This is a genomic window from Haloarcula limicola (assembly GCF_010119205.1).
Lineage (GTDB): Archaea > Halobacteriota > Halobacteria > Halobacteriales > Haloarculaceae > Haloarcula > Haloarcula limicola.
This window is the reverse complement of record NZ_WRXM01000002.1, coordinates 330,546-386,096: the sequence shown is the minus strand read 5'-3', so window position 1 is coordinate 386,096 and position 55,551 is coordinate 330,546. Positions and strand designations below refer to the sequence as shown.

Sequence of the window (55,551 nt, the reverse complement as noted above, 5' to 3'; positions counted from 1 at the left end):
AGCGTCTTCCCGACGCCGACCAGCGCGGCGAGCGTCGTCACCGCCAACTTCAGCAGGTGCAAGAGCAGGTGTGCGCGCGATACCGTCGAGTCGGTGTCGTGCTGTCGCTGTTCGGGGAACATGGTGGTGGCAGCGCCCGCGGGGGCCGCCCGTCGGACGCTACGCGTATATTGCGGGCAGTCGGGAATAAATCGCAGCCAACCCCGCGGCGGAAGTGAAAGTGGAGCGAGCGGCCGAGCGCTCCCGTCCGCGTCCGCTACCGCCCGAGTTCGGCGTGCGCGGAGGAGAGGTGCCGCGAGGACAGCGCCGCCAGCAGAGAGAGCTCGCCCGCGAGCGCGCCCGTGGCGATGACCTCCGCCAGCGCGTCGGCGTTGCTGCCGGCGGGGTCGCCGCCGCCGGCGTATCCCAGCACGTCGAGCGCCTCGGCCTGCGTGGGCAGGCCGGTCCCGCCGCCGACGGTGCCGACCTCAAGCGACGCGATGGTGACCGACGCGTAGAGGCCGTCCTCACGGGCGTCGACGGTCGTGATCGCGTTGCTCCCCTCGACGACCTGCGCGGCGTCCTGTCCCAGCGCGAGGAACGCGGCGGCGACGACGTTGGCGGCGTGGGCGTTGAACCCCAGCGCGCCGGCCTTCGCCGACCCGACGAGGTTCTTGCGCGTGTTGGCCTCGACGATGGCCTCCGTGGTCGTATCGAGGCGCTCCTCGACCTGTTCGTGGGGGATCAGCACGTCGGCGGCGACGGTGCGGCCCCGCCCCTCGATCGCGTTGATGGCCGCGGGCTTCTTATCGGAACAGAGGTTGCCCGACAGCGCGACCAGATCCGCGGACGTCTCGCGCTCGACGACCTCGCAGGCGGCCTCCGTGGCGATGGTCGCCATGTTCATCCCCATCGCATCTTTCGTGTCGTAGGAGAACCTGAGAAAGACGTTGTCGCCGACGACGTAGGGCTCGACGTCCTGTAACTCGCCGTGGCTGGTCGTGGCTTCGGCGGCCTCCGCGAGATCGCCGACGTGTTCGCGCACCCACGCCGACACCTCGCCGGCGGCGGCCACGTCCTCGACCTTGAACACCGGCGCGCGCGTCATCCCCGACTTGAGGACGCGGGCCGTCGCGCCGCCGGCCGTGCGAATCGTCGAGACGCCGCGGTTGACCGAGGCCAGCAGCGCGCCCTCCGTCGTCGCCATCGGGAGGTAGTGCTCGCCCTCGGCAGCCCCGCCGTCGATGGGAAGCGGTCCGGCGACACCCATCGGAATCTGGGCGGCCCCGACCATGTTCTCGATGTTGGGCTCTGCGTCGGCGGCGTCGAAGGCGTACTCGCCGATCACGTCCAGATCGACGCCCGTCTCCTCGGCCAACAGGTGTCTGCGAGCGGCGGCGGCCGTCTCGGCGTCGGCGTGGTCTTCGAGTTCGTAGAGGCGCAACTCGCCGTCGCGGACCCGCTCGGCGAGCGTCTCGGCGTCGGTGTCGGTCATACAGGGCGGTAGCGGGCCGGGGTCCTAACAGTTGCTCTTGCCCGGCGTCTTCGGACGAATAGTTCGACGTGTCGTGGCAGAGAACGCGTACAGCCGGAAAGCCCCGCTAGCGAGTGGAGAACCCCGCACCACAACCGCGGGCAACGAACCGCAACACAGCCGGAAAGCCCCGAGCCGTTCGAGTCGGGGGGCTTGCTGCGCTCCTCGGCCTCCGGCCTGCGATGCTTGCTGCGCCCGCCTTCCCCGAACGGCTCGCCCCTTTCAGTCCCGCCCGGGAGCTGGCCGATCAGCCGACACGGGTGGAGCTGAAAGGGGCCGTCATCGGGCGGTTCGCCGCCTGATCGCTCGGGAGACTTCCGGTCTCTCGGTGTCCGAGCGCTCGATCGGGGGGCTTTCTGGCTGTTCACACTCTCTTCGTCCCGACGGAATATCGCCCGTACAGAGACTACTCCAGTCGCTGAAGCGCGTACTCGTCGGCCGGACAGCGATAGCGAGCGAGCAGTCGTCGGTCGGCGTCCGCCGAGTCGTCGGTCTTGTCGACGGCGTAGGCGCTGTACGTGCAGTCCTCGGGCGTGAACTCGACGGTGGCGTACCCCCAGTCGTGGCTGTCGAAGAACTCGACGTGCGGGTTGAACTGCTGGACGTAGGCCTGTAACAGTTCTCGAAACCCCCTCTCGTCGGGCAGTTCCAGCAGCTCCCGCAGATTCACGCTGGTCACGGCGGGCGTCATGAACTCGACGCCGTAGCGGCGGTCTTCGCCCTCGATGTAGCCCGCGAGCGCCGTGTGCATGTCGCCGGTGAGCGCCACGAACGAGCCGTCGCCCGCGGCCGCTCGCTCCAGAAGCAGGTCCCGTTCGGCCGCGAAGGCGTCCCACGCGTCGGCGTTCTGCAGGGCCGCGCCGCCCAGATCGAGGTCGAACTCCATCGCCAGCACCTCGTTGGCCCACGCGGTCCACGTCGCGTCGCTCTCGGCCAGCCTGCCGGTGAACCACTCGCGCTGTGTCTCGCCGAGCATCGTCTCGGTGATCTCCCCGCCCGCGGCCCCGATTTCGGCCTCGAACTGCGCGCCGTCGGCCGGTGCGGTGCGGTAGAGGCGCTCGTCGGTCACCAGCAGTTCCACCAGGTCGCCGAACCGGAAGCCGCGCCACAGTTCGAGTTGGTCCAGCAGCGAGTCGGCGTCGGGGTCGTAGGGCACGCGCGTCGGGGTGTACTCCCACCACGCCCGGATGCCGTCGGCGAACAGTCGGGTCATGAACTCGGGGTCGTCGTTGCGCGGGTGGTCGCCGTCGCCGGCGTAGGGGCGACCTTCCTCGTAGTCCCAGTAGCGGTTGTTCACGATCTCGTGGTCGTCCCACGTCTGGAGGATCGGGTGGGCGGCGAGCGCTTCCCGCAGGAATCGGTCGGTGCGGTAGGTCCGGTGGAGGTAGCGGAAGTCGTCGAGACCCATCACGACGCCCTCACCGCTGGGCAGGGAGAGCGACCGGCCGTCGTAGGCGCTGCCGCCGCCGTGTTCGTAGATGAAATCTCCGAGATGCACCAGAAAATCCACGTCGGCCTGCGCGACGTGGTGGTACGCCCCGTAGTAGCCGTTGCGGTAGTCCTGACAGGTCAACAGCGCGAAGGCGACCCGGTCCGGGCTGGCGTCGGGCGCGGGGAGCGTGCGACACCGCCCGACGGGGCTGCTCGCGCCGTCGTAGGCGAAGCGGTAGTAGTAGTTCCGGTCGGGGTCGAGTTCGCCGTCCAGATCGACTTTCACCGTGTAGTCGCCCCCGGCGACGCGTTCTGCGGGAACGCGCCACGACCCGACGATATCGGTGAGGCCCTCGTCGCGGGCGACGGTCGCGGTGAGCGCCGTCTCCTCGCGGTAGGCGTCCGATGCGATGCGGGTCCAGAGGACGGCCCCGGTCGGCGTCGGATCGCCGCTGGCGACGCCCTGCGGGAAGACGTCCTCGTCCTCGGATTCGGCGGCGGGCGCACTCGCCGCTGAAAGCTCCGTCACGCTGTGTGCGCGGGCGACCGCTGAACCGGGAAGCGCGGCCGCGAGCGCCGCCGCGAGGACCGCCCGCCGGCCCGTGTCGACCGCGTTTGGGTCGGCCATACGCCTCGGACGACTGAGAACCACTAAGTAATCCGAAGAATATCGAGCGCCGAACCGCACTAAGGACGGCTTATCGGCTCCGTTCCGCACGATTGAGTCGTTCTATCTCTTCTTCTCCCCGAAATCATATTTGCCGAACCGACAATTCGGCAGTTCGTTTCTGTATACTCACCATCGAGTTGTATTGAAGGCGAAATTTTTTCAATACTGTGGTCCGAAATCCGCGTACCGAGAGGAACCCTAACCGTGCCCGAAATGGAAACAGCTGAGTTCGAAACCGACCTCAGTCTCTTCAAATACGACAACCTCGAACAGCTGCCCCCGGCCTACCGGGAGCTAGAGGAGGACGAACGAACCGAGCGCATCGAGGCGGCGCTCGAAACACTGAGTGACGACGTGGTCATCCTGGGCCACAACTACCAGCGACGGGAGATCGTCGACCACGCCGACTTCGTCGGCGACTCCTACCAGCTCTCCGTGGAGGCCGCCGAGAGCGACGCCGACTACGTTATCTTCGGCGGCGTGACGTTCATGGCCGAGTCCGCCGACATCATCACGGACGACGACCAGAGCGTAATCTTGCCGTCGATGGAGGCCTCCTGTCCGATGGCTGGGATGGCCGAAGCGCTGCAGGTCGACGCCGCGTGGGCGGAGCTCACCGCCGAGACGGACGAGACCATCGTCCCGATCACGTACATGAACAGCTACGCCGACCTGAAGGCCTTCTGCGCCGAACAGGGCGGGCTGGTCTGTACGTCCTCGAACGCGCACGAGGCCTTCGAGTACGCCTTCGAGCGGGGCGATAAGGTGCTGTTCCTGCCGGATAAACACCTCGGCGAGAACACCGCCCACCGACTCGGCATCGAAGACGAGACCGTCGAGTGGGACCCGTGGAACCCCGAGGGGACCGACGCCGCGGCGGCCGTCGAGAACGACGTCATCCTCTGGGAGGGGTACTGTCAGGTCCACGAGCGCTTCGGCGCGGACCACGTCGAGGCGATCCGTGAGGAGGACTCCGACGCGAACGTCATCGTCCACCCCGAGTGCCGCCGCGAAGTCGTCGAGGCCGCCGACGTGGTGGGGTCGACGGCGACCATCTGCGAGACGGTCGAGAACGCTGACCCCGGCGAGACGTGGGCCATCGGCACGGAGATTCACCTCACCCAGCACCTGCAGCGCTGGCACCCCGAGGTCGACGTGATTCCGCTCTGTGGCGACGCCTGCATGGACTGCAACGCGATGCGCCAGATCGACCCGAACTACCTCACGTGGGTGCTCGAAGAGCTGGTCGCGGGCCGCGAGCGCAACGTCGTCGAGGTCGCGCCCCAGGAGAAGGAACTGGCGCAGGTCGCGCTCGACCGAATGCTGGAGATCTAGCTATGAAGGACCAGAACGACGACACGTCGGACGTGCTCGTCGTCGGGTCCGGTATCGCCGGACTGGCGGCGGCGGTGGGAGCCGCTCGGGAGGGGAGCGACGTGACCCTCGCCACGAAGGCCACCCGTCCCGAGGGCGCGTCCTCGTGGTGGGCCCAGGGCGGCATCGCCGTCTCGCGTGACGACCCCGAGCAGTTCAAAGCGGATATTCTCGCGGCAAGCGACGGCACCGCCGACCCCGACGCCGTCGACGTTCTCGTGGAGAACGCCAACGAGGCCGTCGAGGACGTGCTGTTCGACACGCTGGACGTCAAATTCGACAGGAATGGCGACGACCCGGACTACACCCGCGAGGCCGCCCACAGCGAGGACCGCATCCTCCACGTCGACGCGGCGACGGGGAAACACGTCCACGTCCCTTTCCTGAACTACCTAGACGCTCGTGAGAGCGTCGAGATCGTCGACGACACCGCCGCGCTCGAACTGATTCGCCACGAGGGCCGCGTCCACGGCGCGATGCTCGAATCCGACGGCGAGGTCCGGCCCCACTACGCCGGGAGCGTCGTCCTCGCGACGGGCGGCATCGGCGAGCTGTACGGCCGGACGACCAACCCCGACGACGCCACCGGCGACGGCATCGCCATGGCCGCCCTCGCCGGGGCCGAGGTCGAAGACATGGAGTACGTGCAGTTCCACCCCACCGTCTGTATCCCGGAGGAGGATGAGGACGCGGGCGTCTTCCTCGTCAGCGAGGCCGTCCGCGGCGAGGGCGGCCTGCTCCGCAACGGCGACGGCGAGCGGTTCATGCCCGACTACCACGCCGACGCGGAACTCGCGCCCCGCGACGTGGTCGCCCGCGCCGTGAAGGCCGAACGCGAGGCCACCGGTGAGGTCACGCTGGACGTCTCACCGCTCGACTTCGCCGCGGCGTTCCCCGGTCTCGCCGAGCGGTGTGCGGACCACGGCGTTGACTGGGAGGGGGGGATTCCGGTCGCGCCCGCCGAGCACTTCCTCTGTGGCGGCGTCGCCGTCGACGAGTTCGGCCGGACGAGTCTCGACCGGCTCTACGCCGTCGGGGAGTGTTCCCGGACCGGCGTCCACGGCGCGAACCGCCTTGCCTCGACCTCGCTGCTCGAAGGGCTAGTCTGGGGCCTGCGCGCCGGCGAAGACGCCGCCGGCCGCGGCGTCGAGCGGATCGACGCCCCGGACCTCCTGGAGCGGGACCCGGACCTCCCCGAGAAGTTCGCCCGCGATAAGTTCCACCGCCTGCGCCGCGTGATGGACGAGCGGTTGGGCGTCGAGCGGGATCCCGACGACCTCGGCCGCGCGATGGCGGTGCTGCGCCGCCTCAAGGGCGAGGTGGACGCCTACGTCCGCACTCGGACGTCCCGATCCCTCTACGAACTGCGCCACGCCAGCGTGACCGCGCTGCTGGTGGCGCGCCACGCCGCCGAGAACGACCGGAGCGTCGGCACGCACAACCTCGTCACGGAGCCGGCGGAACCGCCGGCCGACGACTGATGATCACCGACGGCGACGTGGAGCGCTGGCTCCGCGAGGACGTGGGCCACCACGACGTGACGAACCAGGTGCCCGGCGACACCGAGGGTCGCCTCGTCGCCAAGGAGGGCGGCGCGGTCGCGGGACTCGACGCCGCGCGCGCGGTGTTCGAGTATTTGGGCTGTGAGGTCCGAATCCCCGTCGACGAGGGCGACCGAATCGAGGTCGGCGACGCGGTCCTCCGTGTCGACGGCCCAGCTCGCGAGGTGCTGCGCGGCGAGCGCGTCGCGGTCAACCTCGTCGGCCATGCGTCGGGAATCGCCACGAAGACCCGGCGAGCGGTCGAGGCCGCCCGCGAGGCCGAAGCCGCTGAGGACTCGTCAGGGGCGAGCGGCGATGCCGCGAGCAGCGCTGCCGCCGACGGCGTTCGCATCGCCGCCACCCGGAAGACGACGCCCGGCCTGCGCGGCGTCGAGAAGCGCGCCGTCGCCGCCGCCGGCGGGGACACCCATCGACTCGACCTCTCGCACATGGTGATGGTCAAGGACAACCACGTCGCGGAGATGGGCCTCGACGGAGCTATCTCGCATTTCCGCCAGCGAGCTTCCTTCGCCACGCGGCTCGACGTTGAGGTCGAATCGCCCGACGATGCCCCGAGAGCGGCCGAGGCCGGCGCGGATGTCGTCCTCCTGGACAACATGACCCCCGCGGAGACCGAGCGCGCGGTCGAACTCGTCGCGGCCACCGAGAGCGAGGCCCTCACCGAGGCCAGCGGCGGCATCGCCGTCGCCGACGTGCCCGACTACGCCGCGACGGGCGTCGACGTGATCTCGATGGGGTCGCTGACCCACTCCGCGCCGGCGCTCGACCTCTCCTTCCGCATCGGGTGAACGTGCCGCTTTTCCGCCGCACGCTCTCACCCTCGGGTGATGCCCGACGACGTCCGAACCTGTGACGACCACGGTTTCTTCGAAGGAAATAGCTGTCCCGACTGCGGAACCGAAGGGCGACTCGTCCTCGGCGGCGAGCGCCGCCGTCAGCTCTCGAAGTTCGTCTCCGGAGCGCTTCGCCACTTTCCAGAGGACGCCGGCCTCGAACTGGACGCCGCCGGGTGGACGTCGTTTGCCACGCTCACTACTGCCGTCGAAGGAAAATACGGGTGGGCCGACCGAGAGGCGCTGGCGGCCGTGGTCGCGACCGACCCGAAGGGCCGATTCGAGCGCACCGGCGGCGTGGACGCGCAGGGCGACGAAGCAGCGGGGACGAGAAGCGACGACGCCGACCGGATCCGCGCGGCGTACGGCCACTCCGTCGACGTCACGCTCGACGCGACGGACGACCCGGTGCCGGCGACGCTGTACCACGGGACGGCCCCCCGAAACCTCGACGCGATTCTCGACGAGGGGCTGAAGCCGATGAACCGACAGCAGGTCCATCTCTCGGGGAGCGTCGAGGACGCTCTGGAGGTGGGCCGCCGTCACGCCGACGACCCGGTCGTCCTGCGAGTCGACGCCGCCGCGATGCGGGCCGACGGCCACACCGTCACCCGGCGCGGCCGAGCGACGTACACGACCGACCGCGTCCCGCCTCGGTATCTCTCCCAGCGGGACGGCGAGCGGGAGACCCCCCGATAGCGACCGGCGGAGCGACGGAACCCTACGTTTCTTGTGGTACTCGGTCTCACTATCAGACGACCCCGGGTTCGCGCCCGGACACAGGATGGTACCCGGAGACGCAGGCGGTGGGAAGCCGGTCGACGAGTTGCTCGCGGAGCGACCGCTGTCGGCGTATCTGGGCGGCGAGGAGCGCCTGTTTCACGTCTTGACGAACCGCCGCGTCGGCGTCGAACGGACCGACGAGACGACCACGCAGATTCGCCCGGCCGAGGACTGCGGGGCCGTCGCGGGCCTGACTGACCGACGGATCCTCCTTCTGGTCGGAGACCCGGCCGACCACGACGGCGACTTCGCGGCGTCGCTGCCCTACGCCGACGTGCGCGACGCCACCGCCGCAACGGAGCTGCTGACCGCTAGCCTCCGCTTCGAGACCGTCGCCGGCGCGACGTGGTCGTTCACCGCCCGCGAGGCCGACGTCGACGACGTCGAGACCTTCCTCACCGACGCCTGTGCGGGGTGGGGCGACGTGACGAAGGCGCTCGACGAACTCGACGAGCACTGCTGGGCGCTGGCCGACGCCCTCGACGCGGCGGACTGGGCGACCTTCGACGAGCGGCGGTCGGCCGCCGAAGCGGCGCTCGAAACCGCCCGCGAGGGGGCCGACGACGTCCCCATCGACGGCGTCGTCGAACGGACCGAACGACTGGAGACCGATTGCTATCGCCTCGTCCGGGACCGCTACGTCCGCCGGGGCGAGGAGTTGCTCTCCGAGGCCGAGCGACTGCTCGGCGAGGAGGAGTTCGAGGCGAGCCGCGACCGCGTCGAGACGGCCCGCGACCGGTTTCAGGACGCGACCGACGCCGCCACCGCCCACGGCGTGGACGACAGACCGGCTCAGGAGGGTCTCTCGGCGGCCGACGACTTCGCAGCGACTCTCGCCGCCCGACCGCTCGCAAGCGCGCGGGGCCTCCACGACGAAGCGATCTCGCTGCGGGACAGCGCCGACCGAGCGGCCGCGCTCGAAGACGCGCTCGACGCCTACCGCGAGGTCGCGCGGCTCGTCACCGCCGCGGACGCGCGCTTCGACGGCGACGAGGGGACGGTTCGAGACGAGACCGAAGCGGTCATCGACGACCTCGTGACCGCTCGGCTGACGCTCGCCCGCGAGCGCCGCGCCGCGGGCGACTGGGAGTGGCAGGCCGACAACGAGGAGGCGGCGTACGACCTGCTCTCCGCGGCCCGCGAGGACTTCGACCGGGCGCTCTCTCTCGCCGAGCAGTTCCCGCCCGGCGACGCCCTCGCTATCGAGCGGGAACGCGACGCGCTCGTGGAGAACTTCGACCCGCTGAAGATCCGCTACGAGCTCGCGAAGGCCAACGCCGAACTGCGCGAGTAATCACTCCACCAGCGACGTGCCCGTCATCGCCGTTGGCTGGTCGACGCTCATCAGCGCGAGCATCGTCGGCGCGAGGTCGGCGAGCGTGCCGCCGTCGCGAGCCTGCTTCCCGCCCGCGGTGCCGTCGGGCGAGAGGTAGACGAACGGCACGGGGTTAGTGGTGTGGGCCGTGTACGGGTCGTCTTCGGTCCCGAGGTCGTCGGCGTTGCCGTGGTCGGCGCAGATGAGGACGTGGCCGCCCGCGGCCCGGATCGCATCGACGAGCCGGCCGAGCTGTTCGTCGACGGCCTCGACGGCCTCGATGGCTGCCTCGAAGTCGCCGGTGTGGCCGACCATGTCGGGGTTGGCGTAGTTGAGCACGAGCGCGTCGGGGTCGTCCGACTCGATGAGCTCGATCGCGGTGTCGGTCACCTCGGGGGCGCTCATCTCGGGCTGCTGGTCGTAGGTCGGCACGTCGGGGCTCTCGATGATGCGCCGGACCTCGCCGTCGAACTCCACCTCGCGACCCCCGTTCAGGAAGTAGGTGACGTGGGGATACTTCTCGGACTCGGCCAGGCGGAGTTGGGTCTTCCCGGCCTCGGCCAGCACCTCGCCGAGGACGTCCTCGGGCTGGTTCGGCGGGAACGCCATCGGGACGCCGAACATCGCGTCGTACTGGGTCATCGTCACGAGGTGGATGTCCGGCGGCGAGGTGTCGCCGCCCCAGTCCTCGGGGTCGATGTCGGCGAGCATCCGCGTGAGCTGGCGGGCGCGGTCGGCGCGGAAGTTGAAGAGGATCGCGGCGTCGCCGTCCTCCATCCCCTCGTACTCGCCGACGACGGTCGGCTCGACGAACTCGTCGGTGGTATCGCGCGCGTACGACTCGGTGACCGCCGAGACGGGGTCGGGCGCGTAGTGGTCGCCCTCGCCGTCGACGAGCGCGTCGTAGGCCCGTCGGGTCCGGTCCCAGTTCTGGTCGCGGTCCATCGCGTAGTAGCGCCCGGTGACGGTGGCGACGTTGCCGGTGCCGTGTTCGTTCGCGTGCGCCTCCAGTTCGGCCAGGTAGTCCTCGCCGCCGGTCGGCGAGGTATCCCGGCCGTCGGTGAAGGCGTGGGTCACGGCGTCGGTCCCGCGCTGGCCCGCCAGTTCGATGAGCGCGTGGAGGTGGTCCTGATAGGAGTGGACTCCGCCGTCCGAGACCAGCCCCATGAAGTGCACGCGGCCGTCGTGTTCCTCTGCGTATTCGAACGCCGAGAGGATGGTCTCGTTCTCGAAGAAGGGCGGGTCCTGCGCGTCGCCGTACTCCTCGGCGGACAGCTCCCCGCGCGAGCGGGCGATGCTGTCGCTGATGCGCGTCGAGTCCTGCTTGACGACGCGACCGCTCCCGATGTTGAGGTGGCCGACCTCGGAGTTACCCATCTGGCCCTCCGGGAGGCCGACCCGGCGGCCGTGGGTCTCCAGCGTCGAGTGTGCACCTTCCTCCCAGTACCGGTCGAAGTTCGGCGTCTCGGCGGCGGCCACGGCGTCCCGGACGCCGTCATCCGAGTTCAGGCCCCAGCCGTCGAGGATGATCAGCCCGACTTGCATACGGGAGGGGTGGCGTGACCGGCGTAATAGCCCTTCGGTCCCTCAACGGCCGCGGCCGGGCGGAGACCCGAACCGCTCGCACACGCCTCGCTCCGGGACGGCGGTCGATAGCCGCGAACCCGGAGGTTAAGAGGGTGGGCGGTCACCCTACGGGCATGACGCGGAACATCCTCTCGGACGATCTGGCCGACAGCATCGTCACGACGGCGCGGACGGCCACCGGCGACTCGCTGCGCTCCGTGACCTATTTCACGCGGGCGAACTTCGAGCAGCTGTACTTGCGGGAGGACTTAGAGCAGGACGCCGACCTGAACGACTTCGTCGGCCACGAGTGGCAGGGGTACAAGCAGACGAAGAACGCCTATCAGGAGTCCGAGCTCGGGGAGTACAAGTTCACGGTGCGGGCCTTCGAGAACGGCTACCTGCTCCGGGCGACGACGGAGCGACAGGGCGTGCTCATCACCACCGACGGCCTCTCGATGAGCTCCTACGAGGAGATCGCCGAGGCCATCGAGCGCCTCCTCCGCGAGGAGTCGGGCAAGGAGTGACTACGTCAGGCTCAGCGCCCAGTTGGCCGCGTTGAGGGCGACGAGCAACCCGCCCTCCAGCCGCGAGAGCACCGTCTCAGTGTAGAACAGCACCGTCACGAGGACCGTCACGCCCAGTAGCCACGCGGTCCCCTCGACGCCGACGGGCGCGACCGTCAGCGGTCGGACCACGGCGGCCAGTCCGAGCACGCCGAGGACGTTGAAGATACAGCTCCCGACGATATTGCCCGCCGAGAGGCCGGTCCGGCCCCGGCGAGCCGCCGCCAGCGAGGTGACGAACTCCGGGAGCGACGTGCCGGCGGCGACCACGGTAATACCGATGGCCCACTCGGAGATCCCCACTGTTCGGGCGATGTCGACGGCCGCGGCGACGAGCAGATGCCCGCCGCCGACCACGAGCGCCAGTCCGCCGAGCAGTCGGAGCGCGTCCAGCGGCCCGGCGGCCTCGGGCGCGGCGGCGACGCCGTCGTCGCTCGCGTTCCGGGCGAGCCACGCGAGGTAGGCCACGAGACAGCCGAACAGCGCCGCTCCCTCGACCGCGGCGAGCCGCCCGTCGAGGACGAGCGCCAGGAGGAGCGCCGTCGATCCGACCATCAGTAGCGCGTCTCGCCGGACGAATACCAGCGAGGTGGTCAGCGCTCGCGCCAGCGCGACGCCGCCGAGGATGAACCCGAGATTGAGGACGTTCGAGCCGACGACGTTCGCCACCGAGATGTCCGACTGGCCGGCCAGCGCCGCGTCGATGGTGACGGCGAACTCGGGCGCGGAGGTTCCGAACGCGACGACCGTGAGGCCGACGACGACGCCGGGGACGCCCAGCCACCGGGCGAGGCGACTCGCCCCGGTGACGAACTGCTCGGCCCCGAACCAGAGCGCGACGACGGCGACGCCGACGAACAGGACGTCGAAGAGCACCACGGCGGTTCACCGCCCGCGGGTGAGCCGGCGTCGAGAGGCAGGTGACACGAGTCCCGATACCGACACTGGGCCCTTATCTCTGGCCCTCGGCCCACCAGAGTTATGCCGGCCCCGGCGAACCCACAGGCATGACGCTGGACCCGGTACACGTCGACGGCATCGCCCGCCTCGCCGGGCGGGTGCGCGAGACCGTCGAGACGAGTGACCAGGGGGCCGCCGCCGAGGAGGTGTGGGCGAACTTTCTGGACCCGCTGTATCAGGACGGCCGCGAGATACTCGCCCCGATGGACGAACAGCGCCGACGGAAGGTTCCCATCGCGGACGTGGCGCTCGAAGACCCGCCCTTTCCGACCCAGCACGGGCTGGACTCGGGGACGATCAACCCGACGACGTTCAAGAACGGGCTCGTCCTCGACGTGGCACAGGCCGCGATGAGCGCAGTTCCCTCCGACGTGGAACTCCACCGCGGCCGGACGATACTCATGGCGGTCCACTCCAACGACGTGACCCTCGACGTCGGCGGCGACTGGACGCTCGACGACCGCGGCTACGCGAAGCGGCGCGTGCTCGACGCGCCGAAGGTCGACCGCTACGAACAGCGGGTCGTCCACGCGCTGGCGCTGTACCTCGCCGAGAGCGAGCACGCGCTGACCAACGCGGAGGTGGTCGACGATCTGTTCATCCTCGACGGACCGCTCTACCCGACTGGACTGCTCCGCTGGGCCGAACGGGATACGGAACTCGCGGACCTGCTGGCGGAGGACGACCGCCCGAAGGCCGTCGTGGGCAACTACCTCGAGCTCGTCGAGCGCTTCGTCGAGCGGGACATCCCACTCGTGGGCTTCATCAAGAACTCCGCGTCGAAGGGGCTGACCCGTGCGGTCAGGGGGAAGACCAACGCGCCGTGGGTCAACGACACCGCCTTCTTCCGCCGGATACTGGAGCGCCGCGACGACGACGGCGAGTTGCGGACCGACCACCTGACGTTCACCAACTGGTTCCGCTCGCGCGGCGGCACCGACGGCGTGATGGCCGCCGACGGGGACGCGCTGGGCATCGAGCGCTCGCTCGATCCGGAGGCCTACGAGGTCACCTTCTTCTCGCTGTACGACCCGCGAACGGATCTCGTCTTCCGCGTCGAAGCGCCCTACGCCTTCACGAGAGACGCGGAGCGACGGGACCGGCTCACGCGCCAGATACTCCACGACGTGGCTGCCGAGCGCGGCCCGCCGCTGGCGATCTCGAAGGCCGACGAGCTCGCGAGCATCGACCGGCAGGGGAGCGAGGAGCTCACCCGACGCATCGAGCGGGAGTTCGACACCGGCCGGGAGAAGGACTTCGACGACACCCGCTGGGGAGCCGTCGACGAGGCGTTCTGACCCTACGCTTCGGCCTCTTCGGCCTGCTGTAACACCGTCACCTCGACGTCGGCCGCCTCGACGCCGAGGCGGGCGAACTGGGTGCGGACGTGTTCCTTCGCCGCCTCGATGGCCGCCTCGCGCGTCTCGAACCCGCGGGGCATCGGCGACTCGAAGGCGACCCGGAGCTCCCGGTCGCCGATCGTCTGGGCCTGACCGCCGCTCTCGACCTCGTAGAAGGCGTCACAGACCCAGACGTACGGCGACCCCTCGTCCGGCGCGCCCTTGAACGACGGCGGGTCTTCCCCCGGTTCGTACAGCGTTCCGGTCAGTCCGGTCCCCCCCGCAGTTCCGCGAACGAGCAACATAACTCTCTATAGGAATCCTGACGGCAAAAACCTCCCTTCGAAAGGCTCTTGGTCGCGCGGTTCGTGAGGCGAGCTACCACACTACACACGGCTTCCGACGCCGGGCGCTCGCTCTCAGAACGTGCAGTCGACGACGACGGGCAGGTGGTCCGAGGCGTAGTGGTCGTCGTCGCGGTCGGCGACGGCCGCCCAACTCTCGACGCCGATCTCCTCGCTGACGAAGACGTGATCGATGCCCATGTCGGGGAGGAGATTGCGAAAGTCGGTCCGGGTCGTGGTCGGCCCGTGGCGGTGTGCGGTCAGGTCGCGGGCGTCCCGAAGCAGTCGGCCGTCGCGGAGCTCGTGACCGTCGGCCCGCCGATGGGCCGGGTCGCCGACGACGCAGTTGAAGTCGCCGCTGAGGACGACGGGGTCCTCGGCGGCGAGGTCGTCGATGCGGGACAGCACGAGGTCGATACCGCTCTGTCGGGCGCGTTCGCTCTCGTGGTCGAGGTGCGTGTTCACCGCGAGGAGCGTCTCGCCGGTCGTCCGGTCCCGAAGCCGCGCCCACGTCGCCACGCGGGGATATTTCGCGTCCCAGCCGACGCTCCCGGCCGTCTCGGGCGTCTCAGAGAGCCAGAACGTGGCGGTGTCCTCGCAGTCGAAGCGGTCGGCGCGATAGCCGATGGCGGTGTGTTCCCCGCCCGCTTCGACCGTATCGCGGGGGTCGCCGACCCACTCGTAGCCGTCGAGGAGGGACTCCAGCTCCCGCATCTGATGGCTCTGTGCCTCCTGTACGCCGACCACGTCGGGGCCGTGATAGCGGACGGTTCCGGCGACGAGTCGCCGCCGATGCGTCCAGTTGTCCAGCCCGTCTTCGGCGGTGTCGTATCGGACGTTGAACGACATCACCCGCACCGGATCCATACACTCGCTCTGCCGGCCACCCGGGTAAGGGTTCGCTTCCGCCGACGGTCGTCTCAGCCGCGGCGATCACGGCACCGGCGACCGCTGCGCTCGGTCTCACCGTATCGACTGATCGGCCGGTCGTCTCGACCGGAACCGGGCGAAGCTTCGAGAGCGACTCGAAAGAGGCGAAACACCGTTTCGGGCCGCCGCGCTGTCCTGAATCCGCGTTCGCCGGGCCGTCCGAAGCGTCGCCACGGCCGCCGCGCGGGGGAAAGGTGTTAACCGGAGGCTACCGTGGAGGCTGATATGTCCGATCTGGGGGACTTCACGGATTTCGATGACGGCGACGCCGCCGACACCGGCGACGCCGACGAGGAGACGCCGCCCGTCCGAACCGACGAGACTACCGGCGGCAGCGCCGCCGACGACTTCGAATCGCTCGACGTCGAACCCGCCGGCACCGACTCCGGATTGGGCGTCCTCTCGGCGGCCAACGGCCTGCGCATCAGCGAACGGGACGACGAGTGCGTCCTCCGGGCCTACGTCACGGCACAGAACCGCTCGGCGGTCCGCATCGGAAAGTACCTCCTCGTCCCCTATCCCGACGGAGAGCGTCTCTTCTGTCGCATCTGTTCGCTGGAGTACGCACAGGAGTTCCGGGCCGACGACGCCACGGAGATCCACGCCCGGCGCGCGATGCGCCAGGAGGGAATCGACGAACAGGACTTCAAGTTCATCGCGGAACTGGAGCCCGTGGCCGTACTGTATAGCGACGACGGCGAACTGAAGCGGCGGATGACCGACCGCGTGCCGAAGCCCGAGACCGTCGTCCGCGAGGCCACCGACAAATCGGAGATCAAGACCGGGCTGAAGATTCCGGAAGACGGCGTCTTTCTGGGCCATCTCTCGGTCGGCGGCGAGAAGGTCCAGACGAGCGCCGAACCGCCGACCATCGACTACCGCCTGAAAGACGACTACAGCGAGGGCGACCCGCTGGTCTTCCGACACACGCTCGTGGCGGGGGGAACCGGGTCGGGGAAGACCCACAGTTCGAAGAACGTCCTCCGGCAGTATCTCGGGCGCACCTACGAGATGAGCGACGGGCGCTCGCCGGAGCTCGCCGTCGTCCAGTTCGACCCGCAGGACGAGTACGCCCAGATGCACGACGACAACCCGGACATGACCGACGAGTTCGCCCGGCGCTGCGAGCGCGAGGGCGTCGCCTGCGGCGGCTACGACGACACCATCGCGTTCGTCCCGAAGGTCGCCGGCACCGACTACAACGTCAGCCACCACCGCGCCGAGCAGGTCGAGTTCACGATCCCGTTCTCGCTGGTCCATCAGAACCCGTGGCTCATCGCCGGGTCGAGTCTGAACGACAACCAGTACGGCGCGCTGGTCAACACGTTCCTCCCGCGGTTCAAGCGCCAGTACGGGCGGGAGGCCACCTACGACCAGTTCCTCTCGTTCCTCGACGACCCGGCGCTGAAAGAGGAACTCCACGAGGCCGGCGACGTCCACGAGGCCACCTTCGACGCGGTCAAGCGCCGCGTGCGCGGGTTCGGAGCCGTCTTCGACCAGGACGCCGTGCCCATCACCGACCAGGTCTCGCAACTGGTGCGGGCGGGCGGCCTGACGGTCATCCCCACCTACCACATCACGGACTCCCGCACCGCCTCGACCGTCGTCCTCGCGGTCTCCAGTCTGCTCATCGACCAGAAGCTCTCGAACGACCCGCGCTACGACCGCATCAAGGAGACGCCGCTCGTCCTCGGTATGGACGAGGCCCACAACTTCCTCACCGACGCCGACAGCGTCCAGGCCGGGAAGGTCATCGGGAAGTTCACCGAGGCCGCCAAACAGGGCCGCAAGGAGCGACTCGGTCTCTACCTCATCACGCAGGACCCGCAGGACATCGCCGACCCCGTGTTCAAGCAGATCAACACGACGATGGTCCTGAACCTCGGCGACGACGACGCCATCTCCGCCGTCAACATCCCGAAGAACTTGGAGTCGAAGGTCCCCTACATGGAGAAGGGCCAGCGCGTCGTCTACTCGCCCGACAACTCCGAACCCGTCGAACTCATCGGTCTCTCGACCTGCGTTACTCGCCACGGCCGGGACTAGGTGACCGAGACAGCGGCGTTGGTCGTGTCGACCGATGGGTATCGAACGTGAACAGCCAGAAAGCCCCCGAACGCTCGATTGCCGGGACTCGTTGCGCTCCTCACTCCGTTGTCGTTCGAGAGAGCTTCGCTCTCTCGTGATGACGAAAGACGGGACGCGTCTTTCGAACCACGGTGCTTACGTCGTCCGGGCTAATCGAGCGTCCGGCCCCTTTCATTCCCGGAAGACGCGGAGCGTCTTCCGATCCTCGCGGAATCGAAGATTCCGCTCAGTCCCCCAATTCGGGAAGCCGACCAGCCGACACGGGTGGGACTGAAAGGGGCGAGCCGTTCGGGGAAGGCGGGCGCAGCAAGCACCGCAGGCCGGAGGCCGAGGAGCGCGGCAAGCCCCCCGACTCGAACGGCTCGGGGCTTTCCGGCTGTTCGGATCTTCATCGTTCCGTCAGCGGCACACGAATTAATAACTGCTATCGGGGCGTTCTGGCCGTTTCGCCGGCCATTCCGTCCGAAAATCGCGTGAGAACCTGTAACTCAATCGCCGAGGACAAGACACATGTGCGGCAAGCGAGTGATATCGACCACATGAGTGGCACGTTCGAACCGTCGCGGGCGAACGCGACCGGGACGGTCGACCGAAGCATCACCAAGATAATCGGGATGGGGTCCGCGCTGGTCGCGGTCAACATCCTCCTGATGCTGGCGCTGTCGTACACGCCGATCGCGCCGCTCGGCGCGGCGCTGTTCTCGAGTTTCTTCGTCGGTATCGCCGTCTTCGCCGTCTCCGTCGGAGGCGGGTTCTGGATCGCGAACAAGGGGCTGAACCGCGGGAGCATGGGGCTGTCCGCCGTCGGCGTCGCGCTGATGCAGGCCGGTTACGCCGTCTTCGGGGCGGCCGTCCTCTACATCTACGGCGGCGGTGGGATTCGCGTACCGGCGATCAGCATCGCCACCGTCGTCACCGGTCTCATCACCGCCGTCATCGCCGCCGTCGTCTTCAAGACGAACCACGACTTCTCGGGGTGGCAGCGCTACGCCTTCGGCTGTTTCATCCTCGGACTGGTCGTCGGCGCGGCGGGCGTGTTCCTCAACCCGCTCCTGCTGGTGGTCGCCAGCCTCCTCTTCTTCCTCGGGTTCGTCGTGGACCTGACCTACGAGATCTGGGCCGTCCGCGAGAACCGCTACGCCAGCGACTTCCGCAACGCCATCGGCATCTACGTCGCCGTCATGGGCGTGTTCGTCCACGTCCTCCAGTGGGTGCTTCGGATTCTGTCCGTGATGGACCAGTAGGGCGAGGCTTCTGACAATACCTTTAGGCGGGGCGGCCGCGACAGTTCTTCCATGCACGTCGCCGTTCTCACGCACGAATCGTTCCCCGACCGGGCCAAGACGGCCGTCGGGTTGCTCCGCTACGGTGACCACGAGGTTCGCGCCGTCGTGGATAGAGAGTACGCGGGCCAGCGGGTCAGCGACCACCTCCCGGACGTACAGGACGCCCCGATCGTCGCCTCGATGGACGAGGTGCCCGAGGTGGACGCGCTGGTCGTCGGCATCTCTCCCATCGGCGGCGAGTTCGACGAGTCGTGGCGCGCCGACGTGCGCGCGGCGCTCGAACGCGGCTGTGACGTCCTCTCGGGACTGCACGACTTCCTCGAAGACGACGAGGAGTTCGCCCGCCTCGCGGCCGACCACGGCGGCGAGCTACGGGACCTCCGCAAGCCGCCCGAGGACCTGACCGTCGCCGAGGGGACGGCGGGCGAGGTCGACGCCACCGTCGTCACCACCGTCGGGACCGACTGCTCGACGGGGAAGATGACCGCCTCCTTCGAGCTGCGCGACGCCGCGCGCGAACGCGGGCTGTCGGCCGAGGTCGTCCCGACCGGCCAGACCGGCGTCGCCATCACCGGGTGGGGCATCGTCGTCGACCGCGTCATCGCCGACTACGCGGCCGGAGCCGTCGAGCGCCTCGTCCAGACGCCCGAGGACCAGGACCTCCTGATCGTCGAGGGGCAGGGCGCGCTCGCGCATCCGGCGTACTCCGGCGTGACGACGAGCATCCTCCACGGCTCCGCGCCGGACGCGCTGGTGATGTGCCACGAGGCCGGGTTAGAGGCCATCCACGGCTACGAGTCCTTCGCCATCCCGCCGCTCCCCGAGTACGTCGACATCTACGAGCGACTGGCCGCGCCCATCTCGGACGCGTCGGTCGTCGCGGGCACCCTGAACACGAGCAAACTGGACGACGACGCGGCCGACGAGGCGGTCGCGGAGTACGCCGACGCCCTCGGCGCGCCGGCGACGGACCCGGTTCGCCACGGCGTCCCCGACGAGGTTCTCGACGCGATCCTATGAACTGGACCGTCGAGCGATACGATCTGCCGCTCTCGACGCCGTTCGGCATCGCCCGGGGAACCAGCGAGGCCAGCGCCGCAGTCGCCGTCGAACTGACCTACGAAGGCACCACCGGATACGGCGGCGTTACCCCCTCGGCGTACTACGACGAGACGGCCGCGAGCGTCGCCGAGTCGCTCCCCGAGATGCTCGCCGTCGTCGAGCGAGTCGGCGACCCCCACGCCGGCCAGCGGATCGAGCGACGGCTCCGCGAGCAGTGGTCGGACGAACCCGCCGCGCGGAGCGCCGTCTCCATCGCTCTCGCGGACCTCGCCGCTCGCCGTCTCGACACGCCGCTGTACCGTCAGTGGGGGTTAGACCCCGACCGGATGCCGCCGACGACGTACACCGTCGGTATCGACGCGCCCGATCGGATGGCCGAGAAGGCCGAGGCGGCCGTCGAGGCGGGCTTCTCGCACCTGAAAGTGAAACTCGGCACCGACGACGACCGGACGCGCTTCGAGGCGGTGCGCGAAGCCGCGCCCGACGCCGAAATCAGGGTCGACGCCAACGCGGCGTGGGACGCCGAGACGGCCGTCGCCGCCGCCGGGTGGCTGGAGGACGCCGGCGTGACGATGCTCGAACAGCCGGTCGCCGCCGAGGACCTCGACGGACTGGCGCGAGTCACCGACTCGACGGCGATTCCGGTCTGTGCCGACGAGTCCTGCGTCACCCCGACTGACGTGCCGCGCGTCGCCGACGCCTGTAACGTCGTCAACGCGAAGCTCGTCAAGTGCGGCGGCGTGCGGGCCGCGAAGCGACTCGTCCACGCCGCCGACGCCCATCGCCTTTCGACGATGCTCGGCTGTATGGTCGAGTCGAACGCCGCCATCGCCGCCGCCGTCCACCTCGCGCCGCTGTTCGACTACGCCGACCTGGACGGCGCGCTCCTCCTCGATGCGGACCCCTACGAGGGCGTCCCGCTCGACGGTGACCGCTTCGACCTCCGAGCGGTCGAGTCGGGAACCGGCGTCCAGCCGAACCCCGCGTTCGACGGTCCCGACTGACCCCGACGAATCTCCTGGCGGAACCGTTCAATACGACCGGTTGCTTCAGGTTTAGGAGGCTTCGTCGAGAACGCCGACGTATGGCAGAATACTGTGATAAGTGCGGGACGGAATTAGACTCCGAAGAGGCCCGCCATCAGCGGTACATGGCCGAGCACGCGGACGAAGACGTCGCGACGCTCGAAGGGTCGCTCTGTTCGGTCTGCTTCTACGAGTTCGAGGACTGGCTGGACGCGGAGTGAAAAACCGACGGCGGCTCTTTTTCCCGACTCAGGCGCTCTCGGCGGCGTCGAGCAGTTCGTCGTAGTCGGGCTCGTTGGTCGGGTCGTCGGCGACCCAGTCGTAGGTGACTTCGCCGTCGTCGTCCACGACGAACACCGAGCGGTTGGCGACGCCGAGGAGTCCGAGGTCCTCGATGTCGATCCGGACGCCGTAGTCCTCGATGGCGTCGCGGTCCATGTCGCTGACGAGGTCGAACTCGAGGCCCTCCTCCTCGCGGAAGGCGTTCTGCGAGAACGCGGAGTCGGCGCTGACGCCGAGGAGCGTCGCGCCGGCGTCCTCGAAGTCGCCGAGGTGGTCCTGCAGCGCGACCATCTCGTTCGAACACGGCGGCGTGAACGCGCCGGGGAAGAACGCGAGGACGACCGGCCCGTCGCCGAGGCGGTCCGAGAGTTCGAACTCCTCTACCTCTCCGTTCGCTACCGTCGCCGAGATGTCGGGTGCGGAATCGCCTGTGGATACCATCACCCGTGGGTAGCGGTTTGAGCCGAATAAAAGGTCGTACGTCGGTGCCGATGACCGCTTCTCGGTCGGGTTGTCACGCCCGCGAACGGCCGTGACTCGCGGACGGCCTCAGAGCCACTCGGCGAACTCGTGGTGCGCTCTGCTCGCCTCGAAGTAGTCCCGCTGCATCTCCGGGATTGCGTCGCCGAGCGCCATCCCGTCGTCGAGATACTCCCGGACGCGGTCGATCTTCCACGAGCTCGGCGTCCCGCCGGCTTCGTACCGGCGCTCGATGGGACCGAGGTACTCGTCTCTCTGGCTCTCGGGGACGCCCTGCTCGTCCAGTCCGCGCCGAGCGAGGCGGAACACCTCGTCGAAGACGACCTCGCGGTCGGTCGTGTGCTCGCCGTGACCGGTGACCCACGCGAGGTCAGCGTCGAGGCCGTGCCGTGCGGCGTCGTAGAAACTGCGTGAGGCCTCCGCCCACGGGAGTTCCGCGAGCGGATGGTCCGTGACCACGAGTCCGCGAATGAGCCCGGCGGTCAGCGCCTGCATCCCGATGATGTCCTTGACGTGCGGCTGGGTCGGGAGCGGGCGGTACTCGATGCGCAGCGACCGCTCACTGCTCGCGCCGTCGACCGGCGTCCCGCCGACGACACAGCGGAGCCAGCGCCAGTAGGTCCCGCGCTTGTGGTCGAACTCCCAGAACTCCTCCTCGAAGCGCTCGCGCTCGCCGTCTTCGAGCCACTCCCGCAGGAACGGCGCGAACAGGTCGTCGGCCACCACTCGGTCCACCACGTCAGTCACCGCGTCGATGTCCCTCGGGACGCGGACCTTCGGGTTCTCGCTGGTGTTGACCGACTGCTCGAAGGCCGCGATGCGTAACTCGTGGTGCGTGTTCGCACAGAGCCACTCGCCGTCGACGTCGTCGCCGTACATGTCGGCGGGGAGGAACGGCGAGTTCACCGACAGCGCCAGCAGCGGCCCGAGCGTGCGAATGGCGGCGTTGTAGTACGCGGGAAACGCCTCGGCGTCGGGAATCTGGAGGTGCGGCTGGATAGAGGTCGCGAGCGATTCGAAGAGGATGGTCGGGAACGCGCCGTCGTACCCCGGCACCGAGAACGGGATCTCGCCGTCGGCGTGGGCCACGGCCTCGTTATCCAGCGCGACGTAGCGGGGGGCCTGCCGCATGTTGTCGGCCAGCACGACGCCGTCGCGCGTCTCGTGGTCCGAGAGGTACGCCTCGCTGCCCTCCTCGGGCGGGATCGTCCACATCGCGTCGAGGACGAGTTCGCAGTCGTGCGTGCTCGCCTGCTGGCGGGCCTGTTTCGTGTGCATCTCGACGGAGGTGGTCTGGACGGCCATCCCCGTCTCGTCGAAGGCGTTGGGGTCGGTGTTGACCTCGGCGTTGTGGAGGCCGAGTTCCTTGTTGGCCTCGCCGTCGAAGACGACCTCCGGCAGGCGGGTGAGCCGCCCCTGCCACTCCTCGGGGTCCATGTACGGCTCGTCGTCCGCGTCGTCGGCCGCCGCCTCGACCGTCGGTTCCGGTTCCGTATCCGCCGACTCGGACTCGTCCGGTGCCAGCGGGCTGTCGGGGTCCACGTCCAACGACGGCCCCTCGCCGGGTCCGAACTGATCGCCGTCGGCGTCCGGTTCCGGCGATTCCCCGTTCTCGGGCTCGAGCGACGCCCCACCGCCGGACTCCGATTCTGCGGGTGCTTCGAGCGACCCGTCCCACGCGCCGCCACCGCCGCCCGAGAGGTCGGCGTCGAGGTCGGCTTCGGCCGCCGCGCCCTTGGCGTCCTCGTCCCCCGCCTCGTCGCTCTCGCTCGGCGATTCGGGCACGCTGTCGATGGCGTACAGTTCCACTTCGAGACCGACCGAGAAGGCGTCGTTGTCGAACTCGCCGCTCTCGATGGCCTCGCGGAGTCGCGCGGCCTGCGCGTCGACCCGGTCGGTGAACTCGGCGTCCGTCGCGTCGGCCAGCGACCGGTGTACCAGGTCGACGATGTCGTCCATGCCCTGAACTGTGTCGGTTGTTCCCCTTATACCTGACTCGTCGCTGATACCGTGTGCGTGCGGCTCCGCGGCTCACTTCGCTTGCCGCTGCGCTTCGAGGGCCGCTCGCGTTGCTCGCGCCCCTCGCTGGTGCTCTGCGGTTCCCGTTGGTCACCGCATCGCTTGCGAGGGTCTTCCCTTCGGTCAGACCCTCGCTATTGCTCCACGGGTCGTTCCTCCCCGTTCCGCCGAGGGCCCTCACTACGTTCGGCCCCTCGCTACTCGAACAGATCCTCGTGTCTCGCGGCGAGGTTCGCGTAATCGCCCGAGGAGAACGCCTCGAACACCTCGTCGGGATTGATGGTCGTCTCCGAGAGCGGCGTCACCTGTGCGGGGCTCCCGCGGACGAACGACTCGGCGGGCACCTCGTAGCCCGGCGGGACGACCGTTCCCATCGCCACGATGGAGCCTTTTCCGATGACGGCGTCGCTGACGGTGGAGTTGAAGCCGACGAGCGCGCCGTCGCGCACTTCGGCGTCGTTGAGGACGGCTCCGTGGCCGACCATCACCTTCTCGCCGACCGTCGAGGCGTGTAAGATCGCGCCGTCGCCGATCGCCGACTCCCGGCCGACCTCGACCGGCGCGACGTCGCCCCGGAGGACACACCCCGGCCAGACGTTGGCGTTCGGACCGACTGTCACGTCGCCGACGACCGTCGCTTCGCGGCTGACGTGCGCGTATCCGTGGATGTCCGGCGACGCCCCCTCGAACGCGTACTCGCGACTGTCCATATCGGTACAGCGTCTCGGGCACCCGAAAAGATACCGGTCAGTCGAGCGGTCGATCGAACCGTCGCGTCCGCGCCGCGGAAGCGCGTCACTCGATGTGGACGACCAGCACCGGCACGGACGAACTCTCGAGGACGCGGTCGGTGACGCTGCCGAGACTGGCGACCCGGTCCCGGCCAGTGCGTCCGTGCGTGCCCATCACGACGAGGTCGATCCCCTCTCGATCCGCGTACTCCGTGATGACCTTGTGCGGGATGCCGACTTCCATCTCGGTGACGGTCTCCACGCCCGCCTCCTCGCCGCCGACGGTGATGTCGTCGAGCGCGACCTCTCCCTCCTCTTCGAGGGACTGGCGAACGTCCTCTTGGGTGTCTTTCTCGGCCGCCAGATAGAGGCGCTTGTCGACGACGTAGAGACCGTGCAACACCGCGTCGTTGTCCCGGGCGATGGCGGTGGCGTGGGCGAGCGTCTCCGTCGTTCCCGAACTGCCGTCCGTCGCGACCAGTACGCTGTCGTACATCTGGCGACAGATGCGTCCCGATAGTACATAGTAGTCCCGTTGGCACACCACACGCTTCGCGGAGCGGACCGCGTCCCCCGACGAGCGGAGTTACCACTGTTCAACGAAGTAGTATTTCCGCCATATTCTGTCAACTAGTATACTTATGTCGCTGGCTCTCAATACATGGAATAACCATGCAAGGGAGCGACCTACCAGTCGGGCGGCGGATGGAACTGTACGTTCGGTCGCTGCTCCCGGACGGCTACCACCAGCGACAGGAGGAACTCGAAAAGCGCGTCTCGGCGCTGGTCGAGTCCGGCCGCGCCAGCGACCGGAGCGTCCACGTCTGGGGCAGACAGGCCCCAGCTACGCGGGAGGCGACGACGACCGACGTCGGGCAGTTCGCGCTCGAACGCGTCGAACTCTTCCGAGAGTGGGCCGCGGTGAACGACTGCTCGCTCGCGCCGGCCTTCGAGGTTCGACAGGTCGACAACCGGCTCACCGACGACCGCTATCGCGCCATCCGCTTCCCCACCGCACTGCTGGCCGAGTTCCGCGGCGACGCGCTCACGTGCGTCACGCCCCACGCCGACGAGGACGGCGTACTGACCGTCGGCGACCGGCTCGCTTCGCTCGAAGCCGAAAATCACACGCGGTTCAAACCGGTCGATCGGGTCGCCGCCGAGAAGCCACGGACCGACGACGACTCGCCGCTGCTCGCCGAGGCGGACCGAGAGCCGCTCGCCCCCGAGTGACCCGTCCGCCCGCCCGCCCGCGTCTCAATACACTTATCCCCGGCCGCTGTCGTATCACGGATATGAGTACGGTCACGGTCACGCTGCCGGACGGGTCCACCCTGGAGATGGACGCCGGTAGCACGGTCGAGGACGTCGCCTACGAAATCGGACCGGGACTCGGTGCGGACACCGTTGCCGGCGTCGTTGACGGCGAACTGGTCGACAAGCACGCGCCGATCGAGACGGACGTGACACTCGAGATCGTCACGCCGAGCAGCGACGAGTACCTCGACGTGCTTCGCCACTCGGCCGCCCACGTCTTCGCGCAGGCGCTCCAGCGGGAGTTCCCCGAGGCGACGCTCACCATCGGACCGTGGACCGACGACGGCTTCTACTACGACGTCACCGACGTCGACCTGGACGAGGACGACCTCGAAACCATCGAGGTCGAAGCCCAGCAGATCATCGAGGAAGATTACGACATCGAGCGCGTCCTCCTCGACCGCGAAGAGGCCTTCGAGCGCTACGAGGACAACCCGTTCAAACAGGACATCTTAGAGACCGAGGCCGCCGGCGAGGACCCGGTCTCCTTCTACGAGCAAGCGGAGTTCTACGACCTCTGTCAGGGGCCCCACGTCGAGTCGACCGGCGAGATCGGCGGCTTCGCCCTGCTGGAGATCTCGGCGGCGTTCTGGCGCGGCGAGGAGGAGAACGACACGCTGACCCGCGTCTACGGCACCGCCTTCCCCACGCAGGACGAACTCGACGAGTTCCTCGAGAACCGCCGGAAGGCGCAGGAACGGGACCACCGGAAGATCGGCCAGGAGATGGACCTGTTCTCCATCGACGACACCACCGGACCGGGCCTGCCGCTGTACGAGCCCAACGGGAAGAAGGTCCTCAACGAGCTCTCCGAGTACGCCGCCGAACTCAACCGCGAGGCCGGCTACGACGAGGTCGAGACGCCCCACGTCTTCCGCACCGAACTGTGGAAGAAGTCGGGCCACTACGAGAACTACGTCGACGACATGTTCCTCCTCGACGTGAACGACGAGGAGTACGGCCTGAAGCCGATGAACTGTCCGGGCCACGCGACCATCTTCGAACAGAAGAACTGGTCCTATCGCGACCTCCCCGTTCGCTACTTCGAGGACGGGAAGGTCTACCGCAAGGAACAGCGCGGCGAGCTGTCGGGCCTCTCGCGGACGTGGGCGTTCACCATCGACGACGGCCACCTCTTCGTCCGGCCCGACCAGATCGAGGCGGAGGTGCTCGCCACCGTCGACATCATCCTCGACACCTTGGAGACGTTCAACCTCGATTACACGGTGCAGTTCGCCACCCGGCCCGAGAAATCGGTCGGCAGCGACGAGATCTGGGAGAAGGCCGAGTCCCAACTCGAATCGGTCCTCGACGAGCAGGACATCGACTACGTCGTCGAGGACGGCGACGGGGCCTTCTACGGCCCGAAGATCGACTTCGCCTTCGAGGACGCGCTGGGACGTCACTGGGACGGCCCGACGGTCCAGTTGGACTTCAACATGCCCGAGCGCTTCGACCTTTCGTACACCGGCGAGGACAACGAGGAGCACCGCCCGGTGATGATCCACCGCGCGCTGTACGGCTCCTACGAGCGCTTCTTCATGGTGTTGACCGAACACTACAACGGGAAGTTCCCGCCGTGGCTCGCCCCCGAGCAGGTCCGCGTCCTGCCGGTCTCCGACGACAACATCCCCTACTGCGAGGAGTTACGGGACGAACTGGGCGAGTTCCGCGTCGAGATCGAGGACCGCTCGTGGACCGTCGGCCGGAAGATCCAGCAGGCCCACGACGACCGGGTCCCCTACATGCTCATCATCGGCGATAACGAGGAGGACGCCGGCACCATCTCCGTGCGGGACCGGAAAGAGCGCGAGGAGAAGGACATCGAACTCGGCGAGTTCCGCGACCACTTAGAGACCGAAGTCGAACAGCAGCGGACCGCGGTCACGTTCCTCGCCGGCCGCTGAGTCGGATACGACCGCGCCGACACCGTCTTTTCGAGCGGTACAAACGTGCGCTTTTACGTGCGGAGAGCGAGGCTCGGGACATGAGCGACTCCGACCGGCACCAACCGAGCGACACCATGCGCGAACGGGTGTCGGAGAGCTCGCGGATGCTGTGGCTGTTACTCGACGTCGACCGGTGGATCATCGCCGGGCTCTTCTCCGCGACCCTGTTCCTGTTTCTCCTCGCCGCCGGGATCGCTCACCCGACGCCGCCCCACACGCTGTTGACCCGAGGCGACCCCGCCGAGACGCTGTATCAGGCGCTCATCACCGGCACCATCACCGGCGTGACGCTGGTGTTGACGCTGAGCCAGCTCATCCTCTCACAGGAGCTCGGCGCGGTCGGCGACCAGCGCGAGCGGATGGAGGGCTCGATGCAGTTCCGCGACGACGTGGCCGACAGCGTCGGCGCGTCGGTCAGTCCCGCCGAACCGTCGGCGTTTCTGCGCTCGCTGGTGCGGGCCACCAAAGAGCGCGCCCAGTCGATCCAAGAGACCGTCGACGAGGACGACGGGCTGGACGACGACCTGCTGGAACTGCTCTCCGCGTATCTCGACTCCGTCGTCGGCAACGCCGACGAGGTCACGGACCAACTGGAGGGGCGGACCTTCGGGGAGTTCGACGTCGTCGAGGCCGCCCTGAACTACAACTACTCGTGGAAACTGTACGCGGGGCGGCGCATCCGCGAGGAGTACGGCGAGAGCCTCCCCGAGGAGGCGGTCGAGAAGCTCGACGACCTCATCGAGACGCTCAAACTGTTCGGCCCCGCCCGCGAGCACTTCAAGACGCTCTACTTCCAGTGGGAGCTCGCGAACCTCTCGCGGGCGCTGCTGTACATCGCCGTCCCGGCCCTCGCGGTGGCGATCGGGTCGCTGATTCTGCTGGACCCGCAGGACTTCTCGGGGACGACCTACGGCGTCGCCAACTCGCTGCTGCTCGTCGCGATAACCACCACCATCTCGCTGTTCCCCTTCACGGTGCTGCTCGCGTATATCCTCCGCATCGTCACCATCACCAAACGGACGCTCTCGATCGGCCCGTTCATCCTCCGGGAGACGGAGCGGTCGGTCGACGTCAATTGGGATTGAGGGACTGCGAAGGACGAAATACCGAGCCGTCACCGGTATTTATCACCGACTCGACCGTTTCGTCGCGGTATGGCCCCGCTCTCGACGGGGGCGCTCGTCGTGTTCGGACTCGTCGCCGTCGCCCTGACGCTGTTCGTCACCGAGTGGCTCCCGCCGGACATGACCGCGATCGGCGTCCTCGTCTCGCTGGCCGTCCTCGAACCCTACACCGGCGTGCCGGCCCGCGACGCCATCGCGGGGTTCGCCAGCCCCGCCGTCGTCACCATCGTCGCCATGTACATACTCAGCGCGGGCGTCGAGGACGCGGGCGTGGTGGATTGGCTCGGCGGTAGGTTGGCGACGCTGACCGGCGGCGACGAACGCCGACTGCTCGCGGCGATCGTCGGCACGACGGGTATCAGCGCCGGGTTCGTCAACAACACGCCCGTCGTCGCCGTCTTCATCCCGCTGGTGACCGGCCTCTCCGAGCGCTACGGGATCTCGCCGTCGAAACTCCTCTTGCCGCTCTCCTACGCGGCGATGCTCGGCGGGACGCTGACGCTCATCGGGACGGCGACGAACCTCCTCGCCAGCGACATCTCCCGGGACCTCCTAGGAGAGTCGTTCTCGATGTTCACGCTGACGCCCGTCGGGATCGTCGTCCTGCTGGTCGGCGTCGCCTACTTACTCACCGTCGGTCGAGCGCTCGTTCCCGAACGCGTCCACCCGGCCGCCGACTTCACCGAGGAGTTCGACATGGACCGCCACCTCGCGCAGTTGGTTGTCCGCGAGTCCTCGCCGCTGGTCGGGAAGACGGTCGCTGACGCCCTGGACGACGGCGACGCGGTGACTGCGGAAGCGACCGAAGCGACGCCGCCCGCGGACACCGACGCGACGCTCGAACTGCCCGCAGTCGAGGAGCCCATCGACGTGGACGTACTCCAGATCGACCACAACGGCGAGTCCTTCTTCGCCACGGCGACGGACAGGCCGCTCGAACCCGGCGACGTGCTGACGGTGCGGGGGAGCACGCAGGCCGTCAACCGGTTCGGCGAGACCTACGGCCTGCGACAGCTCTCCCGCGAGTCCGTGACCGAGGAACTGCTGGCCGAGAGCGGGCATCCCGGCGTGCTGGCCGAAGCCGTCATCAGCAACGAGTCCCGGCTCCGCGGGCGGAACCTCGCCGACGCGGGGCTTCGCTCCCGGTTCGACGTGACCGTGCTGGCGATCCGCCGCGGCGACACCGTCATCCGCGAGGGGCTCGCGACCGTCGAACTGTCGGCAGGCGATACGCTCCTCCTCCAGACGCCGGTCGACGAGATCGGCCACCTGGAGGAGGAGGGCTACCTCGTGCTCACCGAGGGGCCGCCCGAACTCTTCGACGTCATCCACGACGACGAGGCCCCGCCGTCGCTCGACGCCCGGACGCTGGTCCCCGTCGGCATCCTCGTCGCCGTCGTCGCGCTGGCGGCGCTCGACCTCGTCCCCATCTACATCGCCGCGCTGGGCGGCGTCGTGACGATGGTCGCAAGCGGGTCGCTCGGCGCGTCCCGGGCCTACGACGCGGTGAGTTGGAACGTGATCTTCCTACTGGCCGGACTCCTGCCCCTCGGGACGGCGATGCAGGCGACCGGCGGCGCGGCGTTCGTCGGCGACCTGCTCTCCGGGGCCGCCGTCGTCCTCCCGCCGTTGATGTTGCTGGCGCTCTTTTACCTCCTGAGCGCCGTCGTCGCGAGCGTCATCACGCCCGTGGCGACGATCGTGCTGATGGCTCCCATCGCCGTCGCCACGGCGACGGAGATCGGCGTCGCGGGATTCCCGTTCCTGCTGGTGGTTACCTTCGCCGTCGCCACCGCCTTCCTCACTCCCGTCGGCTATCAGACGAACCTGATGGTGTACGGTCCCGGCGGCTACCGCTTCACCGACTACGTCCGCGTCGGCGCGCCGCTGCAGTTGCTCCTCTGTGTCGTCACCACGGTCGCCGTGAGTATCGTCTGGCCGCTGTAGCGCCGCAGAATCGACCGCCGGTCCCGCTCAGTTCTTCTCGTCGTCTTTGAGCTCTTCGAGCTCCGATTCGACTTCGCTGTCGTCGACGTCGGGCGTCTCCACGTCCGCCGACCCGCTGTCCTCGGCGAGTTCCCGTTCCAGTTCCGCCTCGGCGTCGGCCGGTTCCGCGTTCGCCGTCTCCGCGTCGGCGCTTCCTGTCTCGGCCGGCGCTGACTCGGTCGTCTCCGTCTCGACTTCCGCCGTCTCGGTCCCGGCGCTCTCGGTCGAGTCGTCGTCGGCCTTTCCCATCTCCCGTTTCAGCGTGTCGAGTTCGGCATCTACCTCGCTACCCTGCTGCATCTCGTCGAGCTCCTTCTCCAGCGAGCTCTTGTCGGAGATCTGATCCTCTAACACGCCGTCCTCGCGGAGTTCGTCCATCGCCTGCGCGCGCGCCTCCATGTCCTCGGTCTGTTCCTCGGCGCGTTCGATAGCGCGGTTGATGTCCTCCATCTCGTCGCCGGCCCCCGTCATCGCCTCGTTGACCCTGGTCGAGGCCTTCGCCGCCTCGTGGCGGGCCTTCATCGTCTCCTTCTTCGTGCGGAACTGCTCGATCTGGCGCTGGAGCTCGTCCTTCTGCTCGACGAGTTGGTCCTGCTGGGTCTGGAGCTGCGAGACCTGCGTCTCCAGTTCCTCGATCTGGGACATCTTCTGCTTCTTCTTCTCTAAGGCCTGCCGCGCGAGGTCCTCTCGGTCCTGCTCGACCGCCTGCCGCGCCTGGTCGTTGTGCTTCTCGACGTTCTCTTCGAGGCGGCGCTTCTGGATCTCCAGTCGCTTCTTCTGGGTCGTCAGGTCCGCGATCCCCTGCTTGACGTCCTGCAACTCGTTTCGCAACTGCTCGTAGCTGTAATCGAGCGTCTCGGTGGGGTCTTCAGAGCGGTTGAGTGCCGCGTTCACCTTCGAGCGGATGACGTACGAGGCGCGCGAGAGGATTCCCATACCTCTGAGTTCATTGCTCCTGACTTAAATTTCTTCCATAGCCGGGAACGCCGCCGACCCGAACGGCGACGGAAGCGGCGACAGATACAGGAACGCGGGCTACGAGGACGCCAACGTGAGCCACCCCGTCCACGTCCCAGGCGGTCGCGAGGTGATCGGGACGCTCGATTCGCCCGACGCCGACCGCGTCGTCGTCGCCTGCCCGCCCCATCCACAGTACGGTGGCAGCCGGTCGGACCAGCGACTCCGGGCGGTGAGCGACGCGCTCGCCCCCGAGATCGCGTGTCTGCGGTTCGACTACGGCGAATGGGACGAGGGCCGAGGCGAACGGACCGACGCCGAAAGCGCACTTTCGTGGGCGCACGGCGAGTTCGCCGCCGTCGGGCTGTTCGGCTACAGTTTCGGGGCCGACGTGGCGCTCCGGGCGGCCGCCGCCGTCGCCGACGAGGACGAACCGGCGGCGCTCTCGGTGCTCGCACCTCCGGCCGAACTCTCCGGCGGGGCCGCCGTCGAGGCGCTTTCTGCCGTCGACTGTCCGGTGCAGGTCGTCTACGGCGAGCGAGACGAGACGGTCGAGTGGCGGCCGGTCGTCGAGCGCGCTCGCGAACTGGGCCACGCCGTCGAGTCCCTGCCGGCGGATCACCACTTCGTCGGGCAGGCCGACCGCGCGGCCGAACTCGTCTCGCGGTTCCTCAGCGAGCGCCTGTAGCGGGCGGCCGGACTACCAGCGCGCCGCCGCCGGCCGTCGTCCAGTCGAGCGCGACGACGCGGCCGTCGCCGTAGCGGACCAGTATTTCGCTCTCCCCGTCGCCGTCGAGGTCGGCCGGCGTGGCGAACGTCCAGATGGGGACGTTCCGCTCGTAGGCCGCGCGTTCCTCGCCGGTCGTTCCGTCCAGGACGACGACGGTGCCGCCGTTCGTGATCGCCACCACGTCGTCGGTGCCGTCGCCGTCCACGTCGGCCACCCTCGGCGCGAACGTCGTGCGCCGCTCGCCGCCGCCCAGCGAGGTGCGCCACTCGGTCGCGCCGCTCTCGGTGTCGACGGCCAGTATCGTGTTGCCGGAGACGCCGACGTACACCTCGCTGTCGCCGTCACCGTCGGCGTCGCCCGCGTCGTGGACCCGCGACGCGCCTTCGAGATTCTTCGCCCATAGGCGTTCACCCGTCGCGCCGTCGAGCCCGACCAGCCGGGCGGTGTTGCCCGCGAGTATCCGGCCCTCGGTGTCGACTGCGAGCGTCGTCGCGCGGACGCCGCTTCGCCACCGTCTGGTCCCGTTCGGTTCGAACGCGACGACGCCCTCGTCCCCGCCGAGGACGATCTCCGTCGCGCCGTCGCCCTCTACGTCTACCAGTCGGGGGGCCGCCCACACGGTCATGTCCGTCCGCTCGCGCCACGCGACCGTTCCGTTGGAGCGAGCGACGACGAGCGTCCCCTCGATATCGCTCGCGACGAGTTCCGGTCCGGCGTCGCCCATGACGTTCCCCACCGCCGGCTGGCCGTAGCCGTAGGTCGATAGCGGGACGCGCCACTGTTCGGTGCCACTGGCGGCGTCGAGGACGACCAGCGCGTTCTGCGTGGTACCGACGGCGACCTCCATCCCCCCGTCGCCGTCCACGTCGGCGACGGCCGGCTGGGTGAGCGCGTGAGTGAAACAGTCCTCGGCAGGGACGCTCCACCGCCAGCGGGTCGCGCCGTCGCCGGGACGTAACCGGACCAGCGAACAGGAGTGCGGGCCGATGGCCTCGGCGTTCGGCACCGCCGCGACGGGCGCGACGACTACGTCCCCCCGCGGGCCGACGCCGACGGCGTGGTGGTTGACCTCGTTGTCCCGGACGGTGTCGCTACTCCACGCCTGCGTGAGCGCGCCGCCGTCGGCGGTCACGCCCGCGGCGACGACGCCGACCAGCGCGCCGCAGCACAGCAGCGCGGCGAGGAGCGTCCGCGGTCGCATCGCCGGAACTCGGCCGCGGACGGACATAAGCCCCGCTATCGCCGGGCGGGCGAGAGCGGTACGTACTTCTCCGCCCGCCCGCGAGTGTCGGACATGCGCGGCCGTTCGCGGCGTTCGCCGCTCGTCGCCCCGACAGCGACGGTCCTCGCGGTGCTCGCCTTCTCGGGCGTCGCGAGCGCCCACGGAGCCGTCGGCGGCGGCATCGAGGCCCCGATCCCGCTCTGGTTGCTGTACGCCGGTGCCGGCGGTACCGTCGCGGTCACGGCCGGCTGGCTGGCCGTCGGCGAGCGGACGGGCGGACTCAGCGCCGACGCGCCGTCTCTCTCCGTCCCGTTCTGGCTCTCGCAGGCGCTCGGGAACGTCGGTCGAGCGCTCGGCCTCGCGGCGCTCCTCGCCGTCCTCCTCTCGGGCGTCCTCGGCCAGCAGATCCAGTCCGAGAACGTCGCCACCGTCCTGTTCTGGCCGGTGTGGCTGAAGGGGCTCGGCCTCGTCGCCGTCGTCGCCGGGAGCCCGTGGCGCGTCCTCTCGCCGTGGCGGACGATCTATCTGGGACTCGCGCGCCTAGAGGGCGAACCGCCCGCCGTCCTCGGCGCGTATCCCGAGCGACTCGGCGACTGGCCGGCCGTCGTCGGGTTCGCGCTCGTCGTCGGTATCACCGAGAACCTCACGCTGCTCCCGCGGTCGCCGCGTCTCACCGCCGCGCTGGTGGCCGGCTACGCCCTTATTATGCTCGTCGGCGCGCTCGCGTACGGGCCGACGTGGCTCCGCCGGGCCGACGCCCTGGCGGTCCTCTACCGCCTGCTCGGCCGGGTCGCGCCGCTGGCCGTCGCCCGGGAGGGCGGCGGGTATCGGCTCTCGCTCCGCGCCCCGTGGCGGGCCTGTACGCGGCCGGTCACCGATACGTCGACGGCGGCGTTCGTCGTCCTCGCGCTCTACACCGTCAGCTTCGACGGGCTGACGAACACGCGGGCGTTCCGGTCGCTGCTGGCTTCGATGCCGACCGACCTCGGCCCGACGCCGGCCGCCGTGGTCCTCTACCTCGCCGGATTCGCGCTGTTCCTCGGGAGCTACCGGGTCGCGGTCGCGCCGGTCGGCCGACTCGGCGACGGAGATCCCGGGACACACACGGCGATAGACGGGCCGGCGACCGTCTTCGCCGCCTCGCTGTTGCCCATCGCCGCGGCCTACGAGGTCGCCCACACCTACCCCTTCGTGCTGCGAAACCTCGGCGTGCTCGCGGCGCTGCTGACCGACGGGATCATCGCCCCGGACCCGGTCGCCGGCTTACCGCTCTCCGTGTTCTGGGGATCGCAGGTCGGCCTCGTCGTCGCGGGCCACCTCGTCGCCGTCGTCGCCGCTCACGCGGTCGCGGTCGAGGCGTACGGGCGGCGCGGGGGCCGTCGCGCACACGCCCCGCTCGTCGCCGTCATGGTCGGCTACACAGTGCTCTCGCTGTGGATAATCTCGCAGCCGGTCGTGAACTGAGTGGCCGGTGACCGATTCCGAATTCGAGGGACGTGGGTCGATTACAGCGGCCGATACGGGCAGAAGGTACATCCCCACCGAGACTGTATCCGAGAGATATGGCAGAGACGGGTTTCGACGGACTGGCGGCCGCCCTCCAGCGCTCGGTCCTCGGTGCGCTCCTCGCCGCAGTCGCGCTCCTCGTCGGCGTCTACAGCCTCGACGTGATCCAACGGCAGGACCCGCTGCTCGTCCTCGCGGGCGCTGTCGGCATCCTCGTCGCCTTCGGGGCGTCGATGTGGATCGGCTACCTCTTCGTCGACGGCTACCGCGACCGATAGAACGCGGCCACGGCCCTGCGACGGTCGGCCGTATCCTTATATTATATAACGTTCTATGGTGATATATGTCGGCGGTCGAATCGCTTCCGGTGACACGGCGCGCCAGCCATGGGGTCGTCTCGCTGGTCGCGGGATTCCTCACCGGATTCGCGCTCTTTTCGGCGATCGGTGCTACACCGGACGACGCCCTGTTTTCGGCGCTCTCGGTCGCTCTCTTGGTCGCGTTCAGCCGCTCGCTCGCGCGCTGAGCCGCCGGTAGCCGCGGGCGACCGACCGTCGACGCGGCGGGTCGCGGACTGACAGTCGATGACGAACGCGGGGAGTCCCGAAACCGTTTAGACGCCCCGAGTTAGACCGTCGGTATGCCGACGGAACCTGAGACGGACTACGACCCGGATCTGGGTCGGAAGTTCATCTTCGTCACCGGGGGCGTGATGTCTGGACTGGGGAAAGGCATCACCGCCGCCAGCACGGGTAGGCTTCTGAAGAACGCCGGGTTCGACGTGACCGCGGTGAAGATAGACCCCTATCTCAACGTCGACGCCGGGACGATGAACCCCTTCCAACACGGCGAGGTGTACGTGCTGAAAGACGGCGGGGAGGTCGACCTCGACCTGGGGAACTACGAGCGGTTCCTCGACGTCGACATGACCTTCGACCACAACATCACGACCGGCAAGACCTACAAGTCGGTCATCGAGAAGGAACGCGCCGGCGAGTACCTCGGGAAGACGGTCCAGATCATCCCGCACATCACCGACGACATCAAGCGGCGCGTCCGCGAGGCCGCCGAGGGCAACGACGTCTGTATCATCGAGGTCGGCGGCACCGTCGGCGACATCGAGGGGATGCCCTACTTAGAGGCGCTCCGCCAGTTCGCCCACGAGGAGGACGAGGACGACATCCTCTTCACGCACGTCACGCTCGTCCCCTACTCGAAGAACGGCGAGCAGAAGACGAAGCCGACCCAACACTCCGTGAAGGAACTCCGTTCCATCGGCCTCCAACCCGACGTGCTCGTGGGTCGCTGTTCGGACAAACTCGACATCGACACCCGCGAGAAGATCGCGCTGTTCTGTGACGTGCCGACCGAGGCGGTGTTCTCGAACCCCGACGTCGACGACATCTACCACGTCCCGCTGATGGTCGAGGAGGAGGGCCTAGACGAGTACGTGATGGAGCGACTCGACATCGCCGACGAGGCGCTTCCGGAAGACGAGCGCGAGAACCGCTGGCGCGACCTCGTCACCCAGCAGACCGACGGCGAAGTCGAAATAGCCCTCGTGGGCAAGTACGACTTAGAGGACGCCTACATGTCCGTCCACGAGGCGCTGAAACACGCCGGACTGGAGAAGAACGTCGACGTGAACGTCCGGTGGGTCAACTCGGAGAAGATGGGCGACCACCACGCCGACCGGATGCGAGACGCCGACGCCATCGTCGTCCCCGGCGGCTTCGGCACGCGCGGAACGCAGGGCAAGATAGAGGCCATTCGCTACGCCCGGGAGAACGACGTGCCGTACCTCGGTCTCTGTCTCGGCTTCCAGCTCGCGGTCATCGAATACGCGCGGAACGTCCTCGACCTGGAGGGGGCGCACTCGACGGAACTGGACGAGGAGACCCCCCATCCGGTCATCGATATCCTGCCCGAGCAGTACGAGATCGAGGACATGGGCGGGACGATGCGGCTCGGCGCGAACGAGACCGACATCGAGCCCGGGACGCTCGCGGCCGCGCTGTACGGCGGCGACTCCTGCACTGAACGTCACCGCCACCGCTACGAGGTCAACCCCGAGTACATCGACGACCTCGAAGCCGCGGGGCTGAAGTTCTCGGGCCGCTCCGGGAACCGTATGGAGATACTCGAACTCGCGCCCGAGGACCACCCGTACTTCATCGGGACGCAGTTCCACCCCGAGTTCCGCTCGCGTCCGACCAGAGCGAGTCCGCCCTTCGTCGGCCTGCTGGAGGCCGTCGTCGGCGACGACCCCCACACCGCCGAGACCGAGGAGGTGAGCCACTGATGGTGGACGTAGACGAGTTCATTGCCGAGGCGAAGACCGAGATCGCCGAGGCGGTCGGCGAGAAGAACGCCGTCATCGGCCTCTCCGGCGGCGTCGACTCCTCGACGGCGGCGGCGCTGGCCTACGAAGCCATCGGCGACCAACTCACCGCCGTCTACGTCGACACGGGCCTGATGCGGAAGGGCGAGACCGAGGAGATCCGCGAGACGTTCGACTACATGGACTCGCTCCGCATCGTCGAAGCGCAGGACCGCTTCCTCGATGCCCTCGAAGGCGAGACGGACCCCGAGGAGAAACGGCACATCATCGGCGAGCAGTTCATCCGGGAGTTCGAGGAAGTCGCCCGCGAGGTCGAGGCCGATTACCTCGTCCAGGGGACCATCTACCCCGACCGCATCGAGAGCGAGGGGACGATCAAGAGCCACCACAACGTCGGCGGCCTCCCCGAGCGCATCGACTTCGACGGCATCGTCGAACCGATGCGCGACCTCTACAAGGACGAGGTGCGGGAGGTCGCCCGCGCGCTCGACTTAGAGGAGATAATCTCCGAGCGGATGCCGTTCCCCGGTCCCGGACTCGCCGTCCGCATCATCGGCGAGGTCACCGCGGAGAAACTCGAAGTCGCCCGCGAGGCCAACCACGTCGTCGAGGACGAACTGGAGGAGTACGAGCCGTGGCAGGCGCTGGCGGCCGTCATCGGCAAGGCCACCGGCGTCAAGGGCGACAACCGCGTCCACGGCTGGGTCGTCGCCGTCCGCTCCGTCGAATCGCGTGACGGGATGACTGCCCGCGCACAGGAACTGGACTGGGAGACGCTCCAACGCATGCAGAGCCGGATCACCGGCGCACACGAGAACGTCGCCCGCGTCGTCTACGACGTGACCCACAAACCGCCCGCGACTATCGAGTACGAGTGACCATGCAGGTAGTCATCGTCGGGTCGGACCCCGACGGCATCGCCGACGCGCTCGAAGCGGAGGGCCACACCGTCGCCGTCGCCGACGTCGGCAACCGCCCTGGACTCGAGGAGGCGGGCGTCCACGACGCCGACGTCTACCTCCTGACCGAGATGGCGCAGGCGACCTCCATCGCCGTCGCCAAGGACCTCAACCCCGACCTCCGCATCGTCGTCTACGCCGAGGGGTCCCTGCCCGACTTCGCCAGTCGGCAGGCCGACCTCGTCGTCGATCCGAACCTGCTCGGTCCCGAGGCCGTCGCCGAGGAACTGTAAGCGGGTAGTCGATGGGGCGTAGCGCGATACGGCCCCGACGTCAAAACTTATCCAGTTGGCTCGACTACCGAAGACAATGACCGAGGAGGGCGACGCCGCACACGTGGGGTCCCGAGGTGACGTCGACGACCCAGCGACGCGCGACCGGGTCGTACAGGCCCTCGAAGCCGCGCGCGAGGGCATCGCCCTCCTCGACGAGAGCGGCGAGTTCGTCTACGTGAACCGGGCGTACGCCGACACGTTCGGCTACGAGCCCTCGGCGATGGTCGGCGAGCACTGGGACGACCTCGGCATCGAGGCCGACCCCGACCGGTTCTACGACGACATCCTCCCCGAGATAACGACGGACGGACAGTGGACGGGCACGACTCACTGCGTCCACAGCGACGGCAGCGAGTTCCTCGCTCAGCACACCCTGACCTACACCGACCAGGGCGAACTCGTCTGCGTGGTTCGCGACATCTCCCAGCGGGAGCAACGCAAGCAGAGCCTCGAACAGTACGCGAAGATCGTCGAGACGGTCGACGACGGCATCTTCGCGCTGGACGACGACTCCCGCTTCACGCTGGTCAACGACGCGTTCTGCGAGATGTTCGGCTACGACCGCGCGGAACTGCTCGGTTCGCACGCCTCGCTCGTCCACAGCGAGACGATGGACGACCTGGCCGCCGAGAAGGTGAGAGAGGTGCGCGACGGCGAGCGCGACGCCGCGGTGATGGACGTCGAGATAGCGGCCAGGGACGGCCACGTGGTACCGGTCGAGTCGTGGATCGCCCCGTTCCCCCTCGGCGACGGGAGCCACGGACGCGTCGGCGTCGTCCGGGACGTCAGCGAGCGTCGGGAACGCCGACGGAAGTTGCGCGAGACCCGCGAACAGCTGGAGATCGCGACCACCGCCGGCTCGGTCGGGACGTGGACGTGGGACATCCAGGCGAACGTCGTCACCGCGGACGAGTACCTCGCGAAGTCCTACGGGATGGACCCGGCGGCGGCCGCGGCGGGCGGGCCGATGGAGGAGTTCTACGAGCCGATCCACGAAGAGGACGCGAAGCGGACGTGGAACGCGCTCGAACGAGCCGTCGAGGAGACGGGCGAACTCGACGTGGAGTACCGCGTTCGGGGCGCAGACGGCGAGATATCGTGGGTACTGGCCCGCGGCACGGTCGTCTACGACGAGGACGACGACCCGGTACGGTTGAACGGCATCGTCTTCGACATCACGGAGCGAAAGCGGACGGAAGAGCGGATTCGCTTCCTCGAGGAACTCGGACAGCGGCTCCAGTCGCTGACCGACCCCGACGAACTGATGGCGACCGCCGCCCGCTTCTTGGGCGAACACCTGGAGGTCGACCGCTGTGCGTACGCGCAGGTCGAAGCGGACGAGAACCATCTCCGCATCACCGGCGACTACACCCGCGGCGGGACGAACAGCATCGAGGGGCGGTGGGCCGTGTCCTCGTTCGGCGCGGACGTACTCGAGGCGATGCGGGAGAATCGCACCGTCGTCGTCGACGACGTCGAGTCGGACGACCGAGTGCCCGACGAGCAGTTGGCGGCCTACGAGCGGGCCCAGATTCGGAGTTCGATCAGCGTCCCGCTACACAAGGACGGGGCGTTCGTCGCCGGACTCGGCGTCCACCAGCGGACGCCCCGGGAGTGGCGGCCACACGAGGTCGAACTGGTCGAGACCGTCGCCCAGCGGTGCTGGGAGTCCCTCGAACGGGCGCGGACGCTCCAGGAACTGCGAGAGCGCGAACGGCAGCTCGAAGCGACGGTCGAGGACTTAGAGGAGACCAACGAGCGCCTCGACGGGTTCGCCAGCATGCTCGCTCACGAACTCCGCAATCCGGTCGCCATCGGGCAGATGTACCGCCAGCAGCTCCCGGAGGCGGAGGCGCCACAGGCGGTCGAACACGTCGGGGATGCGTTCGACAGGATCGAGGAGATGATCGACGTCATGCTGGTGCTCACGGGGGGTCAGCAGGCGAGCGACGACCGGACGCGAGTGGCGCTCGGCGAGGTCGCTCGCAGCGCGTGGGGGGAAGTGAATTCCTCGGCCGCGTCGGTCGAGGTCTCTCTCGACGCCGCGGTACACGCCGACGAGACGTATCTCCGACACCTGTTTCGGAACCTCTTCGAGAACGCGGTCGAACACGGGGGAAGCGACGTCACGGTCACCGTCGGCGAACTCCCGACGGGGTTTTACGTCGAAGACGACGGGAACGGCATCCCGGTCGAGAAGCGAGAGGCGGTGTTCGAAGCGGGCTACACGACCGCGAGCGCACACGGCGGGACGGGGCTCGGACTGGCGTTCGTCGAGGAGCTCGTCGAGCTGTACGGCTGGGAGTGTACGGTGACCGAGAGCGAGAGCGGCGGCGCGCGCTTCGAGTTCCGGAACGTCGTCTGAGCCGCGACCGGACCGCTCAGAGCGTCGCCGCCGTCTCGGCGAGACGCTCGCTTCCGCCGCGTTTGAACGGGACGCCGTGGCCCATCCCGGCCACCTCGAACGGCGGGACGTGTTCGACGAACCCGCGGACGCTCTCGCTCACGTCGCCCGTGTCGTAGCTAAGCAGCCACGGCGACGGCTTGAGCGTGCCCCGCTCCTCCATGACGAGATCGCCGAGGAACGCCGCCTCCAACTCCTCGCTGACGTAACAGACGTGGCCGGGGGTGTGACCCGGCGTGAGGTAGGTCGTGAAGCTACCGACCGTCTCGCCGTCGGTCAGCGGTTCGACCGGGTTGTCCGGGGGCGAGCAGAACTTCCCCCCGACGCGCTGGAGCGCCCCCTTGTGATTCGAGAGCGGCGGGCGCTCCTCGCCGGTGACGAACCGCGCGTCGGCCGCGCCGACGTAGATGGTCAGGTCCACGCCGTCGAACGCCGAGAGACCGCCGACGTGGTCGAAGTCGTAATGGGTCAGCAGGACGCGCTCTACGTCGCGCAGCTCGAAGCCGGCCTCTCTGATGCCACCGACGAGCGCGTTGCCGTGCCACGGCATTCCGGCGTCGACGAGGGTCAACGCGCCCCCGTCGTCGACGAGGTACGCGTTGACTCCCGAGAGGTCGTACCACCAGATATCGTCCGATAGCGGGGTCACCATATCGCCGCGTACGGACGCCCGCGTCAAAACCCTCTCGAAGCGTTCAGAACGGTAGCTGCGAGCGGACGAAGTGATAGCCGGTCTTTGTCTTCGAGGGTGACCGAATCCGCTCCATCTCCTCGTCGGTCAGCTCGAAGTCGAAGACCGCGAGGTTCGCTTCGAGGTGCTCTCGACCGGTCGCCTTCGGGATGGCGGCGACGCCGTCCTGTTGGACCAGCCACCGGAGGGCGACCTGTGCGGGGGACTTGCCGTATCGGTTGCCGATCTGGACGATCGCGGGGTCGTCCAGGACGCCGCCGCGGGCCAGCGGGCTGTACGCCGTCAGGAGCACGTCGTGGATCCGGCAGTAGTCGAGCAGTTGCGTCTGGTCCCAGTAGGGGTGATACTGCACCTGATCGGTGAAGATCGGGGCCTCCGAGAGCTCTCGGGCCTCGTCCAGCCGCGACGGCGAGAAGTTGCTGACGCCGATGTTTCGGACGAGGCCGTCGTCGACGAGGCCGTTCATCGCGTCGATGGTCTCGGAGACCGGGACCATCCACGGCGTGTTCGGCCAGTGGATGAGCAACAGGTCGAGGTAGTCCGTGCCGAGGCGGTGACAGCTCTCGCGGGCGGACTGGCGGACGCGCCGCGCGCTCCGATTGCTCCCGTCGAGCTTCGTCGTGAGAAAGACGTCCTCGCGGTCCACGTCGGCGGCGTCGATCCCCGTCCCGACCTGCCGTTCGTTGCCGTAGGCCTGTGCGGTGTCGACGTGTCGGTATCCCATGTCGAGGGCCGTCTGAACGGTCTCCTGACAGGTCGCGCCCGTCAGCTGCCACGTGCCGAGACCGAGCGCCGGAACCGACTCGCTCTGGACCTGAATCGTCTCCATGGGCTCCGTTGGCGGGCCGGGGACAAAACGGCAGGGGCGGCAGCGGCGGCGGGGCCCCGCTCGACGATCGCTCAGCCCTCGATGTCGTCGAGCAGGTCGGGCGCTTCGGCGGCGATGATCTCGTCGATGGCGACTCCGGCGGCCCCCTCGTCGGCGGGCAGACAGAACACCGGCGTCCCGTCGGCGATGCCCGCCGTCGCCCGGACCGAGACGATGCCGGTGCCGACCTCGTCGAAGAGGAGGCTCCGGAACACCTCGCCGAAGCCGGGCAGGGACTTCTCGAACAGCGGGTGGACCGCCTCGATGGTCACGTCGTCGGCGGTGACGCCGACGCCGCCGGCGGTGACGACGAGGTCGACGTCGTCCCGGCCGACGAGCGTGTTGACGGCCTGCTGGATACCATCGTAGTCCCGACGGAGGCGCTCGCGGACGGTGACGCCGTAACCGGCCGCTTCGATGGCCGCCGAGAGCGCTTCGCCGGTCGGGTCCTCGCCGCGCTCCGTCGTCGTCCCGACCGTGACGAGCGCCGCGTCGACGGCCGTCTCCGTCGCCGCGTTCCGGTGCTGAGCGGCGGGCGGGTCGGGATCGGCGGCTCCGGCGGCGCTGACGGTGTCGTCGGCGTCGCTCGCGCTCGTCTCGGTCGGCGTCCCCGTCGAGTCCGCGGTCGGGGTCACCCCGTCGTCCCGCTCGCTCACTCGCTCGTCGGGGTCGGGTGACTCGGTCGCCGACGTCGTCTCCAAGGTCCGATCCGCGTCCGCCGTCGACGCGTCTTCGCCAGTCCCGGTGGCTTCGGCCGCCGACTGCTCGGCTCGTTCGGTCGCTTCCGCGGCGTCGGCCGTCTCGCTCCGTTCCGCCTCGCTCTCGCCGTCGATCTCGTCGGCTTGCCGCTCGTCTGCGTCCGCCTCGTCCGCCGCCTCCTCTTCGTCCTCCTTGTCTCCCTCGTCGTCGAAACTGAACCCCCCGCCGGGTATCGCGGGACTGGAAGTCGACCATACGCAGACGAAGGCACCTGGTGGGTAAATGGTTCCGGCCGCGCGAGTCGCGGCCCGAACACGCGTCCGCAGCCACCCCCCGAAACTGACCCGTCGAATCGCCTCTCGCGGGCGTGAGTCGTCTGATCGACCCGTATCGCAGACCGCCAGCGTTTTGCGGTCGCTGACCCGAGGACCGAGCATGCAGGCCGTCCAGTACACAGACCACGGCGGGCGCGAGGTCGTCACCTACGGCGACGCGCCCGACCCGACGGTCGGCCGGAACGAAGCGCTGGTCGACGTCAAGGCCGGCGCGCTGAACCACCTCGACGTCTGGACCCGACGCGGGCTCCCCGGGATCGACCTCGAGCTGCCCCACGTCCCCGGGAGCGACGCCGCGGGCGTCGTCCGCGAGGTCGGCGCGGACGTGACCCGCGTCGAACCCGGCGACCGGGTCGCGGTCAGCGCGGGCGTCAGCTGCGGCGCCTGCGAGTTCTGTCGCCGCGGCGAGCCGACGCTGTGCGTCGACTATCGAGTGCTCGGCGAACACACCACCGGCGTCCACAGCGAACTGGCGGCGGTGCCGGCCGACGCGCTCGTCTCGGTGCCCGACGGCGTGGACTGGGAGACGGCGGCCGCCGCACCCCTCGTCTTCCAGACGGCGTGGCGGATGCTCGTCACCCGCGGAGAGATCCGGCCCGCCGACTCGGTGCTCGTCCTCGGGGCCAGCGGCGGCGTCGGCCACGCGGCGGTCCAGATCGCCGACCACGTCGGCTGTGAGGTGTTCGCCACCGCCGGCACCGACGAGAAGCGGGCGACCGCCGAGCGGCTCGGCGCGGACCGCGCCATCGACTACACCGACAGCGAGTTCGATAGGCGGATCCGGGAGCTCACCGACCGGCGCGGCGTCGACGTCGTCGTCGACCACGTCGGCGAGGAGACCTGGCGACAGTCGCTGCGGTCGCTGGCGAAGGGCGGCCGGCTGCTCACCTGCGGGGCGACTAGCGGCCCGAACCCCGAGACGAACGTCAACCGCATCTTCGGCAACCAGCTGACCGTCGTCGGGTCGACGATGGCGACCTACGGCGAGACCGAGGCCGCCCTCGAACGGGTGTGGGACGGCACGTTCACCGTCGAGACGCGGGCGACGCTGCCGATGAGCGAGACGGCCCGCGGCCACGAGCTGCTGGAATCGCGCGAGGGGTTCGGCAAGGTCGTCCTCGTCCCGGACAGTGAGTACGATGAGTGAGGACGAGGACCGTCCGAAAGCGGGCGACGGCGGCGCGGGGGACAGCGCCACGGGAGACGACGGCGCGGCCGACGGCGGCTACGTCCACCGGCCCAGCGGCGAACCGCCCCGGCAGGCGGCGACGAGCGACGACTTCGGCTGGGAGGGGTGGGTCCTCGTCGGGATGATCGTCGTCGGCTTCCTGCTGATCCCCGTCGCCATCCTCGCGCTCCCGGCCGCACAGGGGTTCGTCCGGTCGCTCGGGCTCACCCTCCGGGCGGCGTATCTGGCGCTGCCGCTCGTCCCGGCCTTCCTGCTGGGCGGCCTCGCCGTGTGGTCGGCGCTCCGCTCGCGGCGGCCGGACTGACGGCGGCCGCCGTGCGCCGCGACCGCCGGCCGTAGTATCGCTCGCGATACTGGGCCGAGAACGCTTATCCCGCGGTCGGGCGACTCTCGAAGCAGATGCTGCTGTCGCCGCTCTCGGTGGTGCTGCTGGCCGCCGTCGTGGGGATGGGCGTCGCCGTTCTCGCCTGGCTGCACCGGGACCGGCCCGGTGCCGGTCCGCTCGCGGCGTTCGTCGTCGCCGCCAGCCTCTGGACCGTCGCCTACGGGCTGGAACTGGCCGTTCCGGACGTACAGACGATGACGCGCTTGCTTCAGGCCCAGTTGACGCTCTCCGTCGTCGTCCCCGTCGCGTGGCTGGTGACCGTACTGGAGTACACTGGCCACCCCCGCTGGCTCACGAAGCGACGCGTCGCGCTCTTGCTCGCGGAACCGGCGATGTTCGTCACCCTCGTCTGGTCGAACCGGGCGCACGGGCTGGTCTGGTCGGGCTCCGAGACGGCGGTCGTCGCCCAGACGAGCGCGCTGGTGCCGGTCTGGGGACTGGCCCGGTGGGCCCACCTCGCGTACATGTTGACACTGATTCTGGCCGGCGGCGTCCTGCTGGTCCAGCAGATGCTGCGGACGAGCGAGCTGTTCCAGAGCCAGAGCCTCGCGCTCCTGGTCGCCATCGCGATCCCCACGATGACCCACTCGCTGTACGCCCTCGGGGAGTTCGCCGAGACGCTCGATCCGACCAGCCTGGCGTACGTCGGCTCCGGGATCGTCCTCTCGCTAGCGCTGTTGCGCGGGCGGTTACTGGACGTCGCGCCGGTGACCCGCGACCTGGGTCGGGAGGCCATCTTCGCCGAGATGGACGACCGGGTCATCATCGTCGACGAGGGCGGGCGCATCGTCGACGTCAACGCGGCGGCCGCGGACTTATTCGGCGCGGAGGCCGCCGCTCTCTCCGGAGAGTCGCTGCGGCGTCGGCTTCCGGCGCTCGCGGAGACGCTGCCCGAGACCGGCGAGCGAGCCCAGACGGAGACGCGACTGGAGCGCGACGGCGCGGTGCGGTACTTCGACGTTCGGGTGACGCCGCTGTATCGCGCCTACGGCGTCGTCTCGGGCCACCTCGTCAGCCTGCGGGACGTGACCGACCGCCGGCAGCGCGAACAGCGACTGGACGTGCTCAACCGCCTCCTCCGACACAACGTCCGCAACGAGATGAACGTCGTCCGCGGGAACGCCGACCTCCTGCGCGATAGCGTCCCCGACTCGGAGCGAGAGCGCATCGACCGCATCCTGCGGACGGTCGACGCCATCGTCGACCGGAGCGACAAGATGGGGCGCGTCTCGGAGGCCCTGGAGAACGAGCGGGCCCGACCGGTCCTCCTGCGCCGACTCCTCCGCCCGGTCGTCGAGGAGGCCCGCGAGCGGACGCCCGAGGGCGAGGTGACGCTGTCCTGTCCGGAGACCTGCACCGTGGAGGGCGGCCCGTCGCTGACGCTCGCGTTCGGCGAACTGCTCGACAACGCGATCGAACACAGCGACGGGCCGCCGACGGTCGCGGTCACGGTCGCGACCGACGACGCCGAGACCGGCGTCCTTGTCCGCGTCAGCGACGACGGACCCGGCATCGCCCCGCACGAACGGGACGTCATCCTCGCCGGGCGAGAGACCCCGCTTCGACACGGCTCCGGGGTCGGGCTCTGGCTGGTGCACTGGGTCGTCCGCAACGTCGGGGGGACGCTGTCGTTCGCCCCGGAGGACGGCGACGGGACGACCGTCGAGATCGAGCTGCCGGCGGCCAGCACCGACCGCGACACGGCGGGGGGAGCGGGCGACGACCGCCCGACCGACGGGGCGAGCGACGAGCGATCGGCGACCGCGGCCGCCGACGCGGCGGTGTCGGAGCGCTGATTCGGCGAGAACGAACCGCCTACCGTTCCTCGTCGCGGCGCATCGCGATCTCGAACCACGGACAGAGGCGCAGTTGGCGGTAGTACTCCGGGTGTTCGCGCAGGCGGTCGTAAGGGACCCACATCAGGCCGTCCACTTCCCCGGGGTTCGGGTCGAGCGACGTGTCCGAGAGAGTCGCCTGCAACACGGCACAGACCTCCCACTCCAGCCCGGCGTTCTCGTAGTAGCGCTTGTACTCGAAGCGATCGGTCACCCGGAGGTCGTTGTACTGAGCGGGCGCGATACCCAGTTCCTCTTCGAGGCGCTCTCTCGTGGCCTCGACCTGCGTCTGGCCCTGTACGGGATGGGAGGCGACGGTGCCGTCCCAGTAGGTGTCCCAGAGGCGCTTGGTCGCCGCTCGCTGGGCCAACAGCACGCGGTCGTCCTCGTCGAACAGCAGCGCCGTGAACGCCCGGTGGCGGATGCCGTCGCCGGTGTGGGCGTCGAGGCGGTTGACCGTCCCCGTCTCGGTGTCGTCCGCGTCCACCGCGATGACGTCCTGCCTGGCGTTCGGATGCGCGTCGGCCGCGTCGTTGCTCATATGGCCTACCAATCTCGGAGGGGCGTCTTACGCGCTTCGACTTCCCGCGATAGGATCAGTACCGGTGGCCCTCGTCGGCGTCGGTATCCACGCCCGTCTCGGCGTCGAACCCCGTCGTCCCGACGCCGCCCTCGACGCTCGTCGCCGGTCCATCTAGCGGCGGGCGGCCGTACTCCTCCTCGTAGGCATCGGCGAAGCCCCGCGCCCAGACGTACATGACGGCCGACTGGCCGACGAAGCCGACGAACGGGAGCAGGAGGATACCCAGGAGGGTGAACAGCAGGACGCTCCCGACTACTTGGACGACGACGTTGATCACGACGCTGAAGACGATGGCCTTCAGCATGGTCCCGTTCGCGACGACGTCCCGGAGGACCGTCGTATCGAACCCGGCACTGATGCTGTCTTCCGCGACGAAGTTCGCCGTGGCCACGGGGAGGACGACCGCGAGCGCGAGCAGGCCGACGAGGTACAGGAGGCCGCCGATCAGGAGCCCGAAGCCGACGAGTATACCGGAGTCCGTTCCGTACCCACCCAGCAGGAAGACGAAAACCGGGAGGCCGGCGACGAGGGTGAACGCCAGCCCGTAGACGAGCGTCAGGACCACGTATCGAAGCCCGTCGACGGTCAGCTCGACGAGGTCGAGGTCACTCCATTCGGGCGGATTCTTCCTATCGCCGCCCATCACTCGCCGCATCACCTCCAGCATGTACCCGCTGAACGTGAACGCCGGAATGACGAACACGCCGAGGAACCCGACGACGCCGCCGATCAGTACGCGTTCGAGCCAGTCGTCGCCCTGTGTCTGATAGCGGAGACCGTCTTCTATCATACCACGTCAGCAATCACCGAAGCTATGTAAATAGCTTCTGACGTGTTGTTAGTGCGCCATTTACGTGCAGCGGAGACGCTACCGTCGCCGAATCGCTCCGACGAGTCGGACCAAGAAGTTCTTTGTCGGCACGGCGTGTACGACCGGCCGATGGCACTCAGCGATCACCTCGACGAATTCGGACCGGCAACGATGCTCCTCGTCGGCTTCGTGCTGTTCATCTTCCCCGAACCGGCGACCTCCGCGCTCGGCGCGGGACTGCTCTTGCTGGGGAGCGTCTGGTGGTTCTACGAGTGGAACCGGTAGCTCATTCCGGCGCTTCGTCCGGCGCTTCGACCGGCGCTTCCATCTGTGCGATGTCGAGTATCAGCGTGTTGCTCGTGTCGTCGACGGCCGCGATCTCGCCCAAGACGACGAGCCCGTACTGCGGCGTCGGCCCGACGGCGACGGCCTGCCCGACGTCGAACTGTCCGACGGACTGCTGGAGGTGGACCTGCGCGCGACACTGCTCGGGATGGTGGACGCCGCTGAGCGTGATGCGGTCGACCGTGACGTCGAGCCGTTCGTACTCGTGGGCCATCCGCATCGACTCCGTCTCTTCGAGCGGGTCGCGTCCCAGGGCGTCGTACGCCAACTCCGTCGGGACGTAGCCGCCCTCGGGTCCGGAGACGCTGTCGACGAGACCCAGTTGCGCGAGGCTCTGCATCTGATTCTGGACGGTTCCCAGACTCCGGTCGACCTCGTCAGCGACGGTCTGGCCCTTGACCGGGCCCTCCGCCTCACGATGCCGATTGACCAGCGACGTGAGCGTCTGCTCCTGACTGCTGGTCAGGTCGATCTGGACCATACCGGCTGTACCACGACGGGGCTGATAGGTGTGTGGATACGCGTCCTGAGCGGCGCGGTGTCGTCGCCCCGCCCCGAGCGCCGCGGCACCGGCCGAGTTTCAAGACGCCGGCGGTTCTCAACGGCGTCATGGTCGGCGAACCCGGACCGCTACTGCACTTTCTCGCCAGCCTCACGCTGATCCTGGCGGTCGCCCACGCGCTCGGCGCGCTCAGCGACCGCGTCGGGTTCGCCCCGGTCGTCGGCGAACTCCTCACCGGGCTCGTCCTCGGCCCCTCGGTACTGGGCGCGGTCGCGCCCGCGGCCGTCGCGGCCCTCCTCCCGCTCGACGACGGGGTCGCGGGGCTCGCGTCGCTCGGCCTCGTCCTGCTCGTCGTCCTCGCCGGTACCGAGGTCGACCCGGCGCGGATTCGGGGGTCGCTCGGTCCCACCGTCGCCGTCGCGTCCGGGGCGACCGTCGTCCCGTTCCTCGGCGGCGTCGCGCTTGGGTTCGCGCTCCCGACGGCGTATCTCCCCGCCCCGCCCCGGCGACTCGGTCTCGCGCTGTTCCTCGGCACCGCCCTCAGCATCTCGGCGCTCCCGGTCGCCGCCCGCGTGCTGGTCGACCTCGACGTGATCGACCGCGCGGTGGGGCAACTGACGCTCACCGTCGCCGTGGTCGTCGACGCCGTCGGCTGGATCACCCTGACGGTCGTCGCCGAAGTGGTCCGCGGCGGCGGCGTCGACCCGATCGCGGTCCTCGAGATCGTCGCCCTCCTCGCCGCGTTCGCGCTCGTCGTCCTCGTCGCCGGTCGCCCGGTCGTCGACGGCCTCCGGGCGCTCGCCGCCCGCGCCCGCTCGCCGGTCCTGAGCGAGTTCGCCGTCGTCCTGGTCGTCGGGTTCGCGGTCACCGCCGCCGCGGTCGGTCTCGGACTGGAGGCCGTCGTCGGCGCGTTTCTGGCCGGCCTCCTCGTCGGCCCTCGCGTGGACGCCGAGACCGAGCGCGTCCTCCACCTCGCGACGCTCGGCCTGTTCGCCCCGCTGTTCTTCGCGACCGCCGGCTTGCAGGTCGACCTGACCGTTCTCGCCGACCCCGCCGCCGCGGCCATCGCCGTCGCGGCGCTGGTCGTCGCTATCCTCGGGAAAGTGGTCGGCGTCGCCCTCGGGGCCGCGCCGACGGAGCTGACGCGGGCGGAGACCGCCTGCCTCGCCATCGGTCTCAACGCCCGGGGAGCGATGGAGATCGTCGTCGCCGCGGCCGGGCTCGCCCTCGGCGTCCTCACGCCGCTGCTGTACGCCGTCGTCGTCCTCGTCGCCATCGCGACCTCGGTGATGACGCCCCCGCTGCTCAGGCGGGCCGTCGAGCGCCTCCCCCCGGAGTCGGCCTACTGACTCACTCGTCCAGCAGGGTCTCGTCGCCGTGGCGCTCGCGGAGCTCCTCCAGGTACTCGCGCTGGGCGAGCAGCTCGTCGGTCGGTTCGGCGTAGACGTCCGCGAAGAGGTCCCGCGGGTCGGCGGCGGCCGACTCAGCCCGGTCGACGACGTCCGCGAGCGTCGACTCGATCTCCTCCGTCATCGCGTCCAGTCGCTCGCGGTCCAGCAAACCCCGGTTCCAGAGGTAGGTTCCGAAGCGGGCCAACGGGTCCTTCTCGCGCCACTCCTCGACCTCGTCCTCGTCGCGGTACACGTCGGGGTCGTCGGCGGTCGTGTGCGCGCCGAAGCGGTACTGCACGGCCTCTATCAGCGTCGGACGAGCCGCGCCGTCGTCGGGGTCGAGCGCCCGCTCTCGGGCGGCCTCGGTGACGACGTACGTCGCGAGCGGGTCCATCCCGTCGACCTGCACGCCGTCGAAGCCGTAGGCGTTGGCCTTCTCGGCGATGGTCGCGCTCGCTGTCTGGCGCTCGCGCGGGACCGAGATGGCCCACTGGTTGTTGTTACAGAAGAAGAGCGTCGGCGTGTCGAAGACGCCCGCGAAGTTCATCGCCTCGTGGACGTCGCCCTCGCTGGTCGCGCCGTCGCCGAAGTGGACCACGCCCGCGCGGTCGTCGCCGCGTTTCTTCGCCGCCCACGACCACCCGACGGCGTGGGGGACGTGGCCGGCGATGGAGATGTTGAGCGGGAAGACGTTCACGTCGGCCAGCGCCGCGTTGCCCCGCTCGTGGCCCATCCAGTACAGCAGGTACTCCCAGGGGAGGCCGCGGGCGACGAGCGCGCCGTGCTCGCGGTACTGATAGAAGAGCGTGTCCTCGTCGGCCAGCGCGTACGTCGAGCCGATCTGCGAGCCCTCCTGTCCGGCCAGCGAGGCGTAGGTGCCGAGTCGACCCTGTCGCTGGAGGTTTATCATGCGCTCGTCGAAGCGCCGGGCGAAGCGCATGTCTCGGTACATCGAGACGAGCGTCTCGTCTGCGAGGTCGGGGACAAGCGAGGGGGCGACGGCCTCGCCGTCGGCGTCGAGTACCTGCACGCGGTCGTCGGGCGCTCGGTCGAGAACGTCGGCCATGCTGTCGGGACAGACGACACAGACCGGGAAAAAGGTGCGCTACGAGAGCCACTCGGTGACCGCCCGACGGGCGTCGGCCTGCGCGTCGGGCATCACTTCGAGGACGACCGGCCCGTCGTAGTTCTCGTCCAGTAGGCGGGCGGTCCGTTCGAGGTCCATCTCGCCGTCGCCGAACGCCAGTCCGTCCTCGGTCCGGGTCGCGTCGTTGAGGTGGATCAGCGGAATCCGGTCGCCGTGATCCCGCAGAAGCGTCGAGAGCGCCCCCTCGTAGTCCGCTTCGGAGAGGTAGAGGTGCGCGGTGTCGAGGACGAGCGAGTGCCCGCGTGCCAGCAGGAGGTTTTCGAGGTGGAACGCGCTCGCGCCGGGATTGTTCTCGTAGCCGTGGGGCGCGGCGAAGTCGTACGCTTCGAAGTCGTCGACGTGGGTGTGTAAGGCGTACTGGCTGTGGACGACCAGCAGGGCGTCGAGGCGGCGGGCCAGCTCGTCGCTGCGGCGGAACGGCCGCTCCTCGTCCGGGCGGGCGTGGAGCGTGTGGACGGCGGCGGCGTCCACCGGCGACCGTCCAACCGTCTCGGCTGTCGCAGCCACGTCCTCCAGATGCTCGGACCGGAGGTGGAGTTCGACGCTCTCGAAGCCGCGTTCGGCCGCCGAAGCGAGTTCGGCGGGGTCCGGCGGACACTTACCGAGGAGGTGCATCGCGCGTCCCTTCGCGGCGTCATCACCTAAAGCACCGGTCTCGCAGACAGGACGAGGTTCAAGGCGTTGCCCGCCGTTGTTTCGACCGACACCGTGACGACCCGCAGAACCGTCCTCGCCTCGTCGCTCGCCGCGTTCGGCGGCTGTCTGGGCCGCGTCAGCGAGGTCGAATCGACGTGTCCGGCCCCCGTCTCGACCAACGAGACCGTGAGGCTGGGCTTCGTCGGCGACGTGATGCTGGGCCGGAACGTTAACGACCGCTGGCGCGACGAACCCGCCGGCGTCTGGGACGGGATGCTCGACCGGATCGACGCGCTGGACGGCCTGCTCTTGAACCTGGAGTGTTGCGTCTCCGCCCGCGGAGAGCGCCGCCCCGGCCGAGAGTACTACTTCCAAGCTCACCCCGACTGGGCGATTCCCGCCCTCGAACGCGCCGGGACGGCGTTCGCGAGTTCGGCGAACAACCACGTTCTCGACTACGGGCCGACGGCGCTCACCGATACGCTCGCCCACCTCGACGCCGCCGGTATCCCGACCGCCGGCGCGGGACGCGATAGGGAGTCCGCGTTCGAACCGGCCGTATTCGCCGTCGATGACTTGGACGTGGCCGTCGTCGCCGCGACCGACCAGTCGCCGAGTTACGCCGCCCGCGGGGACGCCGCCGGGTCCGCTTACGCGCCGCTGAAATCCGCCGACAGACTGACTAGAAATTGGGTCGGCGACGCGGTAGTGCGCGCCCGCGAGCGGGACCCTGACCTCCTCGTGGTCTCGCTCCACTGGGGACCGAACTGGGAAGTCGAACCGTCCGAGACACAGCGCTCGTTCGCCCGCTGGCTGATCGACCGCGGGGCCGACGTGGTCCACGGTCACAGCGCCCACGTGATTCAGGGCGTCGAGACCTACCGGGGGCGTCCGATCATCTACGACGCGGGCGACTTCGTCGACGACTACGTGGTCAAGGACGGACTACATAATAACTGGAGCTTTCTCTTCGAACTCGCGGTTTCGAATGGGACGCTGACCGCACTGGACCTCGTTCCGGTGGAAATCGAACGCGAACGCGTCACCCCCGCGGGAGGGACGGCCGCTCGGTGGCTCCGCGACCGCATGCGCACGCTGTCGGCCCCGTTCGAGACGACGTTCGAGCGCCGCGACGCCGGGCTCAGAATCCCGCTCGGCGAGTGTTAAGCGGCGACGGTGGGAGTCGTCCGTTCAGTTCGGCGGTCCCGCGCCGTCCGGGGCGCTCGAGTGCTCCGGCGGTCCGCGCTTGTCCTTCTTGTCTTCTTTCTCGCTCCTCTCCTTCCCGCGCTTCTTGCCTCGCTTTCGGCCGTTGTTCTCGTCCCGGTCGCGGTGGTCGTCCTCGTCGTCCTCGTCGTCCTCGTCGTCGTGATGGTCTCGGTTCCGATCCCGGTCGTGACCGTCCCTGTCTCGATGGTCGTCATCGTCGTGGCGGTCTTTATCGCGGTCTCTGTCTCGCTCGTCGTCTTTGTCCCGATAGTCGTCGTCATCGTGACGGCTCCGATCGTCGTGATCTCTATCTCGGTCGTGGTGATCTCGGTCCTTGTCGTGGTCGTCGTCCCAATCCTTGTCGTCGTCGTGGTGGTCCTTGTCGTGGTCGTCGTCCCAGTCCTTGTCGTCGTCGTGGTGGTCCTTATCGTGGTCGTCGTCCCAATCCTTGTCGTCGTCGTCGTCTCTGTCGTGGTCGTGATCTTTGTCCCGGTCCCTCTCTTTATCGTGGTCGTCCCAATCCTTGTCGTCGTCGTGGTGGTCCCGGTCCCTGTCGTGGTCCTCCCAGTCGTCATCGTCGTCGTGATGATGATCGTCGTCATCACACCGCCCGCGCTTGAGACGGACCTTCTCGTCGCGCTTCAGTCTGTAGCGGTCCGGGTCTTTCCGGTCGCCGGAGAGCACTTCCCAGCGGTCGATGTGGCCGTCGTAGTGCTTCCCGTACAGCTTCGCCTCCTCGTTGAACTTCGGATAGATGGTCAGGTTGAGGTCGTCGACGTCGAGGCCGCGGAGCGCGCCGCCGTCGGTCCGCTCCTCTTTCCACGTCCAGTCGATCTCCGCCGAGCGCTTCTCGATGTCCCAGCGGTCGTAGTTGCTGTCTTTGTCGTAGTAATCGTCCTTGACGACCCACTTTGCCTTCCGTGGGATATCCTTAATCTTGAACGAGACCGCGCCGCCGTCGCTCCCGTCTTTGAGCGCGCCGTGGACGATAACGAGGCTGAGTCCCTTCGGCCCGTCGTAGAGGAATAGGATGCTCGTATCCTTTCGCTGCAGAGATTTCGTTCCGGTAGAACTGAAGTACCGCTTCGATTTCCCCCATTTGTAGAAATCCTCGACCCGCTTGTGGCCCTTCAGCGGCTTGATTCGGAAACACCGGCTGTCCTGCTTGATGACGTAGCGGTCGTCATCATCGTCGTGTGCGCTCGCGGTACCGGCGGCACCGAGTCCGCCGACGGCGAGTCCAGTCGTCTTCAGGAACGCTCTACGCGACTGATTCAGTGGTGGGTCACTAGCCATGAGTGGGGCAACCGATGAGCCGGGGTTTGTTATGACCAGCATAGCGTCGTCGGATTTCGGTACGGCGACCGTATCGCCAGCGAAGCCGAGCTTACCGGTCGCTCGGCCACTATATGTGTCGAACGGACTGTCGAGCCGGTACGCTGATAGCGGCTATCACAGAACGCATATACGTCGGAATCGTCTGTATCACGTATGAACTACGAAGCGGCGCTCGACCGCGCGTACGACGTGCTGCCAGACCAGCCCAGAGAGGCCGGCGACCGCCTCTCGATCCCGGACCCCGAGTGGCAGACCGACGGGGCCTTCACCCGGCTGACGAACCTCAGTTCGATCTCCGACGCGCTCTCGCGGGACGCCCAGCATCTCCACCGCGCCATCCAGCGCGAGTTCGGGACCAACGGCCAGTTCGACGGCGGCCAGGCCCGATACAACGGCTCCTTCGACGAAGGCGACTTCCAGGCGGCCATCGACGCCTACGTCGCCGAGTACGTCACCTGCTCGGAGTGTGGCCTGCCCGACACCGTCCTCAAGACCGAGGACGGCGTCGACATGCTCCGCTGTCAGGCCTGCGGTGCCTTCCGCCCCGTCCAGAAGGGCGCGACGAACACCACCCAGCAGCAGACGCCCACGCTCGAAGAGGGCGAGACCTACGAGGTCAAGATCACCGGCACCGGCCGCGAGGGCGACGGCGTCGCCGAG

Annotated in this window: 53 protein-coding genes (2 of these 53 running past the window's edge); 31 read left to right on the top strand and 22 right to left on the bottom strand. The window is 68.7% G+C overall.

Annotated elements, in window-relative coordinates:
* From GO488_RS20080 to GO488_RS11415, 3 genes are all read right to left on the bottom strand, one after another.
* Positions 1–122, bottom strand: partial view of a hypothetical protein gene (locus GO488_RS20080; RefSeq protein ID WP_277814710.1) — the 5' portion only. Its footprint begins 13 nt before the window's first position; only the first 122 of its 135 coding nucleotides appear in the window; it begins with the start codon at positions 120–122; the stop codon falls past the left edge of the window.
* A 134-nt stretch (positions 123–256) separates the two neighbouring features.
* Complete coding sequence (gene hmgA, locus GO488_RS11420) at positions 257–1,474, bottom strand: hydroxymethylglutaryl-CoA reductase (NADPH) (RefSeq protein WP_162317952.1); 1,218 nt, start codon at positions 1,472–1,474, stop codon at positions 257–259.
* Positions 1,475–1,919: 445 nt separating this feature from the next.
* The gene (locus GO488_RS11415) at positions 1,920–3,572 is read right to left on the bottom strand and encodes an alkaline phosphatase D family protein (RefSeq protein ID WP_162317951.1); all 1,653 of its coding nucleotides are present in this window, start codon (positions 3,570–3,572) and stop codon (positions 1,920–1,922) included.
* 255 nt (positions 3,573–3,827) lie between these two features.
* Between GO488_RS11415 and nadA the strand changes: the two genes are divergently transcribed.
* From nadA to GO488_RS11390, 5 genes are all read left to right on the top strand, one after another.
* Positions 3,828–4,949, top strand: a complete 1,122-nt coding sequence (gene nadA / locus GO488_RS11410) for a quinolinate synthase NadA (protein WP_174242497.1) — start codon at positions 3,828–3,830, stop codon at positions 4,947–4,949.
* A 2-nt stretch (positions 4,950–4,951) separates the two neighbouring features.
* Positions 4,952–6,469, top strand: coding sequence for an L-aspartate oxidase (locus GO488_RS11405; protein WP_162317949.1), 1,518 nt, complete (start codon positions 4,952–4,954; stop codon positions 6,467–6,469).
* Positions 6,469–7,338, top strand: a complete 870-nt coding sequence (gene nadC / locus GO488_RS11400) for a carboxylating nicotinate-nucleotide diphosphorylase (RefSeq protein ID WP_162317948.1) — start codon at positions 6,469–6,471, stop codon at positions 7,336–7,338. Before GO488_RS11405 ends, nadC begins: the two co-directional genes overlap by 1 nt.
* 39 nt (positions 7,339–7,377) lie before the next feature.
* Entirely contained in the window at positions 7,378–8,082 is a 705-nt protein-coding gene (locus GO488_RS11395) for an RNA 2'-phosphotransferase (RefSeq protein WP_162317947.1), read from the top strand.
* An 85-nt stretch (positions 8,083–8,167) separates the two neighbouring features.
* Positions 8,168–9,460: a cysteine--tRNA ligase gene (locus GO488_RS11390; protein WP_162317946.1), complete on the top strand. Its 1,293-nt coding sequence runs from the start codon at positions 8,168–8,170 to the stop codon at positions 9,458–9,460.
* Here GO488_RS11390 and gpmI read toward each other — a convergent pair whose 3' ends face one another.
* Positions 9,461–11,026 carry a 2,3-bisphosphoglycerate-independent phosphoglycerate mutase gene (gene gpmI, locus GO488_RS11385; protein ID WP_162317945.1) on the bottom strand — a complete coding sequence of 522 codons (1,566 nt, stop codon included), beginning with the start codon at positions 11,024–11,026 and terminating at the stop codon, positions 9,461–9,463. It lies immediately after the preceding gene.
* A gap of 155 nt (positions 11,027–11,181) precedes the next feature.
* Here gpmI and GO488_RS11380 point away from each other — a divergent pair, with 155 nt between their 5' ends.
* A complete protein-coding gene (locus GO488_RS11380) occupies positions 11,182–11,574 on the top strand; it encodes a DUF7522 family protein (RefSeq protein WP_162317944.1) in 393 nt (130 codons plus the stop codon).
* Here the strand turns inward: GO488_RS11380 and GO488_RS11375 are convergent, their stop codons facing one another.
* On the bottom strand, positions 11,575–12,489 hold the full coding sequence (locus GO488_RS11375; RefSeq protein WP_241692933.1) for a calcium/sodium antiporter: 915 nt from the start codon (positions 12,487–12,489) through the stop codon (positions 11,575–11,577).
* Between the two features lie 131 nt (positions 12,490–12,620).
* Between GO488_RS11375 and GO488_RS11370 the strand changes: the two genes are divergently transcribed.
* On the top strand, positions 12,621–13,871 hold the full coding sequence (locus tag GO488_RS11370; RefSeq protein WP_162317942.1) for a DNA double-strand break repair nuclease NurA: 1,251 nt from the start codon (positions 12,621–12,623) through the stop codon (positions 13,869–13,871).
* Positions 13,872–13,873: 2 nt separating this feature from the next.
* Here the strand turns inward: GO488_RS11370 and GO488_RS11365 are convergent, their stop codons facing one another.
* Positions 13,874–14,218 (bottom strand): DUF7113 family protein, encoded by a 345-nt coding sequence (locus tag GO488_RS11365; RefSeq protein ID WP_162317941.1) that lies wholly within the window; start codon positions 14,216–14,218, stop codon positions 13,874–13,876.
* Positions 14,219–14,332: 114 nt separating this feature from the next.
* Entirely contained in the window at positions 14,333–15,124 is a 792-nt protein-coding gene (locus GO488_RS11360) for an endonuclease/exonuclease/phosphatase family protein (RefSeq protein WP_162317940.1), read from the bottom strand.
* 288 nt (positions 15,125–15,412) lie between these two features.
* On the opposite strand from GO488_RS11360, the gene GO488_RS11355 reads away from it, so the two are divergent.
* The 5 genes from GO488_RS11355 (at position 15,413) to GO488_RS19685 (ending at position 20,869) form a co-directional block, all read left to right on the top strand.
* Positions 15,413–17,233, top strand: coding sequence for an ATP-binding protein (locus GO488_RS11355; protein WP_162317939.1), 1,821 nt, complete (start codon positions 15,413–15,415; stop codon positions 17,231–17,233).
* Positions 17,234–17,814: 581 nt separating this feature from the next.
* The gene (locus GO488_RS11350) at positions 17,815–18,519 is read left to right on the top strand and encodes a hypothetical protein (RefSeq protein WP_162317938.1); all 705 of its coding nucleotides are present in this window, start codon (positions 17,815–17,817) and stop codon (positions 18,517–18,519) included.
* Between the two features lie 51 nt (positions 18,520–18,570).
* The gene (locus GO488_RS11345) at positions 18,571–19,581 is read left to right on the top strand and encodes an N-acetyltransferase DgcN family protein (protein WP_162317937.1); all 1,011 of its coding nucleotides are present in this window, start codon (positions 18,571–18,573) and stop codon (positions 19,579–19,581) included.
* Complete coding sequence (locus GO488_RS11340) at positions 19,578–20,627, top strand: dipeptide epimerase (RefSeq protein ID WP_162317936.1); 1,050 nt, start codon at positions 19,578–19,580, stop codon at positions 20,625–20,627. The genes GO488_RS11345 and GO488_RS11340 overlap by 4 nt, the downstream gene beginning before the upstream one ends.
* 80 nt (positions 20,628–20,707) lie before the next feature.
* Positions 20,708–20,869 (top strand): hypothetical protein, encoded by a 162-nt coding sequence (locus GO488_RS19685; protein WP_164509643.1) that lies wholly within the window; start codon positions 20,708–20,710, stop codon positions 20,867–20,869.
* 28 nt (positions 20,870–20,897) lie between these two features.
* On the opposite strand, the gene GO488_RS11335 is transcribed toward GO488_RS19685, so the two are convergent.
* The 4 genes from GO488_RS11335 to GO488_RS11320 form a co-directional block, all read right to left on the bottom strand.
* Positions 20,898–21,371: a redoxin domain-containing protein gene (locus GO488_RS11335; protein WP_162317935.1), complete on the bottom strand. Its 474-nt coding sequence runs from the start codon at positions 21,369–21,371 to the stop codon at positions 20,898–20,900.
* A gap of 108 nt (positions 21,372–21,479) precedes the next feature.
* On the bottom strand, positions 21,480–23,369 hold the full coding sequence (locus GO488_RS11330) for a glutamate-cysteine ligase family protein (protein WP_162317934.1): 1,890 nt from the start codon (positions 23,367–23,369) through the stop codon (positions 21,480–21,482).
* A 257-nt stretch (positions 23,370–23,626) separates the two neighbouring features.
* Positions 23,627–24,139, bottom strand: a complete 513-nt coding sequence (locus tag GO488_RS11325; protein ID WP_162317933.1) for a gamma carbonic anhydrase family protein — start codon at positions 24,137–24,139, stop codon at positions 23,627–23,629.
* Positions 24,140–24,224: 85 nt separating this feature from the next.
* Positions 24,225–24,656 (bottom strand): universal stress protein, encoded by a 432-nt coding sequence (locus GO488_RS11320; RefSeq protein WP_162317932.1) that lies wholly within the window; start codon positions 24,654–24,656, stop codon positions 24,225–24,227.
* 176 nt (positions 24,657–24,832) lie between these two features.
* Between GO488_RS11320 and GO488_RS11315 the strand changes: the two genes are divergently transcribed.
* From GO488_RS11315 to GO488_RS11300, 4 genes are all read left to right on the top strand, one after another.
* Positions 24,833–25,393 (top strand): HTH domain-containing protein, encoded by a 561-nt coding sequence (locus tag GO488_RS11315; RefSeq protein WP_162317931.1) that lies wholly within the window; start codon positions 24,833–24,835, stop codon positions 25,391–25,393.
* A 62-nt stretch (positions 25,394–25,455) separates the two neighbouring features.
* Positions 25,456–27,384 carry a threonine--tRNA ligase gene (thrS, locus tag GO488_RS11310; protein ID WP_162317930.1) on the top strand — a complete coding sequence of 643 codons (1,929 nt, stop codon included), beginning with the start codon at positions 25,456–25,458 and terminating at the stop codon, positions 27,382–27,384.
* Between the two features lie 80 nt (positions 27,385–27,464).
* On the top strand, positions 27,465–28,511 hold the full coding sequence (locus tag GO488_RS11305; RefSeq protein ID WP_162317929.1) for a DUF7972 family membrane protein: 1,047 nt from the start codon (positions 27,465–27,467) through the stop codon (positions 28,509–28,511).
* Between the two features lie 69 nt (positions 28,512–28,580).
* Positions 28,581–30,497: an SLC13 family permease gene (locus tag GO488_RS11300; RefSeq protein ID WP_162317928.1), complete on the top strand. Its 1,917-nt coding sequence runs from the start codon at positions 28,581–28,583 to the stop codon at positions 30,495–30,497.
* Between the two features lie 27 nt (positions 30,498–30,524).
* On the opposite strand, the gene GO488_RS11295 is transcribed toward GO488_RS11300, so the two are convergent.
* Positions 30,525–31,472: a PspA/IM30 family protein gene (locus tag GO488_RS11295; protein ID WP_162317927.1), complete on the bottom strand. Its 948-nt coding sequence runs from the start codon at positions 31,470–31,472 to the stop codon at positions 30,525–30,527.
* 115 nt (positions 31,473–31,587) lie between these two features.
* On the opposite strand from GO488_RS11295, the gene GO488_RS11290 reads away from it, so the two are divergent.
* Positions 31,588–32,181 (top strand): alpha/beta hydrolase, encoded by a 594-nt coding sequence (locus tag GO488_RS11290; RefSeq protein WP_162317926.1) that lies wholly within the window; start codon positions 31,588–31,590, stop codon positions 32,179–32,181.
* Here the strand turns inward: GO488_RS11290 and GO488_RS11285 are convergent.
* Complete coding sequence (locus GO488_RS11285; RefSeq protein WP_162317925.1) at positions 32,165–33,424, bottom strand: outer membrane protein assembly factor BamB family protein; 1,260 nt, start codon at positions 33,422–33,424, stop codon at positions 32,165–32,167. The genes GO488_RS11290 and GO488_RS11285 overlap by 17 nt on opposite strands.
* Positions 33,425–33,517: 93 nt before the next feature.
* Here GO488_RS11285 and GO488_RS11280 point away from each other — a divergent pair, with 93 nt between their 5' ends.
* The 7 genes from GO488_RS11280 to GO488_RS11250 all read left to right on the top strand — a co-directional run bounded on the left by GO488_RS11280 (position 33,518) and on the right by GO488_RS11250 (position 40,891).
* Complete coding sequence (locus GO488_RS11280) at positions 33,518–34,909, top strand: hypothetical protein (RefSeq protein ID WP_162317924.1); 1,392 nt, start codon at positions 33,518–33,520, stop codon at positions 34,907–34,909.
* A 98-nt stretch (positions 34,910–35,007) separates the two neighbouring features.
* Positions 35,008–35,229, top strand: coding sequence for a hypothetical protein (locus GO488_RS11275; protein WP_162317923.1), 222 nt, complete (start codon positions 35,008–35,010; stop codon positions 35,227–35,229).
* Between the two features lie 65 nt (positions 35,230–35,294).
* Positions 35,295–35,477 (top strand): hypothetical protein, encoded by a 183-nt coding sequence (locus GO488_RS11270; protein ID WP_162317922.1) that lies wholly within the window; start codon positions 35,295–35,297, stop codon positions 35,475–35,477.
* A 114-nt stretch (positions 35,478–35,591) separates the two neighbouring features.
* Positions 35,592–37,253: a CTP synthase gene (locus tag GO488_RS11265; protein ID WP_162317921.1), complete on the top strand. Its 1,662-nt coding sequence runs from the start codon at positions 35,592–35,594 to the stop codon at positions 37,251–37,253.
* On the top strand, positions 37,253–38,170 hold the full coding sequence (gene guaA / locus GO488_RS11260) for a glutamine-hydrolyzing GMP synthase (RefSeq protein WP_162317920.1): 918 nt from the start codon (positions 37,253–37,255) through the stop codon (positions 38,168–38,170). Before GO488_RS11265 ends, guaA begins: the two co-directional genes overlap by 1 nt.
* A gap of 2 nt (positions 38,171–38,172) precedes the next feature.
* Positions 38,173–38,484 (top strand): DUF7126 family protein, encoded by a 312-nt coding sequence (locus GO488_RS11255; protein ID WP_162317919.1) that lies wholly within the window; start codon positions 38,173–38,175, stop codon positions 38,482–38,484.
* Positions 38,485–38,560: 76 nt separating this feature from the next.
* On the top strand, positions 38,561–40,891 hold the full coding sequence (locus tag GO488_RS11250; RefSeq protein ID WP_162317918.1) for a sensor histidine kinase: 2,331 nt from the start codon (positions 38,561–38,563) through the stop codon (positions 40,889–40,891).
* Positions 40,892–40,907: 16 nt separating this feature from the next.
* Here GO488_RS11250 and GO488_RS11245 read toward each other — a convergent pair whose 3' ends face one another.
* From GO488_RS11245 to GO488_RS11235, 3 genes are all read right to left on the bottom strand, one after another.
* Complete coding sequence (locus GO488_RS11245) at positions 40,908–41,582, bottom strand: MBL fold metallo-hydrolase (protein ID WP_162317917.1); 675 nt, start codon at positions 41,580–41,582, stop codon at positions 40,908–40,910.
* Between the two features lie 43 nt (positions 41,583–41,625).
* Complete coding sequence (locus tag GO488_RS11240) at positions 41,626–42,450, bottom strand: aldo/keto reductase (RefSeq protein ID WP_162317916.1); 825 nt, start codon at positions 42,448–42,450, stop codon at positions 41,626–41,628.
* Between the two features lie 71 nt (positions 42,451–42,521).
* On the bottom strand, positions 42,522–43,625 hold the full coding sequence (locus tag GO488_RS11235; RefSeq protein WP_241692932.1) for a molybdopterin-binding protein: 1,104 nt from the start codon (positions 43,623–43,625) through the stop codon (positions 42,522–42,524).
* Between GO488_RS11235 and GO488_RS11230 the strand changes: the two genes are divergently transcribed.
* From GO488_RS11230 to GO488_RS11220, 3 genes are all read left to right on the top strand, one after another.
* Positions 43,624–44,670, top strand: coding sequence for a zinc-binding dehydrogenase (locus GO488_RS11230; protein WP_162317915.1), 1,047 nt, complete (start codon positions 43,624–43,626; stop codon positions 44,668–44,670). The two genes, GO488_RS11235 and GO488_RS11230, sit on opposite strands and share 2 nt — an antisense overlap.
* Complete coding sequence (locus tag GO488_RS11225) at positions 44,663–45,016, top strand: DUF7977 family protein (RefSeq protein ID WP_162317914.1); 354 nt, start codon at positions 44,663–44,665, stop codon at positions 45,014–45,016. The genes GO488_RS11230 and GO488_RS11225 overlap by 8 nt, the downstream gene beginning before the upstream one ends.
* A gap of 95 nt (positions 45,017–45,111) precedes the next feature.
* A complete protein-coding gene (locus GO488_RS11220) occupies positions 45,112–46,893 on the top strand; it encodes a sensor histidine kinase (protein WP_162317913.1) in 1,782 nt (593 codons plus the stop codon).
* Positions 46,894–46,912: 19 nt separating this feature from the next.
* On the opposite strand, the gene GO488_RS11215 is transcribed toward GO488_RS11220, so the two are convergent.
* Together GO488_RS11215 and GO488_RS11210 are read right to left on the bottom strand one after the other, a co-directional pair.
* A complete protein-coding gene (locus GO488_RS11215; protein WP_162317912.1) occupies positions 46,913–47,473 on the bottom strand; it encodes an NUDIX hydrolase in 561 nt (186 codons plus the stop codon).
* 55 nt (positions 47,474–47,528) lie between these two features.
* Positions 47,529–48,305: a DUF4013 domain-containing protein gene (locus GO488_RS11210; protein ID WP_162317911.1), complete on the bottom strand. Its 777-nt coding sequence runs from the start codon at positions 48,303–48,305 to the stop codon at positions 47,529–47,531.
* 150 nt (positions 48,306–48,455) lie between these two features.
* On the opposite strand from GO488_RS11210, the gene GO488_RS19680 reads away from it, so the two are divergent.
* Complete coding sequence (locus GO488_RS19680) at positions 48,456–48,611, top strand: hypothetical protein (protein WP_164509642.1); 156 nt, start codon at positions 48,456–48,458, stop codon at positions 48,609–48,611.
* 1 nt (position 48,612) lies between these two features.
* Here GO488_RS19680 and GO488_RS11205 read toward each other — a convergent pair whose 3' ends face one another.
* Positions 48,613–49,152 carry an HTH domain-containing protein gene (locus GO488_RS11205; RefSeq protein ID WP_162317910.1) on the bottom strand — a complete coding sequence of 180 codons (540 nt, stop codon included), beginning with the start codon at positions 49,150–49,152 and terminating at the stop codon, positions 48,613–48,615.
* Between the two features lie 128 nt (positions 49,153–49,280).
* On the opposite strand from GO488_RS11205, the gene GO488_RS11200 reads away from it, so the two are divergent.
* Positions 49,281–50,522, top strand: coding sequence for a cation:proton antiporter (locus GO488_RS11200; RefSeq protein WP_162317909.1), 1,242 nt, complete (start codon positions 49,281–49,283; stop codon positions 50,520–50,522).
* Position 50,523: 1 nt separating this feature from the next.
* On the opposite strand, the gene pdhA is transcribed toward GO488_RS11200, so the two are convergent.
* Together pdhA and GO488_RS11190 are read right to left on the bottom strand one after the other, a co-directional pair.
* On the bottom strand, positions 50,524–51,630 hold the full coding sequence (gene pdhA / locus GO488_RS11195; protein WP_162317908.1) for a pyruvate dehydrogenase (acetyl-transferring) E1 component subunit alpha: 1,107 nt from the start codon (positions 51,628–51,630) through the stop codon (positions 50,524–50,526).
* Positions 51,631–51,669: 39 nt separating this feature from the next.
* Complete coding sequence (locus GO488_RS11190) at positions 51,670–52,326, bottom strand: sugar phosphate isomerase/epimerase family protein (protein WP_162317907.1); 657 nt, start codon at positions 52,324–52,326, stop codon at positions 51,670–51,672.
* A gap of 93 nt (positions 52,327–52,419) precedes the next feature.
* Between GO488_RS11190 and GO488_RS11185 the strand changes: the two genes are divergently transcribed.
* Positions 52,420–53,514 (top strand): CapA family protein, encoded by a 1,095-nt coding sequence (locus GO488_RS11185; RefSeq protein WP_162317906.1) that lies wholly within the window; start codon positions 52,420–52,422, stop codon positions 53,512–53,514.
* Positions 53,515–53,538: 24 nt separating this feature from the next.
* On the opposite strand, the gene GO488_RS11180 is transcribed toward GO488_RS11185, so the two are convergent.
* Complete coding sequence (locus GO488_RS11180) at positions 53,539–54,849, bottom strand: hypothetical protein (protein WP_162317905.1); 1,311 nt, start codon at positions 54,847–54,849, stop codon at positions 53,539–53,541.
* A gap of 195 nt (positions 54,850–55,044) precedes the next feature.
* Between GO488_RS11180 and GO488_RS11175 the strand changes: the two genes are divergently transcribed.
* Positions 55,045–55,551, top strand: the 5' portion of a protein-coding gene (locus GO488_RS11175; RefSeq protein WP_162317904.1) for a translation initiation factor IF-2 subunit beta. 105 nt of this gene lie beyond the right edge of the window; the window shows 507 of its 612 coding nt (coding positions 1–507); its start codon is at positions 55,045–55,047; its stop codon lies beyond the right edge, outside the window.

Excerpts from the sequence above, each read along its gene's own strand:
- GO488_RS11220 (WP_162317913.1), top strand. The coding sequence starts at position 45,112 with ATGCTGCTGTCGCCGCTCTCGGTGGTGCTGCTGGCCGCCGTCGTGGGG.
- GO488_RS11365 (WP_162317941.1), bottom strand. The coding sequence starts at position 14,218 with ATGTTGCTCGTTCGCGGAACTGCGGGGGGGACCGGACTGACCGGAACG.
- GO488_RS11370 (WP_162317942.1), top strand. The coding sequence starts at position 12,621 with ATGACGCTGGACCCGGTACACGTCGACGGCATCGCCCGCCTCGCCGGG.
- GO488_RS11345 (WP_162317937.1), top strand. The coding sequence starts at position 18,571 with ATGCACGTCGCCGTTCTCACGCACGAATCGTTCCCCGACCGGGCCAAG.
- GO488_RS11415 (WP_162317951.1), bottom strand. The coding sequence starts at position 3,572 with ATGGCCGACCCAAACGCGGTCGACACGGGCCGGCGGGCGGTCCTCGCG.
- GO488_RS11210 (WP_162317911.1), bottom strand. The coding sequence starts at position 48,305 with ATGATAGAAGACGGTCTCCGCTATCAGACACAGGGCGACGACTGGCTC.
- GO488_RS11265 (WP_162317921.1), top strand. The coding sequence starts at position 35,592 with ATGCCGACGGAACCTGAGACGGACTACGACCCGGATCTGGGTCGGAAG.
- GO488_RS11350 (WP_162317938.1), top strand. The coding sequence starts at position 17,815 with ATGAGTGGCACGTTCGAACCGTCGCGGGCGAACGCGACCGGGACGGTC.
- GO488_RS11295 (WP_162317927.1), bottom strand. The coding sequence starts at position 31,472 with ATGGGAATCCTCTCGCGCGCCTCGTACGTCATCCGCTCGAAGGTGAAC.
- GO488_RS11395 (WP_162317947.1), top strand. The coding sequence starts at position 7,378 with ATGCCCGACGACGTCCGAACCTGTGACGACCACGGTTTCTTCGAAGGA.
- GO488_RS11205 (WP_162317910.1), bottom strand. The coding sequence starts at position 49,152 with ATGGTCCAGATCGACCTGACCAGCAGTCAGGAGCAGACGCTCACGTCG.
- GO488_RS11340 (WP_162317936.1), top strand. The coding sequence starts at position 19,578 with ATGAACTGGACCGTCGAGCGATACGATCTGCCGCTCTCGACGCCGTTC.
- GO488_RS11250 (WP_162317918.1), top strand. The coding sequence starts at position 38,561 with ATGACCGAGGAGGGCGACGCCGCACACGTGGGGTCCCGAGGTGACGTC.
- GO488_RS11240 (WP_162317916.1), bottom strand. The coding sequence starts at position 42,450 with ATGGAGACGATTCAGGTCCAGAGCGAGTCGGTTCCGGCGCTCGGTCTC.
- GO488_RS11405 (WP_162317949.1), top strand. The coding sequence starts at position 4,952 with ATGAAGGACCAGAACGACGACACGTCGGACGTGCTCGTCGTCGGGTCC.
- GO488_RS19680 (WP_164509642.1), top strand. The coding sequence starts at position 48,456 with ATGGCACTCAGCGATCACCTCGACGAATTCGGACCGGCAACGATGCTC.
- GO488_RS11335 (WP_162317935.1), bottom strand. The coding sequence starts at position 21,371 with ATGGTATCCACAGGCGATTCCGCACCCGACATCTCGGCGACGGTAGCG.
- thrS (WP_162317930.1), top strand. The coding sequence starts at position 25,456 with ATGAGTACGGTCACGGTCACGCTGCCGGACGGGTCCACCCTGGAGATG.
- GO488_RS11280 (WP_162317924.1), top strand. The coding sequence starts at position 33,518 with ATGCGCGGCCGTTCGCGGCGTTCGCCGCTCGTCGCCCCGACAGCGACG.
- GO488_RS11255 (WP_162317919.1), top strand. The coding sequence starts at position 38,173 with ATGCAGGTAGTCATCGTCGGGTCGGACCCCGACGGCATCGCCGACGCG.
- GO488_RS11330 (WP_162317934.1), bottom strand. The coding sequence starts at position 23,369 with ATGGACGACATCGTCGACCTGGTACACCGGTCGCTGGCCGACGCGACG.
- GO488_RS11380 (WP_162317944.1), top strand. The coding sequence starts at position 11,182 with ATGACGCGGAACATCCTCTCGGACGATCTGGCCGACAGCATCGTCACG.
- GO488_RS11215 (WP_162317912.1), bottom strand. The coding sequence starts at position 47,473 with ATGAGCAACGACGCGGCCGACGCGCATCCGAACGCCAGGCAGGACGTC.
- guaA (WP_162317920.1), top strand. The coding sequence starts at position 37,253 with ATGGTGGACGTAGACGAGTTCATTGCCGAGGCGAAGACCGAGATCGCC.
- GO488_RS11275 (WP_162317923.1), top strand. The coding sequence starts at position 35,008 with ATGGCAGAGACGGGTTTCGACGGACTGGCGGCCGCCCTCCAGCGCTCG.
- GO488_RS11285 (WP_162317925.1), bottom strand. The coding sequence starts at position 33,424 with ATGCGACCGCGGACGCTCCTCGCCGCGCTGCTGTGCTGCGGCGCGCTG.
- nadA (WP_174242497.1), top strand. The coding sequence starts at position 3,828 with ATGGAAACAGCTGAGTTCGAAACCGACCTCAGTCTCTTCAAATACGAC.
- GO488_RS11300 (WP_162317928.1), top strand. The coding sequence starts at position 28,581 with ATGGCCCCGCTCTCGACGGGGGCGCTCGTCGTGTTCGGACTCGTCGCC.
- GO488_RS11360 (WP_162317940.1), bottom strand. The coding sequence starts at position 15,124 with ATGGATCCGGTGCGGGTGATGTCGTTCAACGTCCGATACGACACCGCC.
- GO488_RS11355 (WP_162317939.1), top strand. The coding sequence starts at position 15,413 with ATGTCCGATCTGGGGGACTTCACGGATTTCGATGACGGCGACGCCGCC.
- GO488_RS11320 (WP_162317932.1), bottom strand. The coding sequence starts at position 24,656 with ATGTACGACAGCGTACTGGTCGCGACGGACGGCAGTTCGGGAACGACG.
- GO488_RS11230 (WP_162317915.1), top strand. The coding sequence starts at position 43,624 with ATGCAGGCCGTCCAGTACACAGACCACGGCGGGCGCGAGGTCGTCACC.
- GO488_RS11235 (WP_241692932.1), bottom strand. The coding sequence starts at position 43,625 with ATGCTCGGTCCTCGGGTCAGCGACCGCAAAACGCTGGCGGTCTGCGAT.
- GO488_RS11190 (WP_162317907.1), bottom strand. The coding sequence starts at position 52,326 with ATGCACCTCCTCGGTAAGTGTCCGCCGGACCCCGCCGAACTCGCTTCG.
- GO488_RS11315 (WP_162317931.1), top strand. The coding sequence starts at position 24,833 with ATGCAAGGGAGCGACCTACCAGTCGGGCGGCGGATGGAACTGTACGTT.
- GO488_RS11270 (WP_162317922.1), top strand. The coding sequence starts at position 35,295 with ATGTCGGCGGTCGAATCGCTTCCGGTGACACGGCGCGCCAGCCATGGG.
- gpmI (WP_162317945.1), bottom strand. The coding sequence starts at position 11,026 with ATGCAAGTCGGGCTGATCATCCTCGACGGCTGGGGCCTGAACTCGGAT.
- hmgA (WP_162317952.1), bottom strand. The coding sequence starts at position 1,474 with ATGACCGACACCGACGCCGAGACGCTCGCCGAGCGGGTCCGCGACGGC.
- GO488_RS11325 (WP_162317933.1), bottom strand. The coding sequence starts at position 24,139 with ATGGACAGTCGCGAGTACGCGTTCGAGGGGGCGTCGCCGGACATCCAC.
- GO488_RS11305 (WP_162317929.1), top strand. The coding sequence starts at position 27,465 with ATGAGCGACTCCGACCGGCACCAACCGAGCGACACCATGCGCGAACGG.
- GO488_RS11180 (WP_162317905.1), bottom strand. The coding sequence starts at position 54,849 with ATGGCTAGTGACCCACCACTGAATCAGTCGCGTAGAGCGTTCCTGAAG.
- GO488_RS11225 (WP_162317914.1), top strand. The coding sequence starts at position 44,663 with ATGAGTGAGGACGAGGACCGTCCGAAAGCGGGCGACGGCGGCGCGGGG.
- pdhA (WP_162317908.1), bottom strand. The coding sequence starts at position 51,630 with ATGGCCGACGTTCTCGACCGAGCGCCCGACGACCGCGTGCAGGTACTC.
- GO488_RS11390 (WP_162317946.1), top strand. The coding sequence starts at position 8,168 with ATGGTACCCGGAGACGCAGGCGGTGGGAAGCCGGTCGACGAGTTGCTC.
- GO488_RS11245 (WP_162317917.1), bottom strand. The coding sequence starts at position 41,582 with ATGGTGACCCCGCTATCGGACGATATCTGGTGGTACGACCTCTCGGGA.
- GO488_RS11200 (WP_162317909.1), top strand. The coding sequence starts at position 49,281 with ATGGTCGGCGAACCCGGACCGCTACTGCACTTTCTCGCCAGCCTCACG.
- GO488_RS19685 (WP_164509643.1), top strand. The coding sequence starts at position 20,708 with ATGGCAGAATACTGTGATAAGTGCGGGACGGAATTAGACTCCGAAGAG.
- nadC (WP_162317948.1), top strand. The coding sequence starts at position 6,469 with ATGATCACCGACGGCGACGTGGAGCGCTGGCTCCGCGAGGACGTGGGC.